We start from the raw sequence: 57,671 nt of genomic DNA, 5'->3' as shown, positions 1-57,671 counted from the left end.
ACACGGTCAAGGACGCGCTGGGCAACACCCCGTTCGTCGGCAAGCCGATGTACGAGGTGCTGCACGCGGTCAAGAAGGGCATCAAGGACGCGGTCGCCCCGCAGGCCATGTTCGAGGACCTCGGCATCAAGTACGTCGGCCCGGTCGACGGCCACGACGTGCCGGCCGTCGAGGCGGCGCTGCGCGCGGCCAAGAACTTCGGCGGCCCGGTGATCGTGCACGCGGTCACCCGCAAGGGCTACGGCTACCGTCCCGCCGAGGACGACGAGGCCGACTGCCTGCACGGCCCCGGCGCGTTCGACGCCGAGACCGGCAAGCTGCTCGCCGTGCCGTCGGTGAAGTGGACCAACGTCTTCGCCGACGAGCTGGTCGCGATCGCCGACGAGCGGCCCGACGTGGTCGGCATCACCGCCGCCATGGCCGAGCCCACCGGCATCGCCACGCTCGCCCGCAAGTACCCGGAGCGGGTCTACGACGTGGGCATCGCCGAGCAGCACGCCGCCACCTCCGCCGCCGGCCTCGCCATGGGCGGGTTGCATCCGGTGGTGGCGGTCTACGCCACGTTCCTCAACCGCGCGTTCGACCAGGTCCTGCTGGACGTGGCGATGCACAAGCTGCCCGTCACGTTCGTGCTGGACCGCGCCGGCATCACCGGCCCGGACGGGCCCAGCCACTACGGCATCTGGGACATGTCGGTCTTCGGCGTGGTGCCCGGCCTGCGGATCGCCGCGCCCCGCGACTCGGCCACGCTGCGTGAGGAGCTGCGCGAGGCGATCGCCGTGGACGACGGCCCGACCATCCTGCGCTTCCCGACCGGCACCGTCGCCGCCGACCTGCCGGCCGTACGCCGGGTCGGCCCGGTCGACGTGCTGGCCGAGTCGGCGCGTACCGACGTGCTGCTGGTGGCGGTCGGCTCGTTCGCCGGCCTCGGTGTCGAGGTCGCCGCCCGGGTCGCCGAGCAGGGGTACGGCGTGACTGTGGTCGACCCGCGCTGGGTGCGCCCGGTGCCGGCCGAACTGGTCGAGCTGGCGTCCGCGCACCGGCTCGTGGTCACCGTGGAGGACGGCGTACGCATCGGCGGCGTCGGCTCCGCGCTGGCGCAGGCGATGCGCGACGCGGACGTCCGCGTACCGGTGAAGGACATGGGCGTGCCGGCCGACTGGCACCCGCACGGCAGCCGCGCGCAGATCCTGGCCGACCTGCGGCTGACCGCGCAGGACGTGGCACGCGACGTCACCGGCTGGATCTCCAGCCTGGACGCCACCCCGGTCGACCCGGCCGCGAACGGAGCCCGAGCCCAGAGCTGACCCCGCTCTCCGCCGCGACCGCCCGCGTCGATCTTGCACTTGCGGCCCTCCTGATGTCGGCTTCGCCCGATAAGGGAGGGCCGCAACCGCAAGATCGCCGGGCGGGGGCGCCCGGGGTGATCATGAGGCTGGCGGGGATTGGTGTCCGGTTTGTCGCCGTCAAGTTCATGATCGACGGGGACCACGGCGGGGTTACGGGGTGGGGAGGGAGCGGTACCAGGTCTTCTCGGTGCCGGCCAGGCTGAACGTCTGCCGCTGGTCGGTGTGCTCGACGACCACCAGGCCGGGACGGTCCACCAGGCGGGTGGTGCCGGGCGGGGCGGAGAACGACACCTCGCCCGTACGCCAGCTCAGCACCGCCAGCGGCCGGCCGGGCATCGGCAGGTGGTACGCCTGGAGCGTGGTGGACCGGTCGGCGGGGGAGACCACCGGCGTGCCGCCGTCCGCGGGCCGGTAGACCACCGCGGTCATCGTCCCGCTGGGACTGTCCCAGCTCAACTGTTCCAACTCGCCCGGCTCCCCGTCGCCGAGCGCCACCGAACCGAGCGAACGGGTGGCGATCTTCGCCATCGGCCAGGACTCCGGCGCGGAACGGGGCGCGTCCCGGTCGCCGATGCGGCGCGGCACACTGCCGAACGGGCCCCGCTCACCGGCCAGCACGCAGGTGTCCAGCCCGGTCAGCGCGCGCTTCCCGGCGCCCGTGTCGTCGCGTACCAGGGGGTAGCGGGGCGCTTCGGTGGCCGTACCCAGGTCGAGGACGCGGTCCGTGGCCTTGCCGCGCGGCAGCGACGCCGTGGGCCGCAGGGCCGCGGTCAGCTCGACGGCCTGGCAGGCCGGTACGCGGATCGGCTCGGTGACGCCGTCGGTGCTCGGGACGGCCTTGCCGTCGGGGCCGAGCAGGCGCTCGACGCGGGCCGAGGTGAGATAGCGGCGGCCGTCCGGGTCGCGCACCGGCAGCACGTCGGAGTAGACCAGGTAGCCGGGATCGGTGTACTCGGTGGCGTGGGCCACCCGCCACCGCTGCCCGTCCCGGTCGAGTTGCAGCAGCCAGGAGGCGGCGTCACCGGGCACATCGGCGGCGACCAGCGCCAGCGCGGAGCCGGCCACCTGACCGGAGAAGAGGATGCCGGAGGTGGGCACGTGTACCCGGTCGTCCACCGGGGAGCGCCACTCGCGTACCGCTGTGGTGATCGCGGCGGTCGCCGCCGCGTCGCCGGCCAGGCTGCCGCGCGGCGGCCACACCGCGAGGTTGCCGTCCAGGCTGTCGTAGCCGACCCGCAGATCCGCCGGCTTCCGGTCCGCGATCGGTCCGCAACCCGCGGTGACCAGCAGCAGAGCTGCCAGCGCGGTGCCCGTCGTAGCGCTTCGGCGGGCTGAAAGCACCCTGATCCCCTCGCCGGTCGTCGGTCGGAAGCCCACATGGTACGAGACGGCCCGCCACCCGGCCGCGCCCGGCTCACCCTTTCGGTCGAGTGACCACTGCGGAACGTGACGGGCGATTCGGGTACCAATATCCGGCTCCGGTAGACTCCGCCGATTGTGACGCCTGCCGAGACCCGCGGCGCCTCGACGCCGGACGCCGCCGCCCCGACGGGCCACCGCTCCGTCACCCTTGATCCACCACCGGTCACCGTCGCCGAGCCGGAGCCGGCGACCACGACACCTCCGCAACCGCCGGCCGAGCCCGCGGCGCCGGCCACGCCGGGCGCGCGGCGCGTGCGCCGGTGGCGGTGGACCCGCCGCCGGATCGACCTCATCGTGTACGGCGGATTCCTGCTCGCCGCGATCTGGGTGACCAGCGGCATCTGGGCCGACCCGGCCGGGCGGGTCGCCGCGCTCTACAGCAGCGACCCGGCGCAGGTGCAGTTCTTCCTGGCCCACTCGGTACGGGTGGTGCTGCACGGCGAGTTCCCGTTCTTCACCGAGCAGTTCAACTACCCCGACGGCGTCAACCTGATGGCGAACACCGCCATCCTGGCGCTCGGCATCCCGATGGTGCCGGTGACCCTCCTGTTCGGACCGGCGGTCTCGTTCGTCACGCTGGTCACGCTCGGCCTGGCCGGCACCGCCGCCGCCTGGTACCGGGTGCTGTCCCGGCACGTGATCCGGCACCGCCCGGCCGCCGCCGTGGCGGCCTGGTTCTGCGGGTTCTCGCCGGCCATGCTGTCGCACGCCAACTGGCATCCGAACATCATCAGCCAGTTCCTGCTGCCGTTCATCGTGTGGCGGGTGCTGGTGCTGACCCGCTCGACCCGGCCGGTGCGCGACGGCGTGCTGCTGGCGCTGCTGGTCACCGCGCAGGCGTTCATCAACGAGGAGATCCTGCTCTTCACCGCGCTCGCGCTGGGCGTGTTCCTGATCGCCGTGGTGGTGCAGCAGCGCGAGCGGTGGACGACCGCGTGGCGTCCGCTCGGCGCCGGGCTGGCGGTCTGCGCGGCGCTGGCCGGCGCGCTGCTGGCGTACCCGCTGTATGTGCAGTTCGCCGGCCCGATGGCGTACCACGGGCTCAGCGACGCGGTACGCGACTACGGCAACGACATCGCCGCGTACTTCGCCCCCGGCTCGCCCACGTTCGGCGGCAACGAGCGCGCCAACGTCAACCTCGCCCCGAACTACTCGGAAGAGAACGCGTTCTTCGGCTGGAGCCTGTCGCTGATTGCCGTGGGCATCGTGATCTGGCTGCGGCGCGACGTGATCGTCCGGGCGCTGGCCGCGACCGGGCTGTTCTTCGCCGTGCTCTCCCTCGGCGAGCGGATCTCCTGGTGGGACCGGGAACTCGTCACCGGGCCGTGGGAGTTCCTGGTGCGGCTGCCGCTGCTGGACGCCGTGGTGCCCACCCGCTTCGGCCTGATCACCAGCGTGACGGTGGCGATCCTGCTCGCGTACGCGGTGCGCCGCGCCTGGGCGCTGCGGGGCGTGGACCGGCGGACGGCCCGCAAACTCACCGCCGCCGGCCTGATCCTCGCGCTGCTGCCGATCGCGCCGATGCCGTTGCGGGTCACCACCCGGGAGCCGGTGCCGAAGTTCATCACCGCCGACCGGTGGCGGCAGTACGTCGGCCCGGACCAGACGCTCGTGTCCGTGCCGGTGCCGGCGATGGGCAACACCGACCCGATGCGCTGGGCGGCCAGCACCAACCTCGACTTCAAGATCCCCGGCGGCTACTTCCTCGCCCCGCGCAACGGCGTCACCGGAGACCCGGGACGCTTCGGCGGGCGGCCCAGCGGCATCGGCGAGATGCTGCGGGAGGTGTCGTCCACCGGCCGGACGCCGAAGCTCGACGACCGGCAGCGCCGCCGCTACCTGGACGAGCTGCGGCACTGGAACGCGGCGGTGGTGGTGCTGCCGCTGGCCGAGCAGAACGCCGAGCCGCTGCGCCGCACGGTGGAGCAACTGGTCGGGCCCGGACGGCAGGAGCTGGACGTGTGGCTGTGGGACGTGCGGAAACTGACCAGCCGACCCGCCTGACCGCACCCGAGCAGCCCGCTCCCGCGCCCGCGCCCCGCCGCCGGCCGGTCGACGCGCTGGTGGTGGCCGGCTACCTCGCGCTCGCGGTGCTGCTCACCAGCGACCAGTGGCGCCGCCCGGAACGGCTGTTCCACCAGGCCGGCGACCAGATCCTGTTCGAGTGGATGCTGGCCCGGGCCGCCCGCGCGGTCACCGGCGGCGAGAACCCGCTGCACAGCGCCGCGCTGAACGCCCCGGACGGGGTGAACCTGATGGCGAACACGTCGGTGCTCGGGCTGGGCGTGCCGCTCACCCCGGTCACCGTCGCGTTCGGCTCCCAGGCGGCGTTCCTCGTCGCCGTGACGATCAGCCTCGCCGGCACCGCCACCGCCTGGTACGCGCTGCTCGCCCGCCGGCTGGTCCGCTCCCGGGCCGCCGCCGCGGTGGGCGGCCTGGTCTGCGGCTTCGCCCCGGGCATGGTGGCGCAGGCCGGCGCGCACCTGCACATGGCCGCCCAGTTCCTGGTGCCGGTGATCCTCGCGCTGGTGTTCCGCCCGGCCACCGACCGGGTACGCCGCGACGGCGTGCTGCTCGGGCTGGCCGTCGCGTACCAGGTGTTCCTCGGCGAGGAGGTGCTCGTCTTCCTGGCGCTGGCCGCCGGGGTGTTCGCCGGGGCGTACGCGCTCGCCGACCGGGCCGCCGCGCGTCGCCTGGTGCCGGTGGTGGCCCGCCGGCTGGGCGTCGGCGCGCTGGTGGCGGGCGTGCTGCTGGCGTACCCGCTGTGGTTCCAGTTCGCCGGGCCGGGCCACTACCGGGGGATGCCGTTCCACACCGGGGGCTACCGGCTGGACCTGGTCTCGTTCGTCGCCTCCGCCCGGCAGACAGTTGCCGGGGACGCCCACCGGGCCGGGCTGCTGTCGCCGAACCCGACCGAGCAGAACTCGTTCTTCGGCCCGTTCCTGCCGCTGCTGGCGCTGCTCGTCGTGGTATGGCTGTGGCGGCGGCCGCTGGTACGCGCGCTCGCCGCGTGCGGCCTGCTGTTCGCGGCGCTGTCGCTCGGCGCCTCGGTGGTGGTGAACCGCGACGACACCGGGCTGCCCGGCCCGTACCGCCTGCTCGCCGGGGCGCCGCTGCTGGACCTGGTGGTGCCGGCGCGCTTCGCGCTGGTGTGCGTACCGGTGCTCGGGGTGCTGCTGGCGCTCGCAGTCGACCGGGTCCGGCACGGCGCCGTGCGCGCCTGGGCGCCGTGGGCCGGCGCGGTCGCCGCCGCGCTGCTGCCGCTGACGCCGACCCCGATCCGCACGGTGCCGGTCGCGCCGGTCCCGGCCGTCGTGTCCGGCGGCGGCTGGCAGGCGTACGTGCCGGCGGGCCGCACGCTGGTGCCGGTGCCGCCGGTGACCGGGGCGGCGGTCAGCCCGGCCATGTTCTGGTCGGCGCGCACCGCGCTGGCGTTCGACGCGCCGGGCGGCTACTTCATCGGCCCGCGCTCGGCGGACGAACCGGCCGCCCGCTGGGGCGCGCCGGACCGGCCCACGTCGCTGCTGCTGCGCCGGGCCGCCGAGACCGGCCAGGTGCCGCCGGTCGGCGACGCGGAACGCCGGCAGGCGGTCGCCGATCTGCGGCACTGGCGGGCGGCGGCGCTGGTGCAGGCCGACTCGACGCCGGCCGACCCGGTACGCGCCACGCTGGACGCACTTCTCGGCCCCGGCCGGGACGTGCCCGGCGGGCACCTGTGGGACGTCCGCGGGCTCGTCGGCTGAGCGGGACGCCGGCTCAGACCCGGTCGCGCACGTCCCAGAGCCACACGTCGTCCACCCGCTGCGGCGGGCCGAGCAGCTCGGCCATCAGGTCGCGCAGCACCGCCTCGCGCGGACCGGACCCGAGCACCACCACCGACGCCCGCCAGAAGCGCAGGTCGTCCACGGCCTGGCGGCGGTTCTCCTCGGTGATCTCCGGCACCGCGTTGGCGTCCATCGTGGAGTAGATGAGCGTGCTGGTGGGGCGGTTCGGGGCGCCGAAGACACCCTCACCGCGCTCGTTCGGGCCGATGAAGTAGCCGCCCGGGATCGGGAACTCGTGTCCGGTCAGCGCGCTCCAGCGCAGCGTGTGCAGCCCGTGCACGTTGCTCGGGATCGGCACCGGCACCAGCGTGCGGCCCTCCGGCACGTACGGCCGCCAGCCACCGGCGGTGATGAAGCGCGGCGGCGGGTCGATGTGCTCCGCCGGCAGCGGACGCGGGATCAGCGGCACCAGGGCGGCCACGATCGCGGCGTACCCGGCCAGCCGCAGCACCCGGCGGCGCGTGTCGCGCGCGGCCGTCCCGTCGCCGTCGCCGTCCGTGCTGTCGTCGACGGCGGCGCGGGGGGCGGGCACCGGCGGACGGCCGGCACCGGCCAGCGCGTCCCACGCCAGGGCGAGCAGCACACCCACGGCGGCCACCACGACCAGGCTCAACCGGGTCGGCATCATCATCTCGACCAGCGGCAGGTCGTCCGGAATGTACGCCCACGGCCCGTCGACGTCGGTCTCCACACCGTTGAACCGCACCACCGGGCCGATCGAGGCGATCGTGAAGACGACCACCAGCACGGCCAGGATCCGGGCCGGCACCGACCGGCGGACCAGCAGCACCAGCGCGCCCAGCGCCACCAGCACCAGCGGCCAGCCGAACCAGGTGTTCTGCTCGGTCAGCCCGATGGTCTTCTCCACCGCCTCGTCACCGGCGATCGTGTCCCGGGCGAACGTGACGAAGGCCACCAGGTCCTCGCCCCAGTTGTGGAAGACGCCGCCCTGCAATCCGCGGTAGGACTGCGGCCCGTTGAACTGGAACCAGATCGGGTACGCGGTCAGCAGCAGCGCCAGCCCGCCGCCGAGCCCGAGCGCGGCCAGGAACGACCCGGCCCGCTCGCGGGCCGCCCGGGGCCGCTGCACCGCGTACGCCACCACGACGACCAGGCAGGCCAGCGCGGTGAGCAGCAGCATCTCCTCGTTGATGAAGACCTGGTACGCCACCAGCAGCCCGAGCGCCAGCCCGTTGCGCCGCCACCGCCCCGGCTCGCCCAGCCGCAGCACCCGCGCCACGATCAGCGGCAGCAGGAAGTTCGACACGAAGTTGGGCTGGCCGTTCGCGTGGTGGACGATGCCCGGCGCGAAGCCGAGGAACGCGCCACCGGCGAACGCGGCGGCCCGGGACCGGACCAGGTGCCGCGACAGCACCCAGTACGACGTGGCGGCGGTCGCCGACAGCGCCGCGCCCAGGTAGAGCGCGTACATCACCTGCGGGCCGAGCAGCAGGGTCAGTGGCGCAAGCGGCAGCGTCACCCCGAGCAGCGAGGTGTTCGCCATCATGTTCACCCCGTCCGGCGCGTTCTGCCGGGTGGTGAACAGCGGGTTCTCCAGGTGCTGCACCGAGTACGCGCCGTGCGCGAACAGCCACTCGAACCAGCTGTGGTCGGTCGGCAGGTGCGAGGAGACCCGGTGCTCCACGTCGCCCCAGTAGTTGAGGCAGACGAGAACACCGAGCAGCACATAGGCTCCGATGGCCAGCAGATCGGCGCGGGCCGGCCGGCGACGGGCACGGCGTGGCGGATCGGCCACGACGGCGTCCGTCTCGACGGACGAGGGGTTCAACGAGGGGTCCACCACGGGCACGGCCACGACGCGCCATCGTACAGGCGAATTGTGGCAATGCCGGTCACGGCCGGACGGCGGCCGGGCGCGCGGGAGAGGATGGTCGTGACCGTCATCGATCTGGGGGAGTTGCGTCACGACGCTCCGCCCCCGGCGGCCCCCCGCCCGCCGCGCAGCGTCGGGCGGCCGGCCCGCACCCTGGCGCTCCTGCTGCTGGCGCTGCTCACGCTCGCCGCCGCCGCGCCGCCGCGAGGACCGGCGGAGTGGACGCTGCCCGGCGGCCTGGGCTCGGCCGTGTTCGTCTCCGGCGACGTGGTGTACGTGGTGCGGCCGAACCGCGGTGACGGGCGGGAACTCGTCGCCTACCGCGAAGGGCGGGAACTGTGGCGCAGTCCGCTGCCCGGCATCGGCACCGCCGTGTCGGTGTGGGAGCAGGACGGCCGGGTGATGGTGGCCGGCCCGGCCGGCGGCGACGAGGACTGGGAGACGGTGACGTACGACGCGGCCACCGGCGTGGACGTCTGGCGCCGGCGCGGCGTCGCGTTCGCGGTCGGCCGGGTGCTGCTGTCGCAGTCCGCCGCGTCCGACCCCCGCCCGTCGATCACCCGGGTCGACCCGGCCGACGGAAGGACGATGTGGACGCTGCCCTCGACGGGCATGCTGGGGTTCGATTACGGCTCCGGGACGGAACGCATGCTGTTGTGGCCGGCCACCGGGCAGGTGGTGGTCGTGGACGCGCGCACCGGCGCGCGGGTCGCGGCCCGGGACCTGCACCCGGTTCGACCGCCCGGCCCGCGCCACGTGATGACCGTGGCCGGGCTGCTGCTGGAGATCGGCGGCGGGCTCATCGAGGCGTACGACCTGGACACGCTGCGACCGCGCTGGACCGTCGAACAGAAGCTCGTCGACTACGTCGACAGGTGCGGCGCCCTGCTCTGCGCCGTCCGGCCGGGCGCCGGGATGACAGCGCTCGACCCGGCGACCGGCGCCGTGCGCTGGAGCGTGGACCGGTGGGCGCGCGTCGTGGCGGCGCGCGACGACCGGCTGCTCGTCGGCGACACCGCGATCGGCGCCGGCGGCCTGGCGGTGCTCGGCCAGGCCGACGGGCGTCTGATCGCCGAGCTGGGCGGCTGGACCCTGGCCCCGCAGCACGGGTCCGGCGGCCCGCTGCTGGCCACCCGGCTGCTGGGCGGCGGCCGGCAGCTCCTGGCCGAGATGGACCTGTCCGGCGGTCCGCCCCCGATCAGGGGAGTGATCACCGGGACCGACTGCACGACCGGCGTGACGCTGCTGGTCTGCCGCAGGCCCGCAGGTGACTACGTGGTGCGGCGGCTGCCGTGAGCCCGGTGATCGAACTGGGCGAGATGCGGCACGGCGAGTCCGCCGACGAGCCGGAACCCGCGCCGCCCCGTCGGCCGCCCGGCCCGGCGGTCCGGGTGGCGCTGCTCGGCGTACTGGTGCTGCTCGTCGTGCACGCTGCCGCCGGTCCGCCGCGCCGGCCCGTGCCGATCCGGATTCCCGCCCCGCAGGGCGCGGCGTTCGTGGTCCGGCCGGACCGGGTGGTGGTGGCCGACGGCCCCGGCGCGACCGGCCGGGGCGGGCGGGTGGTCGCCGCGTACCGGCTGCCCGGCGGGGAACCGGCGTGGCGGTTCGCGCTGACCGACGGCGACCACGTGCTCGGCCTCACCACAGTGGCCGGGGGACTGCTGGTGACGAGCAGCCCGGCCGGGGACGGTGACTCGGTGTCGGCGATGCTCGACCCGGCGACCGGCACGCTGCGCTGGCGGCATCCCGGATACCCGGTCCCGACCGCCTCCGGCGGGCTGCTGCTGGAGAACCCCCGCCCGCCCGGCGCGGGCACCGTACGGGCCGTGGACCCGGCCTCCGGCGCGGTGCGGTGGACGCTGCCCGTACCGGGCCAGGAGGTGGGGTACCGCCGCGACGACCACGGGGTGACACAGCTCGTCCTGGTCACCCCGCAGGGCCGGGTGACCGTGTACGACGCGGACGCGGGCACCGTCGCGCACACCGGCCGGGTGGCGCCCGCGGCCGGCCGCGCCGACTACCGGTACGCCCAGGTGGTGGCCGATCTGCTGCTGGTCGAGGACGCCCGGGGCTCGGTCACCGGGTACGGGCTGGACCGGCTCGAGGAACGGTGGAGCCTGCCGGTGGGCTCCCGCGCCGGACTCTGGTTCGCCGACTGCGCCGGGATGGTGTGCCTGCGCAACCAGGTGGGCGGCGCGCAGACCCTCGATCCGGCCACCGGCCGCCCGGCCTGGACCGACGAGCGGTGGCTCGGGATGGGACCGGTCGGCGACCGGCTGATCGCCGCCGAGCGCGGGGTCGGGGAGGAGCTGGAACTGTCGGCGCTGGACCCGCCGACCGGCCGGGTGCTGGCCCGGCTGGGCCGCTGGCGCGTCTCCGGCAACGACCTCCCGTCCGGGCCGCTGCTCGGGCTGCGCACGCTCACCGAGGACCGGACGCTCGTCGGCGCGCTGGACGTGGCGGCCGGGCAGGTGCGGATCCGGGGGATCCTGCCCGGCGCCTGGTCGGAGTGCGCGGACACGGGTACGCAGCTGGTGTGCCTGCGCCCGACCGGCGGCATGGCGATCTGGCCGGCCGGACGCTGATCACCAGTTGGCCTGCGCCGGTGGCGGCGGCAGGGGCGTCGACTCGGGCCGAAGCACGTACGCGATGCCGCCGCTGCCCACCTGCCAGGCATGCTCGAACGGCGCGCGCGGCACGGTGCGGCGGACCCGCTCGTCGTCCGGCGCGTACGGGTCGTTCAGCACCGGATCGCCGTCGGCGGTGAAGCCGGCCAGCACGATGAGGTGCCCCCGGGTGTCGTAGTCCAGCCCCGGCACCTGCCCGGCGGTGAACGCCGCCGAGACGATCAGCGGGATGCCGGCGGCCACGAACAGTTCCGCCTCGGCCAGCGAACGCAGCCGGGTGACGAACGCGTCCACGCCGTGCGTCGCCGCGTACGCGGTGTTGAACGGCCAGTTCCCCGCTCCGGCGTACGCGTGGTCGAAGCAGTGCCGGGCGGCGTGCACCACCCGCGGGCGGGGGCCGGGCGGCGTCACCCAGGCGTACCGGTCCGGGGTGGGGCCCGCGCCCCAGAAGTCGAGCACCATGGACACGCAGGTGGGGCTGCACCAGGAGTCTCCACCGCCGCCCCAGCGGGTCTCCCCGGTGGCGTGCAGCCGCTGCGCGTAGCGCGGCACGTCCAGCACCCGCCCTCGCGCGCCGCCCGCGCCGGCATCGGTTCTTGCGACGGCTCGTTGTCCGACGCCGGGCGGGTCGGTGGAGGCGACCACGCCGATCGTGCGCAGCGCCGGGCCGTCCGCCGCGTCGAGGCGGCGCAGCAGCGTCACCCGCACCTGCCAGCCGGTCACCGTCGCGCCGGTCACCCGCAGCGTGTCGGCGGCCACCCGCGCCCGGTCGTCCGCCTGCCCGGGTACGGACGCCCGGTGCACCGTGCTGTCGTCGGCGGCCCAGTTGCCCAGCTCGTACCAGCCGGTGGAGGCCGCGTCGCCGGCCCAGCCCCGCAGCTCCACGCGCAGCCAGCAGCCGGCCGGCGTGTGCGCGGTCCAGGAGGGCACCAGCTCGACGGCGGCGAAGCCGAGCGGCGTCACCGGGGAGGTCCAGCTCCCGGCGGCGTACTCGGCGGTGGTCCCGGAGTGCGGATCGGTGTGGGTCAGGCGGCCGGGCGCGCCGTCGAGCACCAGCCCGTCCGGCCCCGCGGTGAGCCCGTCGGCGAGGCCCACGTCCCGGTCCGCCGGGAAACGGAACCGGCGGTACGCGATGTCGCGGCCGGTCATCGGGGTGCCGCCCGGCGTGGATCGGGTGCCTCGACCGCGTGCTTGTCGATCATTGCCGCTGAGCATCGCGTACCCGAAGGTTTTGTGCAACGGCGGTGGGTGCGGGCCCCGCGCTGGACCGGTCGGCCGGTGGGTTCGGGCCAGCCGCGCGGGAGGGTCCGCCTGCTCGCCGGGCCCGGTGTGATCAGGGGCGTAGCGAGTCGATGGGGCGGCCCAACTGACTGCACTTTCGTCACCGAAGGTAACCGTGACGTGAGGTCCCGGGGTTCACCCTGCGCCGACTTTGCTCTGCAGCCATCGACGCAACGGTGACTCACCGCAACAAGTGCGTATCGGGCTGCAGAGCAAAGTCGACGGAAGGGCATCGCAGGCCCCGACGGCCGAATTGGCATATCTGCAGTTCAACGGCTTCTGACTCGGCGGCAGTCTCGCGTGGAGGAGCAACCGTCGGTGACAGTGCGTGACGCAGCGGCGCGCCGTCGCCAATCTCACGGACAGTCACAGAAATCCGCGCGTGCGAGGAAGAGCGACCCGGTGGACGGCGGGAGGATCATGCGCCGCCGGGACAGCTCCTCCGGCGACACGCTTGGCCGGCGGCACTAGGTTGTCAGAGGTCACGAGGCGGGAGGGCCGGGATGCGGGTACTGGTGGTCGAGGACGAGCGCAACCTCGCCGACGCGATCGCGCGCGGGCTGCGCAAGCGCGGGATGGCGGTGGACGTCGCCTACGACGGCGACGCCGGCCACGAGGCGGCGTTCGTCACCCGTTACGACGTGGTGATCCTGGACCGCGACCTGCCGGGTGTGCACGGCGACCAGATCTGCGCCGATCTGGCCGCCTCCGGCGCGCTGACCCGGGTGCTGATGCTCACCGCGAGCGGCACCGTCGCCGACCGGGTGGAGGGGCTGCAGCTCGGCGCCGACGACTACCTGGCCAAGCCGTTCGCGTTCGACGAGCTGGTGGCGCGGGTGCAGGCGCTCGGGCGCCGGGCCACCCCGGCCGCGCCGCCGGTGCTGGAGGTGGCCGACCTGGTGCTGGACCCGGCCCGGCGGGTGGTCACCCGTGGTGGCGTGCCGCTCGACCTCACCAACAAGGAGTTCGGCGTGCTCGCCGAGCTGCTCAAGGCGCGCGGCGCGGTGGTGTCCAGCGAAGAGCTGCTGGAACGGGTCTGGGACGCCAATACCGACCCGTTCACCACGATCGTCCGGGTCACCGTGATGACGCTGCGCAAGAAGCTGGGCGACCCGCCGCTCATCGACACGGTGGTCGGGGCGGGCTACCGGATCGGCCGCACGCAGTGAGCGTGGGCACCCGGCGGGTGCGGCCGACGCTGCGGTTGCGGCTGACCCTGCTCAACGGCGTCCTGCTGGTCGGTGCAGGGGCGATCCTGGTGCTGCTGGCCTGGCTGCTGGTCCGCGACGCGCTGCGCCCCACCGACGAGCTGCTGCCCGGCACCACAGTGGTGCTCACCGACGGCCGTACCCTCGACGCCGGGCAGTGGCAGCGGCAACTGGTCGACGCGGCGTCGCAGGAACTGCTGGTCAAGGGACTGCTCGCGCTCGTGGCGATCAGCGTCGTCGGGGTGGCCGGGGCGTACCTGGTGGCCGGCCGGGCGCTGCGCCCGCTGCACCAGGTGACAGCCACCGCGCGCCGGCTCGGCGAGGCCACGCTCGACGAGCGGATCGGCTGGTCCGGCGCCGACGACGAGGTGGCCGAGCTGGCCGAGACGTTCGACGCGATGCTGGACCGGATCAGCGGCGCGTTCGAGGCACAGAAACGGTTCGTCGCGAACGCCTCGCACGAGCTGCGGACGCCGCTCGCGGTGATGCGTACCGAAATCGACGTGACGCTCAGCGACGACGACGCCGACCTCGCCGAGTACCGCCGCATGGCCGGGGTGGTGCGGGACGCCTCGGAGCGGGCCAACGGCCTGGTCGACGCGCTGCTGGTGCTGGCCCGCAGCGAGGCCCAGACCGGCCGGCGGCTGGCCCGGCGCGCGGAGTCGGACCTCGCCGTCGGCACCGCCAACGCGCTGTCCGCGGTGTCCCGGGAGGTCGAGCGGATCGGCCTGAAGGTGCACACGTCGCTGCGTCCGGCGCCGGTGGTCGGTGACCCGGGGCTGCTGGACCGGCTGGCCGGCAACCTGGTGGAGAACGCGGTCCGCTACAACCACCTGCACGGGCGGATCTGGGTGCGCACCGGCACCGACGGGCAGCGGTCCTGGCTGGTGGTGGGGAACACCGGCTTCGAGGTCGCCCCCGCCGACGTACCCGGGCTGTTCGAGCCGTTCCGGCGCGGCGGCCAGGAACGCACCGGTGCTCGCGGCTCCGGGCTCGGTCTGTCGATCGTGCGGGCCGTCTGCGACGCGCACGGCGGCACGGTGAAGGCGGTCGCCCAGCCCGGTGGCGGCCTGGAGGTGACCGTCACGCTTCCGTCGGCCGACCCGCCCGCGGCCACCTGACCGCCCATCCCGACCCGTCCAGCCGGTGAGGCGGCCTCACCTTTTCGTGCGGACAGCCTCGGCTGTCCTGGCCGGACCCGGCGGTGGTCGGCCCCCGGCGGCACGGTGGTCGGGCAGAATGCTCGGCTCACGCTGGACGCGGAGCGGTGATCAACGGAGAGTAAGCGCAGCGACGCCTCACCCTGCTCACCCACCGGAGCTGCCCGTGACCCACCTCTCGGCCCCGCGCCGCCGCCGTCTTCTCGCGGTCCTCACCGCCGGCGCCCTCACCGTCGTCGGCCTCTCTCCGGCCACGCCCGCGGCCGCCGCCGCGCCCGGCCACGACAAAGTGGTCCACACCGTCCCCTCCACGGCCTCGCCCGACGTCCAGGACGGCTCGGTCGACGCGATCCACGACGCCGGTACGAAGATCATCGCGGGCGGCTCCTTCACCCGTGTGCAGAACCGCAACTCCGACGTCGACATCCCCCGCGACTACCTGCTCGCGTTCGACAAGGCCACCGGCGCGGTGGACACCGCGTTCGCGCCCACGCTCGACAACGAGGTGACAGCGGTCACGGGCGGGCCCACGGCGAACACGGTCTTCGTCGCCGGCAAGTTCAACACCGTCAACGGCGTGACCCGGCGCAAGGTGGCCCTGCTCGACGTCAACACCGGGGCGGTCGTCACCAGCTTCGCGCCGCCCGCGTTCAACGGGCTCATCAAGGACATCGCGCTGGTCGGCAACCGGCTGCTGGTCGGCGGCATCTTCACCACGGCCGGCAACCCCAACCCGCGCGGCGGACTGGCGTCGCTCAACGCCACCACCGGCGCCGTGGACAGCTACCTCACCACCACGCTGACCGAGAACCACAACTGGGACGGGGTCAGCGGCGCCAAGGCCGGCGTCGGCGCGGAGAAGCTCGCCGTCTCCCCGGACGGCACGCAGCTCGTCGTCATCGGCAACTTCAAGAAGGCCGACGGGGTGCTGCACGACCAGATCGTCAAGATCGACCTGGGTGCCACCGCCGCCACCGTCGCGGACTGGAACACGGCCCGCTACACGCCGCGCTGCAAGTGGCAGTCCTTCGACTCGTACGTCCGTGACGTCGCGTTCTCCCCGGACAACAGCTACTTCGTGGTGGTCACCACCGGCGCGCCGTACAGCGGAACGCTCTGCGACACCGCGGCCCGCTGGGAGGCCGGCGCGACCGGCTCCGCTCTCCAGCCGACCTGGGTCGACTACAGCGGCGGCGACACGTTCCTGTCCGTCGGCATCAGCGAAGAGGCGGTCTACGTCGGCGGCCACCTCCGCTGGCTCAACAACACCACCGGCACCGACAACGCCCGGGCCGGCGCGGTCGGCCGGGCCAGCATCGCCGCGCTCGACCCGGCCAACGGCCTGCCGCTGTCCTGGAACCCCGGCCGCCACCCGCGCGGCATCGGCGCCTCCGAGATGCTCGTCACGCCGACCGGGCTCTGGGTCGGCGGCGACACGCTGTGGATCGGCAACTTCCAGTACCGCCGGGAGCGGATCGCGTTCTTCCCGCTGGCCGGCGGGACGGCGGTGCACCCCACCACCACGGCCACCCTGCCCGGCAACATCTACCAGGCGGGCCTGCCGCAGCCGACGAACGTGCTGTACCGGGTGAACGCCGGCGGCTCGTCCGTCGCCGCCACCGACGGCGGGCCGGACTGGGCGGCCGACACCAGCTCCAGCCCCAGCCCGTACCACAACACCGGCAGCAGCGTCTCCAGCTACACCACCGCCGCGAGCCTGGACTCGACGGTACCGGCCGGCACCCCGGTCGAGCTCTACAACCACGAGCGGTACGACCCGTCCGGCGGTGCGGAGATGACCTGGCAGTTCCCGGTGCCCAACGGCACCGAGGTGCACGTGCGGCTCTACATGGCCAACCGGTACGCGGGCACCGCCAACGCCGGCACGCGGATCTTCGACGTGGCGCTGGAGGGTGCTGTCGTCCTCGACGACCTCGACCTGTCCGCCACCGCCGGGCACAACGTGGGCACCATGCGGGAGTTCACGGTGGTCAGCGACGGCTCGATCGACGTGGAGTTCCGCCACGTGCGGGAGAACCCGCTGGTGAACGCCGTCGAGATCGTCAAGACCGGGCCCCCGCCCGCCCCGGCCAGCTCGCCGGTGCAGGTGCGCTCGTACGACGGGCAGAGCACGGTCGGCGCGCCGGACCCGGTGACCGACCCGAACGGCACCGTCTGGGCGGGCGCGCGCAACGCGTTCTGGGTCGGCGGGACGGTGTTCTACGGCGCCGACGGCGCGCTGTGGCGGCGTACGTTCAACGGCACCACGTTCGGTGCGCCGGAACTGGTGGACCCGTACCACGACCCGTACTGGGACAACGTGATCACCAACTCCGGGCCGACCGGGCAGACGTACGTCGGCGCGACCACCGGCTTCTACGCCGAGATCCCGAACGTGACCGGCATGTTCTTCTCCGGCGGGCGGCTCTACTACACGCTCAACGGGCAGAACGGACTGTTCTGGCGCTGGTTCACCCCGGACAGCGGCGTGGTCGGCGCCGACCGGTTCACGGTGTCCGGGGCGAGCGGGTTCGCCGACGCGGGCGCGGTCTTCGTCTCCGGCGGCACGCTCTACAAGGTCAACCGCAACACCGGTGACCTGGCCGCCACCGACTGGGTGAACGGCGTGCCGGCCGCGACGTTCACCGTGCGCAGCGGCCCGGCGGTCGACGGCGTCGACTGGCGCGCGAAGGCGGTGTTCGTCGGCCCGTAAGGAAGGGCACCTTCTTAACGCCTCCGGTAGAGGAAGGGCCCCTTGTTAACACGCAGCTGTTAACAAGGGGCCCTTCCTTGCGGCGGGGCGGGGTTGCCGGCGCCGGAGGGCGGTGGAATGATCAACCGGTCAGCCCGATGAGGTGGAAGGGGGTGTGGTCGATGTCTTTCGTGAACCGTCCCGCGCCCCGCGTTCCCCGCTGACGTTCCCACTCCGCCGGGGCGCGTACCCCACAGGAGGAAGCACCGATGAGTGCACAGTTCCATTGCGTGACGGTCGAGTCCGACGACCCGTACACCCTCGCCGGATGGTGGGCCCGGGTGCTCGACCGCCGGCTCGCCGACGACGACCACCCGGACGACCCGGAGGCGGTCCTCGCCGCGCCCGCCGGCGACGGCCCCGACCTGTTGTTCGTCCGGGTGGGCGAGCGGCACGGCAAGGGCGCGTTCCACATCGATCTGCACGCGGCCGAGGGCACCCGCGACGAGGAGGTGGCGCGGCTGCGTGACCTCGGCGCCACGCTGGTGGCCGACCGGCGCCGGCCGGACGGCAGCGGCTGGGTGGTGCTGGCCGACCCCGAGGGCAACGAGTTCTGCGTCTGCCGGAGCCCTGCCGAACGGGCCGAGTCCGCCTGATCCGGAAACGACACCGGGCCCCCGCCGTCGCGGCGGGGGCCCGGTGCGTAGCGGTGTCAGCCCTGCTTCTCGATCTCGCCGCGCATCGTGACGAACTCCTTCTGGAGCTCGGCCGCGGACTTGAAGTAGACGACCACCATGCCGAGGCTGCCCCGGTCGGCCCAGATGCAGACGGCCACCTGCTCACCCGAGGCCTTGCCGTCGGAGCACTTGGCGTCGCCGCCAAGCGGGCCCGGGTCGACCGTCTTGAAGTCCTTGGTGGCCAGGTCCGGCGTGACCGCCGTGGCGGCGTCGTCCAGTTCCTTCTTCGGGTCGGCCATGACGCCGGACACGGCGACGATCATGACCAGGTCTTTCTTCTCCGGGTTGCCGTAGAAGGCGCCGGCCGTGCTCGTCGCGTCCGGCACGTCCTTGCTGAGCGAGGCCTTCATCTGCGTCGCGGCGTTCTGCAGCTGAGGGTCGGTGACCTTCGGCCGGCCGCCGAGCGTCTGCGGCTCGACCACCCGGGTCTTGGTGGCGGTGACCACCTCGCCGACGGTTTCCTTGGTGACGAGCCAGGTGACGATGCCGCCACCGACGCAGAGCACCAGGACCACCGCGAGGACGATCAGCAGGATCTTGCCGACGCCGGACTTCTTCGGCGGGACCGGCGCGCCGAACTGGTTGCCGTACTGGGGCTGCTGCGGGATCTGCGGGTAGTCAGCGCCGTACTGGGGCTGCTGCGGAGCATGCGGGTAGCCACCGCCGTACTGCGGCTGCTGGGGCGGCTGGAAGCCGCCGGGCTGGTGCTGGGGCGGCGGGTAGTGGCCGGGGTAGGGATTGGACGGCGGCTGGGACATGTAGGCAGCTCCTGTGAGAAAACTGAAGGCGTGATCGTAGCCAGGAGCACCGACATGCCGCTGTCCGTGGAAGGCCGGTGGGACGAAACCGCATCCGACCCGTGACCTGCCCGCGAAACGCCGATCGCGGTGGCCGGGCGTCCGTCTCGGACAGCCCGACCACCGCGATCGATGCGGTATCGGTCAGCGCAGGCTGGCCACGCCGCGCGGCAGGAACCGCTTGCCGGTCACCCGCTCGGAGGTGCCGGTCCGGTCCAGGTACGGCGTCACGCCGCCCAGGTGGAACGGCCAGCCGGCGCCGAGGATCATGCACAGGTCGATGTCCTGCGCCTCGGCGACGACGCCCTCGTCGAGCATGAGCCGGATCTCCTGCGCCAGCGCGTCCAGCGCGTTCTGCCGCACCTGCTCGGCGGTGAGCGGCTCGTCGCCGACCACCAGCAGCTTCGCCACCTCGTCGTTGATCTGGTCGTCGACCACGATCGGCTGGCCCGAGTCGGCGATCCGCTTGAGGTTCTCGCTGACGCCGAACCGGTCCGGGAACGCCTCGTGCAGGGTGCCGCCGACGTGGTACGCCACGGCCGGCCCGACGAGCTGCAGCAGCGCCAGCGGACGCATCGGCAGGCCCAGCGGGTCCAGCGCGCTGTTCGCCACGTCCAGCGGGGTGCCGGCGTCGACGGCCGCGAACACGGTGCCGAGGAAGCGGGTCAGCAGCCGGTTCACCACGAACGCCGGGGCGTCCTTGACCAGCACCGACGACTTCTTGAGCTGCTTGCCGACAGCGAACGCGGTGGCCAGCGTGGCGTCGTCGGTCCGCTCGCCGCGGACGATCTCCAGCAGCGGCAGCACCGCGACCGGGTTGAAGAAGTGGAAGCCGACCACCCGCTCCGGGTGCTCCAGGTCGGCGGCCATCTCGGTGATGGACAGCGAGCTGGTGTTGGTGGCGAGCACCGCCTCCGGCTTGACGATCTTCTCCAGCTCGGCCCAGACCTGCTTCTTGACGCCCAGGTCCTCGAACACGGCCTCGATGACGAAGTCGGCGTCGGCGAAGACGGACTTGTCGACCGAGCCGCTGACCAGGCCGTACAGCTTGGCCGCGGTGCCCTTGTCCATCCGGCCCTTGCTGACGGCCTTCTCGATCTGGGTGTGCACGTAGCCGACACCCTTGTCCACCCGCGACTGGTCCAGGTCGGTCATGACGACCGGCACCTGCAGCCGCCGGGCGAACAGCAGCGCGAGCTGGCTGGCCATCAGGCCGGCGCCGACGATGCCGACCTTGGTGACCGGGCGGGCCAGGCCCTTGTCCGGCGCGCCGGCCGGGCGCTTGGCCCGCCGCTGCACCAGGTCGAAGGCGTACAGGCCGCTGCGCAGCTCCTCGGAGAAGACCAGGTCCGCGAGGGCCTCGTCCTCCGCCGCGGTGCCGGTGGCGAAGTCGGCGTCCTTCGCCGTCTCCAGCAGGTCCAGCGCCTTGTACGCGGACGGGACCGCGCCGTGCAGCCGCTGGTCGAGGGTCTGCCGGGCGAAGTAGAGCACGCCCGCCCACATGTCCTTGTCGACCTCGGGGCGGGTCACGGCGACCTCGCCCCGGACCACGCCGGCGGCCCACTCCAGCGACCGCTCCAGGAAGTCGGCCGGCTCCAGCAGCACGTCCGCGATGCCCATCTCGGCCGCCTGCTTCGGCTTGAGCATCTTGTTCTGCATCAGCGGGTTCTGAATGATCACCTGGGTGGCGGCCGGGATGCCGATCAGGTTCGGCAGCAGCTGCGTACCGCCCCAGCCGGGGATCAGGCCGAGCGAGACCTCGGGCAGCGCCAGCGCCGCCGCGCCCGCCGACAGCGTCCGGTAGTGGCAGTGCAGCGCCAGCTCCAGGCCGCCGCCCATCGCCGCGCCGTTGACGAACGCGAAGGTGGGGACGGCGCTGTCCTTGAGCCGGGCGAACACGCGGTGGCCGAGCCGGCCGATCTCCAGCGCCTGCTCGCGGTTCTCCAGCGCGGGCAGGCTGGTGATGTCCGCGCCCACGCAGAAGATGTACGGCTTGCCGGTGACCGCGATGAACGCCGGCTCCGCCGCCAGCGCGGCGGTGATCGCCTCGTCCAGGCTGGTCAGACCGGCCGGGCCGAAGGTGTTCGGCTTGGTGTGGTCGAAGCCGTTGTCCAGCGTGATGAGGGCGGCGGGCCGGTCCAGCCCGGGTACGGCCACCTGGCGCAGCAGCGCCTTGGTGACGACCTCGTTCGGTGCGGCGAGGCTCACTTGTCTCCACCCTCCCAGTGCGGGTTCTCCCAGATCACGGTGCCGCCCATGCCGATGCCGATGCACATGGCGGTGAGGCCGTAGCGGACCTCGGGGTGCTCGGCGAACTGGCGGGCGAGCTGGGTCATCAGCCGGACGCCGGAGGACGCGAGCGGGTGACCGATGGCGATCGCGCCGCCCCACGGGTTGACCCGCGGGTCGTCGTCGGCGATGCCGAAGTGGTCGAGGAAGGCGAGCACCTGCACCGCGAACGCCTCGTTCAGCTCGAACAGGCCGATGTCGTCGATGCTGAGGCCGGCGATGCGCAGCGCCTTCTCGGTCGACGGGATCGGGCCGACGCCCATCACCTCGGGCTCGACGCCGACGAAGCCGAACGACACCAGGCGCATGCCGACCGGCAGGCCCAGCTCACGAGCGGTCTCCTCGGCCACCAGCAGCGCGGCGGTGGCGCCGTCGTTCAGGCCGGCCGCGTTGCCCGCGGTGACCTTGCCGTGCGGCCGGAACGGCGTCTTCAGCCCGGCCAGCTTCTCCATCGAGGTGTCGCGGGGCGCCTCGTCCACGGTGGCCAGGCCCCAGCCCGCCTCCGGGTCGCGCACCGCCACCGGCACCAGGTCGCCCTGGAGCTTGCCGTTGGCGTACGCCTTGGCGGTCTTCTGCTGCGACGCCAGCGCGAACGCGTCGGTGCGCTCCTTGGTGATGTGCGGGACCCGGTCGTGCAGGTTCTCCGCGGTGGAGCCCATCACCAGGGCGGACGGGTCGACGAGCTTCTCCGCGACGATGCGCGGGTTGGGGTCGACGCCCTCACCCATCGGGTGGCGGCCCATGTGCTCGACGCCGCCGGCGATCGCGACGTCGTACGCGCCCATGGCGATGCCGCTGGCCACGGTGGTGACGGCGGTCATCGCGCCGGCGCACATCCGGTCGATGGCGAAGCCCGGCACGGTCTTGGGCAGGCCGGCCAGCAGGGCGGCGGTACGGCCGATGGTCAGGCCCTGGTCACCGATCTGGGTGGTGGCGGCGATCGCCACCTCCTCCACCTTCTCCGGCGGCAGTTGCGGGTTGCGGCGCATCAGCTCGCGGATGCAGCGGATCACCAGATCGTCGGCGCGGGTGTTGGCGTACATCCCACCCGCCTTGCCGAACGGGGTACGGACGCCGTCGACGAAGACGACATCCCGGACTTCACGGGGCACTTGGAGCCTCCCTCGGCACGGGCATTTCCCCGGATGCTACTCGCCAGTAACCAAACGTGGCACCACCCCCCGCGTGGCCCACCTCACACCTGCCACCGACGTTACTGCTGGGGGGTGCGCAGCGCCTCGGTAAGAGCGGGCAGCAGCAGCCCGATCTGCCACTCCCGGGCGCCGAAGGCGCGCAGCGCCTCCGCGACAGTGTCGTCGGTGATCTCCTCCGGCGGCTGCCACGCCAGCCGGCGGATCGAGTCCGGCGCGATCAGGTTCTCCGCCGGCAGCCGGTGCGCCCCGGCGGTGCCGACCACCACCTCGCGGGCCCGGGCCAGCCGCCCGGCCGCCACCGGGTCACGCTCGGCCCAGCGGTGCGGCGGAGGCGGCCCTTCCACCGTCGGGCTCACCGGCAGCGCGTCGTCCGGCAACTGACGCGCGTCGTCGAGCGCCGCCAGCCAGGTACGTGCCAGCCGGCGCACCGACCGCCCACCGAACCCGGGGAGCGTGAGCAGCGTCTTCTCGTCCTTCGGGTCCAGCTCGGCGGCGGCAACGATGGCCGAGTCGGGCAGCACCCGGCCCGGCGCGGCATCCCGGCGGGCGGCGATCTGGTCCCGCGCGTACCAGAGGGACCGCACCCGGGCCTGGGCGCGCGCGCCGCGTACCCGGTGGATGCCGGACGTGCGCCGCCACGGCTCGGCGCGCACGCGCGGCGGACGGGCGCCGTTGCGCACCAGCGCGTCGAACTCCTCCGCCGCCCAGCCGGACTTGCCCTGCCGCCCCAGCTCCTCGTCCAGCGCGTCGCGCAGGTCCACCAGCAGCTCGACGTCCAGCGCCGCGTACGTCAGCCAGGACTCCGGCAGCGGCCGGCTGGACCAGTCCGCGGCGGAGTGGTGCTTCTCCAGGCTGAACCCGAGCAGCTGTTCGGTCAGCGCGGCCAGGCCGACCCGCTCGAATCCCGCCAGCCGGGCGGCCAGTTCGGTGTCGAACAGCCGGCGCGGGCGCAGGCCCAGCTCGGCCAGGCAGGCGAGGTCCTGGCTGGCCGCGTGCAGCACCCACTCGGTCCCGGCGATCGCCTCGTCGAGGGCGGACAGGTCGGGCAGCGGCAGCGGGTCGATGAGCGCGGTGCCGGCGCCGACGCGGCGCAACTGCACCAGGTAGGCGCGCTGGCTGTAGCGGTAGCCGGAGGCGCGTTCGGCGTCCAGGGCCACCGGGCCGGTGCCGCCCGCGAAACGGGCCACGACCTCGTTCAACTCGGCCGGTGTGGCCACCGGGGCGGGCGTGCCGTCGCGCGGCGCGGTCAGGGGGACGGCCGCGCCCGGCTCGGTCTCGGTCCCCGCGTCCGCCGGCTCCGGCAGGGCCGACGTCGGATCGGCGGAGACCTCTCCCGTACGGCTTTCGGCGGCCCGACGGCGCAGGGGTGGTTCGTCGGTCACCTGACAACCCTAGTAGGCCGGACGATCCGGTGTGCGCAGCCGGTCCGGCGCGTGTCGGCGCGGTGTCCGTCAGGTGTCCGGAACGAACCGGGTTGCGGGACCGTGAGAGGGTCGGACAGCGGGGGAGACAAAGCCCGTTTCCGCCGGTACGGTCCATCGAGCCGCGAGCGGCGCACAGGGCCGGACGACAGCGGTCGGGGGCGTCGGCGAAGCCGACGGGGAGGACGGTCGAGCATGACAGGCGGGTACGGAACCGGCGACGGCGTGCCGGGGCAGGGCGGTGACCCGACGGCCGATCGGCCGGGACCGCTGCCGCCACGCTTCGACCCGCCCGGCGGTCCGGCTCCGCTGTCCGGGCCGGCCCTGCCCGGGTCGGCAGCGGGCGGTGGCGGTCCGGCGTGGAGCGGCACCCCCGGCCATGCGGCGTCGGGCACGAGCTACCCGGGATCGTCCGGGGGGAGCTACCCGGCGTCCTCGGGCACGAGCTACCCCGCCCCGTCCTCGGGCGCGGGCTATCCGGCGCGGGCCGCCGCGCCGCCGTCCGCCGGTTACCCGGGCCGCGCCGACGCGGCCGGGGCGTCGCCGTCGGCCGCCTACTCCGCGTCGTCGGGTGTCGCGACCCCGCCCGCGCCGTCCCAGCCGTCGTTCGGCGCCGCGCCGTCCCAGCCGGGCCCGTCGTCGTTCGGCGGCGCGCCGGCCCAGCCGGGTCAGTCCTCCTACGGCACGCCGTCGGCCCAGCCGGGTCAGTCCTCCTACGGCTCGGCACCGGCCCAGTCCGCCCCGGCCTACCCGGGCCAGGCGCCCGCCGGTTCACAGTCGTTCCCGGGCCAGGCCTCGTCGCCGTACGCGGACCGGCACTCCGGCGCCCCGTCCGGCTCCGGCTCGTCCTACCCGGGCAGGCCGGTCTCCGCGCCCGCCTATCCGGGCCAGCCGGTGTCCGCGCCGTCCTACCCCGCCCAGCCGGCGGCGTACCCGGGTCAGCAGGTCTCCGGCTTCGGCGCGCCGCTCGGCCCGCCGGAGCGCGCCCCCCGGCGCAGCCGGCTCGCGGTGGTGGCGCTGGCCCTGGCCGCCGTGCTGGCGGTGGTCAGCGGCGTGCAGGCGTACCAGATCTACCGGCTCGACGACCGGCTCGCCGCCGCCGACAAGCGGATGGCCGAGGGGCAGGGCGCGGACGCCAGCCGGCTCGACGGCCTGGAGCAGCGCGCCGGCAGCCTGGAGAAGCAGGCCGGAGCCGCCTTCAACCCGGAGGCGGTGGCCAGCGCGGTGCTGCCGAGCGTGTTCCGGGTGCGGGCCGGGCAGTTCACCGGTACGGCGTTCGCCGTCGGCAAGGCCCCGTCCGGCGGCGGCACCACGCTGCTGACGAACTTCCACGTGGTCGAGTCGGTCTTCACCGCCGGTGAGCGCAAGGTGTTCCTGGAGCGCAAGGACCAGCGGTTCGAGGCGACGATCATCGCCACCGACAAGGACAAGGACCTGGCGCAGTTGCGCACCACCGCCAAGTTCGCCGGTCTGGTCGCGGCCAGCGATCCGGTGCGGTCCGGCCAGCAGATCATCGTGGTCGGCGCGCCGCTCGGGTTGCAGGACAGCGTCACCACGGGCGTGGTCAGCGCGTTCCGCGAAGACGAGCGCGGCGGTGGCCCGGTCATCCAGTTCGACGCGCCGATCAACCCCGGTAACTCCGGCGGCCCGGTGATCAACGGCGCCAAGGAGGTCGTCGGCATCGCCACGGCCAAGGCCCGCAACGCCGAGGGCATCGGGTTGGCGGTGCCGATCAAGACCGCCTGCGACCGGTTCCGCCTCTGCTGACCGGTCGCCCACGCCGGTGTGGGGCGACCGCAGCGCATCGACCCCGGCCCATCGGGCCACCCCGCGGGGGACCAGCTCATCTGGAGGAACGACATGTCCTACCCACCGGCCGGGGGCGACAACCCGCCCCCGGCGCCGGGGGGCACGGTCTACGGCAACGTGTACGGCAGCCGGCCCGCGCCCCAGCAGTACGACCCGAACCAGCCCGCCCCGACCCTGCACCAGCCCACCGCGCCCGACGGCACACCCGGGTACGGCGGATACCAGCCCGCCGCGCCGGGTCAGCCGGGCTACGCGCCGGGCGCCGCTCCGGTGCCCCCGCCGATGTCGGCGCCGCCGGTCTCCGTACCGCCGGTCTCCGGCCCCGGCTACCCGCAGCCGCTGTCGGCCCCGCCGCTGTCCGCCCCACCGGTGTCCGGCCCCGGCTACGGCCCGCCGCCGATGTCCGGGCCGCCCGGCCCCTACGGACCGGCCGGCGGCGCGCCCGCCGGCGGCGGCCGGAGGTGGGCCCCGCTGGTCCTCGGCCTCGTCGCCGCGTTGCTGTTCGTCTTCGGTGGCGTGATGACCTTCCTGTACGTCTCCACGGACGGCGAGCTGGACAAGTCCCAGCGGCTGGTCAGCCAGCGCGACGGCACCATCTCGGCGAACCAGCAGGAGATCGAGAAGCTCAAGGGTGAGCTGAAGACGGTGCAGGAGCGGCTGTCGGACACCCAGCAGGACCTGACCGGCACCAAGAACGACCGGGACGAGCAGGCCCGGCAGAAGAAGGTCATCGCGAGCTGCCTGGACAAGCTGACCACCGCCATCGCCGCCGCGTCGCGTGGCGACCGGGCTGCCTTCGAGGCGGCGAACAAGGGTCTGGACAAGGTCTGCGACGAGGCCGAGAACTATCTCTGACCTGTACTCGCCCGAGGCCGCCCCGGTTCGCCGGGGCGGCCTTCGCGTATCCGGCCGGGTGTGGTCAGGCGGCGCCGGCGGAACGCCGGGGCAGCGCGGTGACGCCGGGCGGCGGCAGGCCGGCCGTGGAGGCCAGCAGCGTGCACCAGCCGAGCAGGTGCGGACCCAGGTCGGCGCGCAGCGGCGTCCAGGAGGCGCGGATCTCGATGTCACCGGCGGCGGGCGGCCCGGCCAGCTCGCCGAACCGGGTGGAGAGCGTCTGGGTGACGGTGCCGCCGATCGCCCGGTGCCCGGCGCCCTGCGCGTCCAGCGCGTCGGTCAGCCAGGTCCAGCCGACGCCCGGCAGCAGCGGGTCGCTGGCCAGGTCGACCTCAAGCTCGGCGGTGACGTACGTGACCAGCCGCAACGTGCCCTGCCACGCCTCGTGCCCGGCCGGGTCGTGCAGCAGGATCAGCCGGCCGGTGGCCACCTCGTCGTCGTCGCGCATCACGGCGGCGGAGAGCGCGAACGCGAACGGGGCCAGCCGCTGGGGCGCGCCGACCTCCTCCAGGATGATCTCCGGGCGGGGTGTCACCGACCGCAGCCCCGCGACCGCGCGAGCGAACGTTTCCGGGAGCGCGATCGGGGGGGCCATGCGGGCAGCCTATGCGCGCCCACCGTACGGCGCGCGACGGCGCGCCGGGTGATCGACGGTTAAGAAGGGGCCCTTCCTCTACCGGAGGCGTTAAGCGGGGGCCCTTCCTTCTACGTCACAAATGCGGACGGTGAGCGCGGGCGCCTGCCGGGGGCGTGGCACGATTGCCGCGATGACCACCGACACCACGGGCACTGCCGCCCGAGACGGAGAACCCCGCCGCGGCGGGCCGGCCGACTCGCCCTTCGTGCGCGCCTGCCGGCGCGAGCCGGGCCCGCACACGCCGGTCTGGTTCATGCGCCAGGCCGGCCGGTCGCTGCCGGAGTACCGCGAGATCCGGGCGAACGTGCCGATGCTGGAGTCCTGCCGCCGGCCGGACCTGGTCACCGAGATCACGCTCCAGCCGGTGCGCCGGCACGGCGTGGACGCGGCGATCCTGTTCAGCGACATCGTGGTGCCGGTCGCCGCGGCCGGCATCGACCTGGACATCGTGCCCGGCACCGGCCCGGTGGTGGCCGAGCCGATCCGTACCGCCGCCGACGTCGAGCGGATCTCCCCGATCGGCCGCGACGAGGTGTCGTACGTGGACGAGGCGGTCCGCCAGCTCGTCGTCGAGCTGGGTGACACCCCGCTGATCGGCTTCGCCGGCGCCCCGTTCACGCTCGCCAGCTACCTGGTCGAGGGTGGCCCGTCGCGTACCCACGCCAAGACCAAGGCGCTGATGTACGGCGACCCGGACCTGTGGCACGCGCTGTGCGCCCGGCTGGCCGAGGTGACGCTGGCGTTCCTCCAGGTGCAGATCGACGCCGGGGTCTCCGCGGTGCAGCTGTTCGACTCGTGGGCCGGCGCGCTCTCCGAGGCCGACTACCGCCGCTTCGTGCTGCCGCACTCGACGTACGTGCTGGGCGGGCTCGCTGACTCCGGCGTGCCGCGGATCCACTTCGGGGTGGGCACCGGCGAGCTGCTCGGCGCGATGGGCGAGGCCGGCGCCGACGTGGTGGGCGTGGACTGGCGTACGCCGCTGGACGTCGCCACCGGCCGGATCGGGCCGGACAAGGCGGTGCAGGGCAACCTCGACCCGACCGTGCTGCTCGCGCCCTGGCCGGTGGTGGAGACCGAGGTGCGGCGCATCGTCGAGCAGGGCCGGGCCGCTCCCGGCCACGTGTTCAACCTCGGCCACGGCGTCCTGCCGGAGACCGACCCCGAGGTGCTGACCCGGGTGGTCGCGCTGGTGCACGAGCTGACCGCGCGACCGGAGCGCTAGGAGGCGACAGTGGTGCGACCGTGGCGGGTGGCGATCGTCGGTGGCGGGATCACCGGGCTGGCCGCCGCCGTCCGGTTGCGCGACAGCGCTCCCGAGGGCACCGAGGTCACCGTGTACGAGCAGTCCGGCCGCCTCGGCGGCAAGCTGTTCACCGGTGAGCTCGCCGGCGGGCCGGTCGAGTTCGGCGCGGAGTCGTTCCTGATGCGCGACCCGGCCGGTGGCGAGTCGGCGGCGGTGACGCTGGCCCGGCGCCTCGGCCTGGCCGAGGCGATCGTGCACCCGACCGTCGGGCAGGCCGCCCTGCTGGTCGACGGCACGTTGCGCCCGGTGCCGGGCGGGACGCTCGTCGGCGTACCCGGGGATCTGGAGAAGGTGGCGGCGGTCGCGCCGCCGGCCGCGGACGCCGACCGCGACGCGGGCCACCCGTTGCTGGCCGACGGTGAGGACACCTCGGTCGGTGAGCTGGTCCGCAAGCGTCTCGGTGACGCGGTGGTGGAGCGGCTGGTCGATCCGATGCTCGGCGGCGTGTACGCCGGGCGGGCCGACGACCTGTCGCTGGTCACCACGATGCCGGCGCTGGCCCGCGCGGCACGCGCCGAGCACACGCTCGTCGGTGCGGTACGCGCCGCGCAGGCCGCCGCGCCGCGCGCGCCCGGCGCCCCGGTCTTCGGCACCCTGGCCGGTGGGCTGAGCACGCTGGTCGAGGCGGCGGCGACGGCGAGCGGGGCGACGATCCGGCGCGGCGCCGCGGTACGCGAGCTGCGCCGCACCCCGTCCGGATGGCGGCTCACCGTCGGGCCGACCCGCGACGCCGAGCACGTCGAGGTCGACGCGGTGCTGCTCGCGGTGCCGGCCCGCCCGGCCGCCCGGCTGCTCGCCGCCGCCGCGCCCGAGGCGGCCGACACGGTGGGCGCGCTCGACTACGCCAGCGTCGCCCTGATCACCCTGGCCCTGCCCGGCCCGGCCCTGCCGGAGCTGTCCGGTTTCCTGGTGCCGGCCGGTGAAGGGCTGACGATCAAGGCGTCGACGTTCTTCACCACCAAGTGGGGGCACCTGCGGCGGCCGGACGGGCTGGCGCTGGTGCGCGCCTCGGTCGGCCGGTACGGCGACGAGACGTCGCTGCAGCTCACCGACGACGACCTGGCCGACGCGGTGCACCGGGAGCTGTCGGCGGTGCTCGGCGCGCCGCTGCCGACTCCGGTGGCCCGGCACGTGCAGCGGTGGGGCGGCGCGCTGCCCCAGTACACGCCCGGGCACACCGCCCGGGTGACGGCGGTCCGGGCGGCGCTGCGCGCCGCGTACCCGACGCTTGCGGTGGCCGGGGCCGGCTACGACGGCGTCGGCATCCCGGTGTGCGTCCGCTCCGGCGAGACGGCGGCCGAAGAGATCATCACGGCACTGGAAGGATCGGCAGCATGACCGAGCAGACCAACGCGGCGCGGCTGCGGGAGCTCAACGAGACCATCCGCTACACGATGTGGTCGGTGTACCGGGCCACCAGCCCGCTGCCGTCGCTGCGGGAGAACGTCGTCGACGAGGTCGAGTCGCTCTTCACCGAGCTGGCCGGCAAGGACGTCACGGTCCGGGGCACGTACGACGTGGCCGGGCTGCGCGCCGACGCCGACCTGATGATCTGGTGGCACTCGTCGTCCAGCGACGCGCTGCAGGACGCGTACCTGCGGTTCCGCCGCACCACGCTGGGCCGGGCGCTCACCCCGGTCTGGTCGCAGATGGCGCTGCACCGCCCGGCCGAGTTCAACAAGAGCCACATCCCGGCGTTCCTGGCCGACGAGCAGCCGCGCCCCTACCTGTGCGTCTACCCGTTCGTGCGCTCGTACGAGTGGTACCTGCTGCCCGACGCGGAGCGGCGCGAGCTGCTGGCCGAGCACGGCAAGATGGCCCGCGGCTACCCGGACGTACGGGCCAACACGGTCGCGTCGTTCGCGCTCGGCGACTACGAGTGGATGCTCGCGTTCGAGGCCGACGAGCTGCACCGGATCGTGGACCTGATGCGTGACCTGCGCGCCTCCGGCGCCCGGCGGCACGTGCGGGAGGAGATCCCGTTCTACACCGGCCGCCGCCGATCGGTGGCCGACATCGTCAACTGCCTGGTGTGAAAGGAAGGGCACCTTCTTAACGCCTGCGGTAGAGGAAGGGGCCCCGCTTAACACCCAGCGGGTGTCGAGCAGGGCCCCGACCGGGAAGACCGGCGTCAGGCGGTCGTCGTACAGGACACGATGCTGGGCACCGGGTTCGTCGCGCCGGCCGAGCCGGTGAAGCCGAACGAGGTGCTCGCACCCGGCGCGAGTGAGCCGTTGTAGGCGGCGTTTCGTGCCGTCACCAGTGTTCCGCTCGTGGTGACAGTGGCGTTCCACGCCGAGCTGACCTGCTGGCCGTTCTGGTAGTTCCAGCTCACCGACCAGCCGCGGATCGGCGAGCCGCTGTTGTTCGTCACCTTCACGTCGGCCTGGAAGCCGCCGCCCCACGAACCGGTGATCGCGTACGTCGCGGTGCAGCCGCCGGCCGGGTTCGGCGTGGTCGGCGGCGGGCTGGTCGGCGGCGGGCTGGTCGGCGGCGTGCTGGTGGGCGGGGTGCTCGTCGGCGGGGTGCTGGTGGGCGGCGGGGTGGTCGGGCCGGACCCGCCGAAGTCCACGTCACTGCACAGGTAGTAGGACTGGTCCAGGTGGCTGGCCTGCCAGATGGTGTAGACGATGTGCCGGCCGGTGCGGCCCGGCGCGTTCGCCGGGATCTGGATCGACACGCCGTCCACCTCACGCGTCCACTGGCTGGCCGGGGTGTTGCCGATCTGGCCGACCAGTTCCAGGTCGCTCCAGCGCAGCGGCGAGGTGAGCGCGTTGAAACCCTGCTTGGTCACGTACACCCGGATGTAGTCGGCGCCGTGGCTGGCCTGGTCGAAGAACTTGACCCGGAAGTTGTTGGTGACCGGCACGGTCTTCCAGGCGCCGACGGTGTCGAGCGCGTTGTACCGGCCGCTCTGGGTGCGGCCGCCGCTGCACAGCTGACCGTCCGGGATGGCGCCCTGGTGGTTGCCGGCCACGCCCTCGCGGAACAGGCCGTTCCAGTTCCACATGGCGTTCGGGTCGGCCTGCCACGCCTGCCAGCACATCGGGTCCTGGGTGGCCATGGCCGGGTTCTGGAAGTCACCGCCCCAGCGCTGCCAGCAGCTGTAGGCGCGCGAGGCCGGGTCGACCACCGACCCGTGCGCCGAGGCCGGGCCGGAGAACGCGGTGGTGAGCAGCGCCGCGACGACCGCGCAGACGCCGAGGATCGCCGCCGCGAGCGGTAACGGGCGGCGGTACGGAGTGGACATGGAAAGCCTCCGGGATGGGTGTCGGTGCACGACGCCCGGACTGTCGGGAGTTGCCCTCTCCCGCGTGGCGGCTCCGCCCGCACGTTGCCACAAAAAGTGACAAACGTCAATGAGTTGGGTCGCGGCGCATCGGGGTGTGCGGGATGCCGTCCTCGACGTAGCCGGGGCCGCTGACCGTGAAACCGAATCCCGCGTAGAAGCCCACGAGGTGCGTCTGCGCGTCGAGCACGCACGGCCGGTCACCCACCACCGCGAGGGCCTCGGCCATCAGCGCGCCGGCCAGGCCCGCGCCGCGGGCCGCCGGCGCCACCACCACCCGCCCGATCCGCGCCACGCCGCCGGGGTCGGCCAGTATCCGCAGGTACGCGACCACGGCGCCGTCGCTGCTCAGCCACAGGTGGCGGGTGCCGGGTTCGACGTCCCGGCCGTCCAGTTCCGGGTACGGGCAGGACTGCTCGACCACGAACACGTCGATGCGCAACCGGAGCAGGTCGTGGAAGGTGCGGGCGTCCAGGTCGGCGAAACCGGCCAGGTGGGGCTCGACGGGCATCGGCCCAGGTTAGGCGGCGCCCCGAGGTCCGGCCGGGCCGGGTGCGGGACGGCCGGGGCGCGCGCGTCAGGCGGGGCGGGCGCCGACCGCGTCGCGTACCTCGGCGCCCTGCTCGCCCTCGACGGCGCGGGCGCAGTGGGCGCAGCAGAAGAAGCGGCCGGAGACCTCGACGCCGTGCCCGACGATCTTGATCTGGCAGTGCTCGCAGATCGGCGCCATCTTGTGCACCGCGCACTCGAAGCAGTCGAACGTGTGCCGTGCCCCGTCGACCGTGCGCACCTCGAACGCCATCCAGTAGTCGTTACCGCAAACCTCGCAGGTTGCCATGCGAAACCCCCCGAAAACGGACCTGTCATCCGAGAGTCGCGCAGACGACACCATCGAGCAACCGGAACCGGCGAACCTGATCCGGCCCTACGGCGAGTCGCTCCCGGCGTGTCGAGCGTTGACTCCGGTGACCGCCGAAAATCCCCGGAGGATTCGTGATCAAGCGCAACAAGCTCTTCGGCAACCAGACCCGGGTGACGTTCTCGCTGCCCCGGGACACCCCGCCCGGCACGGTGAGCGTGGTCGGCTGCTTCAACGGCTGGGAGCCCGGCCGGCACGAGCTGGTGCCGCGCCGCGACGGCACCCGTACCGTGACGGTCCGGTTGAAGCCGGGGGAGTACCGCTTCCGCTACCTGGCCACCGGCGGCGTGTGGCTGGACGACGAGGCCGCCGACCGGGTGGACGAGGCCGGCGGCCTGCTGCGGCTGTGACGCCGCCGTCAGCCGGCGCTGGGCTCCAGCCGCACCGAGATCGAGTTGACGCAGTGCCGGGTGTCCTTCGGGGTGAAGCCCTCACCCTCGAAGACGTGCCCGAGGTGGCTGTCGCAGCGCGCGCAGCGGATCTCGATCCGGCGCATCCCGAGCGTGTTGTCCGGGATCTCCTTGACCGCGCCCGGGATGGCGTCGTCGAAGCTCGGCCACCCGCAGTGCGAGTCGAACTTGTCCTCGCTGCGGAACAGTTCCAGCCCGCAGGCCCGGCAGTGGTAGACGCCGGCGGTCTTGGTGTCGACGTACTCACCGGTCCAGGGCGCCTCGGTGCCGGCCTCGCGGAGCACCCGGAACTCCTCGGGGCTCAGCCGCACGCGCCATTCGTCCTCGGTACGGGGCAGTTCGTTGTCGGAAAGACTCACCCCTTCACGGTACGTCGGCTGTCGGTGGCATCGCATATGGTCGCGTGATGGCGGGCAAGGGCACGGTCGAAGAGATCGAGGTAGCCGGGCACACGGTGCGGCTGAGCAGCCCCGACCGGGTGATCTTCCCCCAGCGGGGCTTCACCAAGGCCGACGTCTTCCGCTACTACCTGGCCGTCGGCGACGGGATCATGCGCGCCCTGCGCGACCGGCCGACCACGCTCCAGCGCTTCCCCGACGGCATCGAGGGGGAGATGTTCTTCCAGAAGCGGGTGCCGCAGCGGGGCGTACCCCCGTGGGTCCGCACCGCGCGGATCGCCTTCCCCAGCGGCCGCCCGGCCGACGAGCTGTGCCCCGCCGACCTGGCGCACGTGGCCTGGGCGGCGCAGATGGGCACAGTCGTGTTCCACCCGTGGCCGGTGCGCGCCGCCGACACCGACCGCCCCGACGAGCTGCGCGTCGACCTCGACCCGCAGCCCGGCACCGACTTCGCCGACGCGGTGACCGCCGCCGGTGAGCTACGCGGCCTGCTGGACGAGCTGGGCGTGCCCGGCTGGCCGAAGACCTCCGGCGGCCGGGGCGTGCACGTCTACCTGCGCATCCAGCCGCGCTGGACGTTCGTGGAGGTCCGCCGCGCCACCATCGCGCTGGCCCGGGAGCTGGAACGACGCCGCCCCGAGCTGGTCACCACCGCCTGGTGGAAGGAGGAACGGGGCGAACGGGTCTTCGTCGACTTCAACCAGATGGCGCGGGACCGCACCATCGCCTGCGCGTACTCGCTGCGCGCCAACGCGCGCGCCACCGTCTCCACCCCGGTCGACTGGGACGAACTACCCCAGGTCGACCCGGACGACTTCCACCTGGGCACGGTGCCGGCCCGGTTCGCCGAGCGCGGCGACCCGCACGCCGGCATCGACGACGCCCCGTGGGACATCACGCCGCTGCTTGAGTGGGCCGAGCGGGACGCGGCGGACGGGCTGGGCGACATGCCGTACCCGCCGGAATACCCGAAGATGCCCGGCGAGCCGAAGCGGGTCCAGCCGTCCAAGGACCGCGACCGCCCCCGCCCCTGACGCCCGGGTGACCAGGGCTCAGGCGGGCGCGGTGAGCATGCTCCGGACCGACGCGACGATGTGCCGGGGGCGGCGGTAGAGATCGGTGGCGGTGTAGACCCGCATCCGCCAGCCGTGCTCGGCCAGCCAGTTGAGCCGGGATCGATCGTGGTGCAGCCGGCCGGGATCTAGGTGGGACCGGCCGTCGTACTCCAAGCCGATGCGCCGGTCGCGATAGCCCAGGTCGAGGCGGTAGATCAGGTTTCCGTCCTCGTCGGGAACCCACAGTTGGGGCTCCGGCGGAGGCAGCCCGCCGTCGATCAGCAACAGGCGCAGCTGGCTCTCCTGCCGGCACTCCGGGCGCGGGTCGGCGAGCGCGACGAGTTGCCCGGCCTGTCGTACTCCCCGCAGGCCGGCGTGCCACGCCACTTCGGTGAGCAGGTCCTCGCGGCGGCAGGCGCCGGCACGGAGGCAGAGATCCAGCACAGGCAGCGCGTCCGCCCGCCGGATCACGCGGGCCAGATCCACGGCGCAGCGGGCGGCCGGCGCGCAGGGGATGCCGGCGATCTCCACCGCGTCCGGCACCGGCAGCACCGTCTGATGCGTCGCCACGCCCCGGATTCGCCGCGCGCTCACACCGGGCGGCACGATCACGTGCACCCGGTCGTCGGTCACCGCCCCGAACCGGTGCAGTCGCGCGCCGGTGTGGAACCCCGCGACGGTTCCCGGCGGCAACCGCCGGAACAGGGCGCGCAACCGATTCGTCTCGTCGTCCGCGTACCCGTAGACACCCCGGGACAACCGCCCCAGCCGCCCCGCCTCCACCTGGTGCCGTACCGCCGCACGGCTCACCCCACCCGCCAGCAACTCCCCATACCGCCACACCCCCGCACTCTCCCGCCCGCTGCCCTTGGAAAGCCGCCCCTGTGGACAGCCGCCGTCGATCTTGGAGTTGTGGTCGTGCACAAAAGCCGCATCGGCGTCATTCGAGGCACCACAACTCCAAGATCGACGGGGAGAGTGCGCGGTGAGGCGGAGGGACCGATAACGATCATGTAACGGGCGCGAACCTTTTCGTGGGTGTCACTGCTCTCTCTCGGCATCGGCCCGCCGGGGCCAGGAGAGGACGTCGGATGAAGCTGGTGTGGAGGCGGGCGGTAGAGGCCCGTGGGCTGCTGCTCGCCGCCGCTGTCGCGGCACTCGTCGCGGTCGCTTTGGTCACCGGGCTCTCCGACTACAACCGCCGGGCGGTGGACGCGGGTGCCCGGGCGGTGCTCGACGCCGCCCCGGCGGAGGAGCGCAGCCTGCTGATCAGCGGCTCCGGCGGGGCGGACGCCGCCGCGTACGCCGAGCGGGACCGGGCGGTACGGGCACAGTTCGCGAACGGGCTGGGCGGGGCGCCGGTCACGGTGGCCGGGATCCGCTCCGGCACCGGGCGGGAGCTGACCGGTGACGTGGGCGCCGCCCGCACCGACGACGACCCGATGTTCGCCAACCTGGCCACGCTCGACGACCTGCCGGCGCACGCCGAGCTGGCCGCCGGGGCGTGGCCGGTGCCCGGCAGCAACCCGCTGCAGGTGACGCTGCCGGAGAAGGTGGCCGCGCAACTGGGCCTGGAGGTCGGCGAGCGGGTGCCGCTGTACGACCGGGGCGCGGAGCGGGCCAGCACGGTGGTGGTGGCCGGCACGTGGCGGCCCCGCGACGCGGCCGAGGCGTACTGGCGGCTCGCCCCGGGAGTGGGGGAGAGCCAGGGCGACGCGGAGGTCACCTCGTACGGGCCGTTCGCGCTCGACCCGGCCGACTTCGCCCGTACCTTCCCCGGCTCGACCTCGGCGGCCTGGCTGGTGGACCCCGACCTGGTGGCCGTCGAGCCGGCCCGGCTGCCCGCCGTGACCACAGCGCTGAACGAGATCACCGAGCGGCTGCCCGAGGCCACCGGCCTGGGCTCCTCGACGCAGCAGGTGAGCCACCTGGACCGGCTGGTGGACCGGCTCGGCCGGGCCGACCTGGTGGGCCGGTCCGCGCTGCTCACCCCGCTGCTGCTGATCGTCGTGCTCGGCGGGTACGCGCTGGTGCTGGTGGCCGCGCTGCTCAACGAGGACCGGCGGGCGCAGACCGCGCTGCTGCGGGCCCGGGGCGCCGCGCGTCGGCAGATCGCCGGATTCGCCGTACGCGAGGCCACGCTCGTGGTGGCGCCGGCGCTGCTGCTGGCCCCGGCGCTGACCGGGCAGGCGGTCCGGTATCTCGGCGCGGACCTGCGGCTGGCCGACGGCGACCTGGCCCGGGTCTGGGTGGTCGCGGTGGGCGCGGCGGTCGGCTGCCTGCTCGCCATGGTGCTGCCGGCGTTGCGCCGGGCCGGCACCTACGTCGCCGACATGGCGGCCCGGTCCCGCCCGTCCCGCAGCGCCGCCGTGCAGCGCGCCAGCGTGGACGTGGTGCTGGTGGCGCTCGCCGTGCTCGCCTGGACCCAGTTGCGGCAGTACTCCTCGCCGCTGGCCGGCGCGAACGGCAGCCTCGGCATCGACCCGCTGCTGGCCGCCGCGCCCACGATCGGCGTGCTGGCCGGCGCGGTGATCGCGCTGCGGCTGCTGCCGCCGACCACCCGGCTCGCGGAACGTTTCGTCGACCGCCGGCCGTGGAACGCCACCATGTTCGGCATGTGGCAGGCGGGGCGTCGCCCGCACGCCGGACCGGTGCTGCTGCTCGCGCTCGCCGTCGGCGGCAGCACGCTCGCGTGGTCGCTCGTCGCCTCCTGGGAACGCTCGCAGCGCGACCAGTCGCAGCACACGGTCGGCACGGACCTGCGGCTGACCGAACGGGACGGCACCGCCCCCGCGGACCGGGCCGCCCAGCTGGCCGCGGTGCCCGGGATCGACCGGGTGCTGCCCGCCTGGCGTGACGACGTGCGCCTGGGCCGCGAGGCCCGGCCGGCGACGGTGGTGGCTCTGGACGCCGCCGCCGCGAAGGGGATGATCCGGCTCGACGACGCCGACGGCGGGGCGTCCACCGGTGCCCTGCTGGACCGGCTCGCGCGCGGCCGGGGCGCGCCGGTCGGCGGTGTCCTGCCGGCCGGGGCGAAGACGTTCTCCGGCATTGTCCGCACCCCGGTGGAGAGCATGTACGACCGGCCGCGCGTCGCCGTGACCGCGCTGTTCGCCACCGACGCCGGGGCCACGTGGCGGGTCCGGCTGGCCGAGGCCGGCGGCGAGGGACGGCCGGTGCGCTTCTCCGTGCCGCTGCCCGACACCGGCGGCGCCCCGCTGCGGCTGGCCGGTTTCGAGGCCGACGGCGGTGACGCCACCGGCAACTCGTACCGGCTGCTGCTCAGCGACCTGCGGCTCACCGACGGCGGCGGCGCGGCGCTGCCGTTGCCGGTGGAGGGGGCGTGGCGGGTGATCGACCCGGGCAGCGGGCCACGCCGGGACGCCCGGGCCACCCCCACCGAGGTGGACGCGACGCAGGGCTTCGACGTGCCCGCGGGGCTGTTGCAGTTCGCCCGGGTGCCGTCGTCCCGGTTCGCCGTGGTGCCCATGGCCGAGGACCCGCCGGTGCCGGTGCTGATCACACCGGGGGTCGCCGCCGCGCTGAGCGTGCAGACCGGTGACACCGTAAAGCTGTCGGTCTCCGAGGTGACGATCGAGGCCACGGTGGTCGGCCAGGTCGCCGCGATCCCCGGCACCGCTGGCGACGGCGTGCTGCTGGACCTGCCCACCGCCGGCGCCCAGTTGCTGGAACGCAGCGGAGGCGTACGGCCGGTGGCCGAGTGGTGGCTGCGTACCACGCCGGGTGGGCACGCCGCCGCGACCGAGGCCCTCGCCGCTGTCGGCGGCACGGTGCTGCTGGACCGGCAGCGCGTGGCGGAGGAGGCCGCGGGGGACCCGTACTGGCAGGGCGCCCGCACCGGGCTGCTCGCCGCCGCGCTCGGGTCGGTGCTGCTGGCGCTGGTCGGCCTGGCGGTCGACGTGTGGGCCACCACCCGGCGGCGGCTCACCGAACTGGCCGTGTTCAACACGCTCGGCGCGAACACCCGGCTGCTGGCCCGCGCCTACCTCGCCGAGCAGGGTTTCCTGGCCGCGATCGGAGTCGGCGTCGGGCTGCTGGTCGGCGCCCTCGTCGCGGCCACCATGGTGCCGCTTGTGATCCTCACCCCGGCCGCCGGCCGGCCGGTGCCCGAGGCGGTCTTCACAGTGCCCTGGGTGCCGATCGGGGCGACCGCCGCCGGGCTGCTGCTCGCCGCGCTCGCCTTCGCCGCCGTCATCACCACCGGCATCCGCCAGCGGGTCGCCGCCGCGCAGCTCCGGATCGGAGGAGAACGATGAGCCTTCCTGGTGCCGCGCGCCGGGTCCGCGCATACGGGGGGCAGTTCCTGCTGCTCGCCGTCCTGACCCTGGTGACCGCGCTGTTGATCACGGGCGTGCCCCGGGTCGCCGACCGGCTGACCGGGCAGGGGCTCACCGAGTACGTGGCCGGTCAGCCGGTGGCCCGCCGGGACCTCACGTACAGCACCGCGCCGGACGTCGTGCCCGCCTCGGAGCAGCCCGTCGCCGCCAGCCGGGGAGCCCTGCTCGCGGCGATCGAGGAGAAGATGCCCGCCGAGGTGCGCGACACGATCGGCGAGCGCTGGTTCGCGGCGCAGACCGTCCCGGGGCGACTGCGCGGTCCGACGCTCAGCGACGACAAGGGGCTGATCGACCTGCACCTGCGCGCCGGCACCGGCATCCGGGAGGCGGCCACCCTGGTCGACGGGCGGTGGCCGGAACGCGGCGTCACCCCGGCCGGCGCGATCGAGGTGACGCTCGCCGAGACGATCGCCACCACGCTGGGCGTCGCGGCCGGCGACCGGTTCCGTCTCTCGCTGCTGGACGCCGACAACAACGTGCTCAACTCCCGCCCGGTCGACCTGGTCGGCGTGTGGCGGCCGAACGACCCGGCCGGCGGTGTCTGGGACACGCTGCCGTCGATGCTGAAGCTCAGCCCGCCGGAAGGCGACGGCCAACCGTTCGTGGGCGTCGCGTACACCGCCGACGCGGGTCTGAACTCGATCACCGCCGGGGAATGGCCGGTGGCCTTCGGCTGGCGGTACCGGATCGCACCGGACCGGCTCGAACCGGGCCGCCTCGACGCGCTGATCGCCGGCGTCGACGGGCTGGACCGGGCCCTGCCCACCGAGGTCAAGGTGACCCTCAGCCAGGGCGTGGACATCCCGCTGCGGCGCTTCGCCGACTCGCTCGCCGCCGCGCGTACCCTGCTCGCGGTCATCGCCGCCGGGCTGCTCGCCACGCTGGCCGGGCTGACGCTGCTGGCCGCCCGGCTGGCCGCGAACCGACGCCGCGCCGAGTTCCACCTGATCCGGGCCCGCGGTGGCTCGACCGGTGACGTGCTGCGCCGCGGTCTGGCCGAGTCGCTGCTGGTGCTGCCGGCCGCGGCCGGGATCGGCTGGCTGCTCGGCGGGTTGCTGCCCGGCGCCGGGTCGCCGTGGCTCTGGGTGCTGATCGCCGGGCTGCTGGCCACGCTGCTGCCGCCACTCGCTGCGCTCGCGGTCGGCCGCCGCGCCGGTGGCCGCTCCGACCTCGGCGGCCGGTCGCCCGCCGTCCGGCTCACCGTCGAGGTGGCGGTGCTCGGGCTCGCCGTGCTCGGCGCGTTCCTGTTGCGCCGCCGCGGGCTCACCGCCGGTTCGGTGGATCCGCTGCTGGTGTCCGTGCCGGTGCTGCTGGCGATCGCGGCGGCGCTGGTGGCGCTGCGCGCGTACCCCTGGCCGTTGCGGCTGCTCAGCCGCGTCGCCGCCCGGGCGCGCGGCAGCGTCGCGTTCCTCGGCGCCGCCCGCGCGGGCCGGGCCGCGAGCACCGGGCCGCTGGTCGTGGTGGTGCTGGCCGTCGCCACCGCCGCGTTCTGCGGCGTGGTGGCGACCGGCATCGAGAGCGGCCGGGACACCGCCGCCGCCCAGGCCGTGCCGGGTGACCTGCTGGTACGCGGGGAGCGCTTCGCGCCGGACACCGCCGGCAAACTGGCTGAGCTGCCCGGGGTACGCGCTGTCGCGCCGCTGCTCACCGTGCCGGCCGAGCGGCCGTACGCCGACCGCGCCGGCCGCCCCGCCCCGGTCACCGAGCTGCGCGTGGTGCTCGTGGACGGCGAGCGATTCGCCGAGGTGGCCAGTGCGGCAGGCGTACCGGTGAGCGTGCCCGACCCGGTGCGGGCCCGCGCCGACGGGAGCACGCCGCTGCCGGCGCTGGTGTCCCCGGCGGTCGCCGACGAGCTGGCCGACGCCGGGCTCGCCGACGCCCGGGGGGACCGGCCCGCCTGGCTGGACGTGCAGGGCAACCGGCTGCCGGTGCGCACCGCCGCCACCGTCGACGAGTTCGCGCTCGTCGGCGACGGCGTGGCGCGGTTCGTGGTGCTGCCGTGGCCGGCGTTGCCGGCGGACGCGCCGCACCAGCTCGCGCCCACCGGGTTCGTGCTGGCCGGCGCGGGCGTGGACGCCGCCGAGGTGGACCGGGTCGCGCGTGAGGGGCAGAACCGCTACCTGCGCATCGGCGGGGTCGAGGCCGGGGACAAGGCCCGCGCGCCGGAGGTCACCACCCGCTCGGCCGTCCGCGCCGACCTCGGCGGCACCGGCGTGAACGGCCTGCTGGTGTTCGGTTTCGCGCTCGGCGCCGGGGGCGGCGCCGTGCTGGGGCTGCTCGGGCTCGCGCTCGCGGTCCTCGCCGGGGCCCGCTCGCGCGGGCAGGTGCTGTCCCGGCTGCGCACCATGGGCCTGTCCCGCCGGCAGTGGCGCGGCATGCTGATGGTCGAGCTGACCCCGCTGGTGCTGGTGTCGGTGCTCACCGGGGCGGTGGTCGGCGCGTTGCTGCCGCTGCTGCTCACGCCGGTGCTCGGGCTGCCCGCCTTCACCGGCGGCGTGGACGTACGCCCGCAGTTCGAACCCGGCCTGGTCGCCGGGGTGTCGGTCCTGGCCATGCTGGCCCTCGGCTTCGCGATCACCGTGGAGGCCGTGAACAACCGCCGGATGCGCCTCGGCGAGGTGCTGCGGCTCGGAGAGGAGAGCTGAGATGACCGCGACCGCCGAGACGTCCGTACCGGACCTGGCGTCCCTGCAGCAACGCGCGGCCGAACGGGCCGCGCAACGGGCCGGAGGGCGGGACCGGCTGCGCGGGCACATCGTCTGCGACGGCCTGGTACGCATCTTCAAGACCGAGGGCGTCGAGGTCGTCGCCCTGCAGGGCCTCGACCTGGTCATCGATCGGGGTGAGCTGGTCGCGATCGTCGGGGCCTCCGGCTCCGGCAAGTCGACCCTGCTGAACATCCTGTCCGGCCTGGACACCCCGACCGCCGGCATCGCCCGGGTCGCCGACTACGACCTGCTGTCGCTGTCGAACAAGCGGCGGCTGGCGTACCGGCGGGAGGTGGTCGGCTTCATCTGGCAGCAGACCGGCCGCAACCTGCTGCCGTACCTGACCGCGTTGGAGAACGTGGAGCTGCCGATGAAGCTGGCCGGGCGGGCCGGCGGGCGGCGCAAGCGGCGGGAACGGGCCCGCGAGCTGCTGGACATGGTCGGCGTCGGCTACTGCGCGGACCGCCGTCCGGGTCAGATGAGCGGCGGCGAGCAGCAGCGCTGCGCGGTCGCCGTGGCGGTCGCGAACGACCCGGAGATCCTCTTCGCCGACGAGCCGACGGGTGAGCTGGACGAGGCCACCGGCGCGGAGGTGTTCGCCGCGCTGCGCACCATCAACGCCGAGCTGGGGGTCACCATCGTGGTGGTCACCCACGACCACGCCGTGGCCGGCCAGGTCCGCCGTACCGTCGCGATCCGCGACGGCCGGACCGCCTCCGAGGTACGCCGGACCGCGCGCGTCACCGCCGACGGCGGCACCGAGATGGTCAGCGAGGAGTACGCGGTGCTGGACCGCACCGGCCGGATGCAGCTGCCGGCGCAGTTCGTGGAGGCGCTGTCGCTGCGTGACCGGGTCCGCCTCAATCTGGAACCCGATCACGTCGAGGTGCGCCCCGGTGACCGGACGCACGCCGAGGAGAGTGAGTGATGACCGACCAGACAGTGGTGCTGCCGGCGGTGCCGGGGACGGCAGTCGAGGACGTGGTCCGGGTCGAGGGGGTGAGCCGCACCTTCGGCAAGGGCGAGCACGCCGTGCACGCCGTACGGGACGTCTCGTTCACCGCGCGGCGCGGCGAGCTGGTGGCGGTGCGGGGTCGCTCCGGCGCCGGCAAGACCACGCTGCTGAACCTGGTCGGCGGCCTGGACCGCCCGGACGCCGGCCTGATCCGGGTGGCCGGGCACGAGGTCACCGCCGCGGGCGAGCGGGAGCTGCTGGCGTTGCGGCGGGGCACGATCGGGTTCGTGTTCCAGACGTTCGGCCTGGTGCCGATCCTGTCCGCGGCGGAGAACGTGGGGGTGCCGCTGCGGCTGGCCAAGGTGCCGGCGGCCGAGCGGGAGCAGCGGGTGGCGGTGCTGCTGGAGCTGGTCGGGCTGGGCGGGCACGCGGCGCAGCGCCCGTATGAGCTGTCCGGCGGGCAGCAGCAGCGGGTGGCGGTGGCCCGGGCGCTGGCGAACGAGCCGGACCTGCTGATCGCCGACGAGCCGACCGGCCAGCTCGACTCGGAGACCGGTCGCTCGATCATGGACCTGCTCCGGGCGGTGGTGCACGCGCGGGGGATGACCGCGCTGGTCGCCACGCACGATCCGGCGCTGATCGAGATGGCCGACCGGACGCTGACGCTGCGCGACGGCCGGCTGGCGCCGGAGGACTGACCCGGGTGACCGGGCCGCGCGCCTTCGGGTGGCGGCCCGGTGCCGGGTCGCGGCGGTCGCGGCCCGGTCAGAGCGCCAGCTTCATTCCCTCGTGGCTGGCCACGAAGCCCAGGTCGCGGTAGAACCGGTGCGCGTCGGCGCGCTGCTTGTCGGTGGTGAGCTGCACCAGCGCGCAGCCGCGCTCCCGGGCCCGGTCGATCGCCCAGCGCATCATCGTCCCGCCCAGCCCACGGCCGCGCCGGTCGGAGCGGACCCGCACCGACTCGATCAGGCACCGCTCGGCGCCGTGCCGGCCCAGCCCGGGGATGTACGTGAGCTGGAAGCAGCCGACCAGCTCCCCGCCGTCGTCGGCGACGATCAGCTCGTTGCGCGCATCGGCGTCGAGGTCGGCGAACGCCCGCTCGTACGCCGCGTCCACCTCGGGCAGGTCACGGGTACGCCCCAGCACGTCGTCGGCGAGCAGCGCGAGCACGGCCGGCAGGTCGGCGCGGACCGCCTCCCGGAAGATCACCTCGGTCATCCGGCCAGCCTGGCACAGTGCCTCGTGCCGGTGTCGCCCGGTCTGGCGTCGAGGAGGTGCGGCGGCCTCAGCCGCCGTCCAGCCAGCTGCGCAGCGCCCACCACCAGTGCACGGTCTCCGGCACCGTGCACCGCGCTCCCTCCTCGACCGGCGGCCCGCCGGTCAGCTCCCGCAGCCGCCGCAGCCGGTAGCGCACCGTGTTCGGGTGTACGTGCAGCGCGGCGGCGGTCTGGTCCAGCCGCTGGCCGTGGTGCAGCCAGGCGAGCGCGGTGCCGGCGAGGTCCCGGTGGAAGTCGTCGGCCGGGTCGAGCGCGCCGAGCAGCGTGCCGCGCAGTAGCTCGGCCAGGACCGGCTGGGCGGCCAGCGCGGTCTCTCCGGCCAGGTCGGTGACCTGACGCAGGCCGCGCAGCCGCCGGTGCGCCGCCGTGGCCAGTGCCGCCAGGCAGAGCGCGTACATGGCCGGTGCCCGCGCCAGCGGCTGTGCGGGCGTCACCAGCGTCAGCAGGTCGGCCGGTACGGCGTCGGGCGGTCGCGGGAGCAGCCCGGCGAGCCTTTCGTCGACGGTGCCGAGCAGCCCGCCGTGCCGGATGAGCTGCCGCTGCAGCGCGTGCGCGCGTACCGGGTCGGGTGGCGCGGCGACCAGGCAGTGGTAGCGCCCGTCCGGCCGCAGCCCGAACCGGGTCAGCTCGGCCGGTGGCAGGCCCGCCGGGCCGTCGCGCAGCAGCCGCCGCAGCAGGTGCGCCCGGGCCGCCGCGCCGGTGCGGAGCAGGTCCCGTTCGGCGGCCCGGTGCCCGTCGACCACTGCCCGCTCCACCGCCGCGGCGTACCGGCCGATGGTGAGCAGCCCCTCCAGCAGCACCTCGTCCGGGATGCCGGCGGCCCGGCCGTGCCGGACCACCAGCTCCACCGCGCGGTCCCGCCCGGCCTGCACCCCGCGCAGCAGCCCGGCCACCGTGACGCCCTGCGCGGCCCGGTCCGCGCCCAGCCGGCGTGCCTCGGCGAAGTCCCGTCCGGCCGGGTCCTCGTGGCGTTCCAGCGCGCCGAGGCCACTGGTCAGCAGCAGGACGACCTGGCGGCGTACCTCGTCGGCGGGCAGCCGGGCCACCTCGGGGGAGTTCACGCGGGCCGCCCGCGCCACCTCGTCGACGGCGGCCGGGTCGGCGGACAGGTCGCGCAGCAGCGTGCCGAACGTGGGGACGTTCCCGGTCCGGGTCACGCCGCCTCCCGTTGTCGTCGCGGCACAACCAGGTCGCGCGGGCGTTGGCGTCCGGTCCCTAGCCCCGGCGGCCGGCCGGTTGCTCTCCTGGTTGTTACCGCAAGGTAACACCGTTCGCGCCACTGAGAAACGTCGATGTCGTACCGGCTGCCAGGAGGCGTCCATGACACCCGTGCCACAGCACCCGTCCCGTACCCGCCGCCGCCGTGCCGGCCTGGCCGTGCTGGCCGCGCTCGCCCTCGTCGCCCCGGCCCCGCTGCTGACGGCGCCCGCGCCGGCCGCCGCCGCGGTCCCGCTCCAGGAGGTGATGTTCGTCGGCAACAACTGGGACGGCACCGCCGACGTCATCCGGTCCCGTGGTGACTACGCCAAGCTCGGCCGGATCAACGTCATCCCGGACCGCGCCGCGCGGCTGCGCGAGATCTACCTCAACCCGATCAAACTGGCGTACTTCCTCGGCATCCGGCAGGGCCCGGGGGAGGGCCACGACCAGTTCGTCGACGACATGTACACCACCCCGGACGGCAGCGCGGTGGTGGTGTCCCGGCCCAGCTTCGCCGACGTCGTCTCGATCGACCTGGCCACCGGCGCGCTGCGCTGGCGGTTCCCGGTCTCCGGCTACCGCTCCGACCACATGGCCGTGTCACCCGACGGCACCCGCGTCGCGGTCTCCGCCTCGACCTCCAACACCGTGCACGTGCTGGACATCCGCACCGGAACGCAGCTCGGCTCGTTCGGCGCCGGCGACAAGCCGCACGAGAACATCTACACCGACGGCGGCACCCGGCTGTGGAACATGTCCATCGGCGAGGTCAACACCGACCTGGACGCGCCCTGGCTCGACTGGACCAAGGGCGACCGCCGGATCACCGTCGCCGACACCAGCACGTACCAGGTGGTCAAGGTCATCGACATGCGGGACCGCCTCGACGCCGCCGGCCGCCGCGACCTCTCCGACGCGGTCCGCCCGGCCGTGTTCACCCCCGACGGCAGCCGGCTCTACTTCCAGGTGTCCTTCTTCAATGGCGTGGTCGAGTACGACGTGGCAACCGACCGGATCACCCGCATCGCCACGCTGCCGAAGAACCCGGCCACCAGCGAGGACCGCACCACCTGGGTCAACGACTCCCGGCACCACGGCCTGTCGATGAGCCCCGACGGCGCCCGGATCTGCGTCGCCGGCACCATGGACGACTACGCCACGGTGCTGGACCGGGCCACGCTGCGCGAGGGGCCGCTGGTGCCCGCGAACAAGCCGTACTGGGCCACGGTCAGCGGGGACGGCCGGGACTGCGTGATCTCCGAATCCGGCGCGGACCAGGTCACCGCGATCAACTTCGCGACCGGGCAGAAGGTCGCGAGCGTCCCGGTCGGCGACCACCCCCAGCGCGTCCGCATCGGGCACGTGCCGCAGGACTGGACGCCCCCGGCCGCCGGCTGACCGCCGACGTTCGACCGGCCGGCGTCCGGCTCCCGGCCGCCGGCCGGGCCGTCACCGGGCGGGGCAGCGCAGCCCCTCCCGGGGGACGGTGAGCGAGATCAGGTACGCGTCGACCGCCGACGTCACGCACGGCGTCTGCGGGTACGCGGTGTGTCCCTCACCCTCCCAGGTGAGCACCCGACCCACGCCCAGCATCGCGGCCAGCGCGGGCGTCTGCTCGTACGGCGTGGCCGGGTCACCTGTGGTGCCGACCACCAGGATCGGCGGCGCGCCGTTCGCCCGGCCGGTCGGATACGGGTCCCGCTCGCCGGGCCACTCCACGCAGCCGAGCATCCCCACCGCGAGGGCGGGACCGAACAGCGGGTACTTCTGCCGCCACTGCGACTGCAGCGAGCGGACCTGCTCCCGGGTCGGCTTCTCGGTCTCGTCCGCGCAGTTGACCGCCAGGTTGGCGTCGAACAGGTTGGAGTAGTGCCCGTCCGGCTCCCGGCCCGCGTACGAGTCGGCCAGCTTGAACACGCCGGCCGGGTCGCCGCCCTGCAACTCGTCGATCGCCCGGGCCAGCTCCTGCCAGCCCTGCTCGGTGTAGAGCGAGGAGATCACCGCGTAGAAGACCCAGCCGGAGGTCGCCTCCCGGCCGTCCTGCCCGCGTACCGGGGAGGTCTTCGCCTTGGCGATCGCGTCGGTGACCGCACCGCGGGCGTCCGGCGCGATCGGGCAGCGGCCGGCGTTCGCCGCGCACCAGCGGGAGAAGTTGTCGAACGCCCGCTCGAAGCCCTTCGCCTGGCTCTCCGACCCGGCGATCAGCTTCTGCTGCGGGTCGACCGCGCCGTCGAGCACCAGGGCGCGCACACGCTGCGGATAGAGCTGGGCGTAGGTGGCGCCGAGCAGCGTGCCGTAGGAGTAGCCGAGGTACGTCAGCTTGTCGTCGCCGACCGCCGCCCGGACCGCGTCCATGTCGCGGGCCGCCTGCTCGGTGCCGTAGAGCGGAAGCTGGTCGCCGTACTTCGCGCCGCACCGCTCGCCGATGCGCCGGTTGAGGCCGACGAAGCCGTCGAACGACGACTGGCTCTCCGGGTCGGGGTCGTAGCCGAAGCTGGCGTCCAGGTCGGCGTCGGAGATGCACTTGACCGGGCTGGACCGGGCCACCCCGCGCGGGTCGAAGCCGACGATGTCGAACCGGTCGGTGACCGACGTCGGCAGCCCGCCGAACGCCGGACCGAAGGACAGGTAGACGGCGGTGTCCACGCCCGAGGCCCCCGGCCCGCCGGGGTTAACCACCAGCGACCCGATCCGGTCGCGCTGCTTTGTCGAACGGGCCCGGATCAGCGCGATCTCGAACGTCTCGCCCGCGCCCGGCCCGGCGGTCGCGCCGGTGGTCGCCCCGGTGCCCCAGTTACGCGGCACGGCGATCCGGGCGCAGTCGTAGCGCATGTCCGCCGCACCCCGGCCGACCAGCTCGTTCGGCACCTCCGGGCAGGCCCGCCACTCCGGGGCGGTGCCCGGCGGGGCGGCCTCGCCCTCGCTCTCGGCGCGCGGCGCGAACGCCGGCAGCGTGCAGCCGGCGGTGAGCACCACCGCCGCGACGAACGCGGCGAGGGCGGGCCGGAACCGGCGGGTCCGGTCGGGGAAGCCTGTCACGTGGGCGCCTTCCATGATCGTGTCGACCGCCAGGCTACGCCCGGCCGGCCGCGTCACCGACCGTCGCCGCCGGATCGCCGCGCAGCACCTCGTCGACGTCGTAGCGGATCGGGCGGTCGAGCTGGCCGTAGTCGCAGGAGCGCGGATCACGGTCGGGGCGCCAGCGCACGAACCGGGCGGTGTGCCGCAGCCGGTCGCCCTCCATCGCGTCGTACGCCACCTCGACCACCAGCTCGGGACGCAGCGGCTCCCACTCCAGGTTCTTGCCGCCGGTCCACCGGCTCACCCCGCCCGGGATGCGCTGGCCGCGCTCGTGGTCGCCGTGCACCCACGGGTGCTCGCCGCCGACCTCGCGGTAGGGCTCCAGCTCGTCCAGCAGCTCCTTGCGGCGGGCCATGGTGAACGAGGAGCTGACGCCGATGTGGTGCAGCACGCCCTGGTCGTCGTAGAGCCCCAGCAGCAGCGAGCCCACCACCGGGCCGGACTTGTGCCAGCGGAAGCCCGCCACCACCGCGTCCATGGTGCGCGCGTGCTTGACCTTGAACATGAGCCGCTTGCCCGGCTCGTACGGCAGGTCGGCCGGCTTGACGATCAGCCCGTCCAGGCCGGCGCCCTCGAACACCTCGAACCAGCGGCGGGCCGTCTCCGGGTCGGTGGTCACCTGGGTCACGTGCACCGGCGGCCGCACCCCGGACAACGCCTGCTCCAGCCGCTCGCGGCGCTGCGGATAGGGCTGCCCGGTGAGCAGCTCGTCGTCGATGGCCAGCAGGTCGAACGCGACGAAGTCGGCCGGGGTGGTCTCGGCCAGCAGCTTCACCCGGGAGGCGGCCGGATGGATCCGCTGGGCCAGCAGCTCGAAGTCGAGCCGGGGGTGCCCGCCCGGCCCGTCCCGGCGGATCACGATCAGCTCGCCGTCGACGGCGCACCGGGGCGGGAGCTGCCGGCGCGCCTGCTCGACCACCTCCGGGAAGTAGCGCGTCATCGACTTGCCGCCCCGGCTGGCCAGCTCGACCTCGTCACCGTCGCGGAACACGATGCAGCGGAAGCCGTCCCACTTCGGCTCGTAGGTCAGGCCGGGATCGGTGGGCAGCTCGGACACGCTCTTGGCCAGCATCGGCTCGACCGGAGGGTTGATCGGCAGGTCCACGGCGACCAGTCAACCAGACCCCACCGACAGTGGTGAGGCAGATCACCGGGGGTGGCCGGGCGGCGTGTCCCGTGCCGGTCGCCTTCGTCACCGCTGCCCGGATGGTGAAACCGCAGGTCAGAGCTACCTTCGCGGCGTGCCGGAGTGGAGCTGCGGATGCTGCGGGCGCTGGCGGGTCAGCGTCGAGCTGATCCGTGGCCGCTACCGCTACCGGCTGGCGCACCGCTATCCGGCCGAGCACGGCGGCGGCGCGAACGTCCTCGGCGAGGTCGGCTCGATCACCGAGCTGGAACGCCTGCTGAAGCGCTACGCCCCGGTCACCCTGGCCGACCTGCGCGAAGCGGCCTGACCCTCCGCCCGGCGACCCGCTGCCCGCCGGCCGGCGCCGAGCGACGGAATGCCGGCTGCCCCTCCGCCCCGGCATCTCCGCCCCGGCAAGCCGCCGATCTTGGAGTTGTGGTGCCTCGTAAAGTTCGTCAATCGGGCATCCTGGGCACCCTAAGTCCAAGATCGACGAAGCGGGGGCGGGGCGAGGGCGGAGTGGGCGCGGGACGGCGGGCGGGTGGAGTGCGGGCGTAGCCTGAGCGGACCGTCCACGGGGGAGGAACGCCGATGCGGTTCGTCGAGTCCGTCGAGATCGCCGCCGACGTCGACCGGGTGTGGGCGGTGCAGAGCGACGTCGAGCGCTGGCCGGAGTGGACGCCCTCGGTCACCGCCGCCCGTCGGCTGGAACCCGGTCCGCTGGCGCTCGGCTCGACCGCCCGGCTGGAGCAGCCGCGCCTGCCCCCGGCGGTGTGGCGGGTCACCGAGATCGAGCCGCCGTACTCGTTCGTCTGGGAGTCCGCGAGCCCGGGCGTGCGCAGCCGGGGCGAGCACCGCCTCGTCGCGCTCGGCGACGGGCGCACCCGGGCCGAGCTGGCCCTGGTGCAGACCGGGCCGCTGGCCGGCCTGATCGGCTTGCTCGCCGGGTCGATGATGCGCCGCTACCTGCGCCAGGAGGCGGACGGGCTCAGGCGCCGCTGCGAGCAGGGCTGACCGTCTTCTCCAGCACGGCGAGGCGGTTGCCGTTCTCGTCCGGCCGGTGTGCCACCACCCGGTAGCCGCGCCGCGCGTACAGGGCCAGGTTCGCCGCGCTGTCCGCGCCGGTGAACAGCGCGAACCGGGTCACCCGGCCCGCGCAGGCGTGCTCGACGGCGTCCAGCAGCCGTCCGCCGACGCCCCGGCCCTGCTGGTCCGGCGCGACCGAGAGGCGGCCCACGTGGGCGGTGTCGCCGTCGACGCGGGCGCGTACCGAGCCGACCAGGCGGGGGCCGCTACGCGCGGCGAGCACCACGTCCGGGCCGGCCAGCGCCGCCCGGACCTCGTCCAGCGTCTCGGTCAGCGGGGGCAGGAACACGTCCCGGTAGCGCTGCGCCTCCACCAGGTACGCGGCGCGCTGCACGGTGAGGATCTCACCGGCGTCGGCGACGTCGGCGGGGGCGATGGTCACGTCGGTCACCGGCTCAGCTCACCACAGCGCTCAGAAGCGGCCGTACGCTGGCGGGGGTGTTCCCATCAGCGTGGAGGTGACCGGCGTGCCCGAGCTGACGTACCCGGAGGTGGGCGCGACCCGCGACGGCGGCCTGCCGGCCGGCTACCACCACCTGCGCCACCGGGTCCGGCTGCCGGACGGCGGCTTCCCGGTCGCGGCGGACGCGCTGCTGGGCTGGCGGCTGCACCGCGCCGCGGGCGTGGTGATGCGCGCGGACGCGCCGCGCGCGGCGCCCGGGGTACGTGTCACGCCGGGACTGGGCGTCGGCCCGGCGCGGCTGTGGGGCCCGACCGAGGTGGTCTGGGTGGTGGACGAGCCGGACCGGGCCGGGTTCGGCTACGGCACGCTGCCCGGGCACCCGGAGGTCGGTGAGGAGGCGTTCCTGGTCACGCGGGGCGCCGACGGCGTCTGGTTCGAGGTGACCGCGTTCAGCCGCCCCGCCCACTGGTACGTGCGGGCCGGCGGGCCGGTCGTGCTGGGCTTCCAGCGGGCGTACGCCTGGTGGCTGGGCCGGACGCTGCGGCGGCTGTGCCGGCGGCGCTGAGCGGTCAGTAGCGGGCGAAGGAGCGGATCGGGGCGCGCGGGCCGTACTTCGGCGCCTGGATCCCGGCCGCCTCCAGCAGCACGCAGACCCGGCCCCGGTGCCCCCGGAACGGCGCCAGCAGCGCCAGCATCCGGGCGTCGTCACCGCGCGGCTCACCGGCCAGCGCCCAGGCCACCGTGTTCGGCACGTGGTAGTCGCCGACGCTGACCGCGTCCGGGTCGCCGTACGCGATGCGCACCACCTCGGCGGCGGTCCACGGCCCGATGCCGGGGATCGCGGTGAGCCGCCGGGTGGCCTCGGCCGAGTCGGCGCAGCGTTCCAGCCGGTCCGCGACGGCCGCCGCGCGGCGCAGCGTGTCGGCGCGTCGCTGTTCCACGCCGAACGGGTGGAACACCCAGTACGGCGTGGCCGCCACCGCGGCCGGCTCCGGCGGCAGCAGCAGTGGTTGCAGCGGACCCGGGGCGGGTTCGCGGAAGTGCCGCACGGTGGCGGCGTACGCCCGGTACGCCTCCTTGCCGGTGACCTTCTGCTCGAAGACGGCCCGCAGCAGCCGGGGGAAGATCTGGCCGGTGGCGGGCATCCGCAGCCCGTGGTGCGTGTGCGCGAGGCGGGCCACCAGCGGGTGCGCGGCGGCGAGCGCGGCGAACCCGGTCAGGTCGTCGCACAGTCCGGCGATCCGGTCGGCCCGCTCGACGACCCAGCCGGCGCCGGGGCCGTACCCCTCGGCGGTCAGCTCGCCGGCCTCCGGGCGCAGCGCCAGCGTGGCCGGTCCGTCCGGGGTGCGGGTGGCCCACCAGAACGTGCCGGCGGCGATCCGCGCGCACGGGTCGTACGGGCTGAACGTGAGCGCCCGCACCGACGCGGCCAGCCGGTAGCCGGCCGGGGGGCGCAGCGTGCGGCGGGCGGCGGGCGAGGTCACCCGGCCACTCTGCCACGCGTCCCGGCGGTGACGCCGGACACGCCGAGCCGGGAGGCGGGGCGATGCCGGTGCGCCCCGCCTCCCGGGTTCCCGACGATGACCGGCCGCGCCCTCCCCGGCGGCGACCGGTCACCGTGACCTGGTGCGTCAGTACGAGTAGTCCGACCCGCCGCCGGAGCTGTTCGAGCTGCCCGCCGCGGGCGGCGCGACCGGCTTGGGCGTGCCGGTGGGCAGGCAGGTCAGGTTCTTCTTGCCGTTCGGGTCGACCACGAACCAGGTGCCGCCGACGCCCTGGCCCTTCCACTGGCCCGGCTTCTTGTCGCCGATGTAGCGGTAGACCGGCCAGCCGCCGATGGTGAGCTGCCGGGTGCCGTCCTGGCGGGTGATGGTGCCGACCTTGTCGTCGGAGACGCCACGCAGCTTCGGGTTGCCGTCGGTGAGCGACGGCGGCCAGACCTCGGCGCACTTGTCCACGCAGTTGGACTGCGGCGGGTCGTCGGAGTCCTTGTCGAACCGGTACAGCACCCAGCCGTCCTGGTCGGTGACGACGCGGCCCATCCGGGGCAGCTTCTTGCCGACCAGCTCGTCGGTGATCTTCACGTTGGCCGGGGGCGCCTTGTCCGCGACCGGCTCCTCCTCGGGAGCCGCCGACGCCTCCGGTTCGGCCGCCGCGGTGGGTTCGGCCGCGGCGACGGCGACCGGCTCGGCCGCGCTCGAGTTCGCCCCGTTGTAGCCTGCGGGGGCGCAGGCCGTAAGTGCGACCATCGCGCTCGCGACGATGACGGTCGTCCGCTTGTGGTGTGCCACGTGCCCTCCTCGTTCTTGGCAGTTCGCCGAGTAGTACGGGCGCGGCACTGTCAAGGTTGAAGTCGAAACGGTGGCACATTTCACAGTGGACTGATTGAACCGACAGCCGTTCTGGCGCGTGCGTCAGCACGAGGGGGTCTGCCGGCCCGGACACGACAAGACGGCGCCGGGCGGTCCAGCCGCCCGGCGCCGTCGTCGTACCGGATCAGATGTCGTCCACCGTCACCAGCGGACTCGCCACCCCGTTCGCGTCCACCGACTGCACCTGAAGCTTGTCGATGTCGCGCACCGGGGCGGAGGTGGACGCGGTCAGCTCCAGCGGAAGCTGGTTCTGGTTCGTGCCGTAGCCGCCGGCCGGCACCGACCAGGTGGAGATGACCTCGCTCGTGGCGTTCTTGCGCACCACCACCAGCCGGCAGACACGCGGCCCGGGCAGGCGGCTCAGCTGCACCGAGATCTGCGTGCCGTACTCCTTGCGCGCCAGCCACATCGTGGTCTGCACGCCGGTGCCCGCGTCGGTGGCGTTGTGCTGGTCGCCCTCGATCGGCTTCTCCCCGCCGACGCCCGGGTCGTTCGGGTTGCCCGGCTCGCCGCTCGGCGCCGCGGTCGGCGCGGTCTGCGTCGGCCCGGCCTGCGGCGTCGGCCCCGGCTCGTCGCCGAGCATCCCGGCGGCGACCCCGCTCAGGCCGCCGAACACCACCACTGCCGCCGCCGTCGCCAGCAACTGCCGCACCCGGGTACGACGGCGGTCCCGCCGCACCGCCACCAGCGTCCGGTCCAGCAGCGCCGGATCGGTGTGCGTCTGCTCCAGCGCGGCCATCGCCTCGCCGTCGATGCCGGAGAGCAGCCCCACCACCGGGACCATCGTCTCCAGTTCCGCCGCGCAGGCCCAGCAGGTGGCCAGGTGCTCCTCGAACCGCTCCGCGTCCTCCGCGTCCAGCACGCCGAGCGCGTACGCGGCGACGTCCATGTGGTCGGCCCGGCTCATTCGGTCACCCCCCTCTCCTGCAGAGCCGTGCGCAGCGCGCGCAGCGCGTAATAGACCCGCGACTTGGCGGTGCCGAGCGGAAGCCCCAGCTCCTCGGCCGCCTCCGGCACGGTGCGCCCCCGGAAGTACGTCGCCACCAGGATCTCCCGGTGCGACTGGCTCAGCGTACGCAGCGCGTCCGCCACCGTCATCGTGCGCAGGACCCGGTCGGTGCTGTCCGCCTCGGCGAACGCGGTCAGATCCCGGTCGTACGTCTCCGGCGGGCGGGCCTGCTCGCTGCGGTGCTCGTCGATGGCGATCCGCCGGGCCACCGTGACCAGCCAGGGACGCAACGAGCCCTGGCCCTGCACGCCGAGCCGGTGCGCGTTGCGCCAGGCCCGCAGCAGCGTCTCCTGCACGATGTCCTCGGCGCGCTGCCGGTCCCCGCCGGTCAGCCGCATCACGAACATCAGCAGCGGGCCGGCGTGCTCGGCGTACAGCAGGCGGATCAGCTGGTCGGAGTGGCTGGCCTCGGCGGAGGTCGCCTGGTGGCGTCCGGGAGCGGGTCGCGGCGGCACCGGGTCATTCTGGCGATCGGCGGGCCGGGCGTCGACCCCCCGGCGGGAACGCGAGGCGCGCGAGTGTGGTTGTGCCCGGGCGAACATCCACTCGGGCCGCGCCACTTCGCCGTGCCAGCCGGCCGCCACCGCATGCATGCAGACCTCCGCTGTCCAATGACATCAGCCGGCCCCCCACGGGCATGGCCGCCCGGTGATACGCAGCCACCAGTCGATCGGATCAACGTTTGACGGAAAAAATTCCGGGCGGCGGGGGAGTGGAGTCGACGGCGCCCGCGTCGTGGACCACCGCCGCGCCGCCGGTGAAGCGGTCCAGCTCCGCGCCGGCCAGCACCCGGCCGGGGAACCAGTCGCCGGCCGCCCGCCGGGCCAGCTCCGGCACCGGCGGCTCCACCCGGGACGCCACCAGCACCAGGTTGCCGTACCGGCGGCCGCGCAGCACCGCCGCGTCGCCGACCAGGCAGGCCCGGGGCAGCACGGTACGCACTGTGGCGACCTGCGCCTTCGCGTGCCGCAGCGGCGGGCCGTCGGCCACGTTCGCCAGGTAGCTGCCGCCGGGCGCCAGCACCCGGGCCACCTCGGCGGCGTACTCCACCGAGGTCAGGTGCGCGGGGGTACGGGCACCCGCGAACACGTCAGCCACGATCACGTCGTACGCGCCGTCCCGGCTCGACGTCAGCGTCGCCCGCGCGTCGGCCACCCGTACCCGCAGGCGCGGATCGGCAGGCCACGGCAGCTCACGGCGGACCAGCTCCACCAGCGCGCCGTCCACCTCGGACACCCGCTGCGTCGAACCCGGGCGGGTGGCCTGCACGTACCGGGGCAGGGTGAGCGCGCCGCCGCCCAGGTGCAGCACCCGCAGCGGCGCCCCGGCCGGCGCCACCAGGTCCAGCGCGGCGGCCAGCCGCCGGACGTACTCGAACTCCAGGTGAGCCGGGTCGGCGAGGTTCACATGCGACTGCGGTGCGCCGTCCAGCAGCAACGTCCACGAGCCCGGACGGTCCCGGTCCGGCACCAGTTCGGCCCGCCCGGTGTCGACGTCGGCCACCACCCGGTCGGCGTCGCGTCGCCGGCCCATCAGCGCCGCATTCCGCGCGCCGCCGCGGTGAGCACCCGGTGCAGCAGCCGCGCGTCGCCGAGCATCCCGCGCAACCGGCGTTCCAGCCCGGCGATCGGCACCAGGTTCTGCGGGGCACGCGGATCCTTGTACGGGGTGGAGGCGAACCGGGGCAACGTCACCAGCGACAGGTCGGCCAGCGCGATCGCCTCCGGCACGGTCAGGTCGGCCGAGCACTCCACCCGCACGATCCCGGCCCACGGCGCCCCGGCGCGCACCGGCAGGCGCAGATACCAGGACCAGCCGCCCCACGCCGTGCCCAGCCGGAACACCGGGCAGCGCTCACCCGGCGCCAGCCCGGTCACCACGGCGGTCAGCCGCCCGTCCAGGTATTGGCTGTGCTGCGTCTTGATGTACCCGAGCGTGCGCGGCAGGTTGCGCCGGCTGCGCAGCGGGCCGTCCACCACCAGCAGGTCGCCGTCGGTGCGTACCGCGTCGGAGACGGCCACCTCCAGCGCGGTCAGCGGCGCCTGCACCGCCGCGGGCAGCTTGCTCAGCTCACCGGTGCCGCTGACCCGGTGCACCGGGTAACGCACAGTCCCGGCGACCACGTCCTGCGCCGACGGGCTCGCCGTGAACAGGCCGCGGCCCACCCGGGCGCCGGCCATCTCGGCGGCGCCCCGGTCCAGGTCGCAGCGGACCACACCGGCCGCGTACGAGGCGGCGATGCCGGGGAACGAGCCGCCGTCCTCCTCGGCCGTCCAGACACTGGCGTCGATCCGGCGTACCCCGTCGACGAGCAGCACCACGTCCGGCGACCGCACGCCCGCGCGGAGGCCGATCGCCCGCCAGTCGGTGGCCGGCAGCTCGACGTCGGCGTCCACCTGGGCGCTGCTCGGCGCGGCCGGACCGGACCCGCCCGCAGCCTCGAACGACGCGCCGTAGGCCGGATCCCAGGCGTCGACGAAGAACGCCGGCGACTGTGACGTCACAGGCCGGTCCGTTCCACGCGGGCCGTCCGCGCGTCCTTGCGCACCTCGAACCGGACCGGGATCCGCTCGGCCAGCGCCGGCACGTGGGTGACCACGCCGACCATCCGGTCGCCCCGGGCGGCCAGGTTTTCCAGCGTCGCCGCGACCGTGTCCAGCGTCGCCGCGTCGAGCGTGCCGAAACCCTCGTCCAGGACGATCGACTCCAGGCTGGCCGCGGTGGTGGACATCCCGGCGAGCTGCTCGGACAGCGCCAGCGCCAGCGCCAGCGACGCCTGGAACGTCTCCCCGCCGGACAGCGTGCGCACCCCGCGCCGCAGCCCCGCGTCGTGGTGGTCGACCACGAAGAACTCGCCCTTGTCGTGCACCAGGTCGTACTGCCCGCCGGACAGCTCCCGCAGGATCCGCGACGCGCCGTCGACCAGCAGGTCCAGCGCCTCGGTGAGCAGCCAGCGTTCGAAGTTGTTCGCCCGCAGGTGCGAGGCGAGCGCCCGCGCCACCCGCGCCTCGTGCTCGTGCCCGGCCCGCTGCTCCCGCAGCCCGGCGGCCTGCTCGCGGCGCTCGTCCAGGCGGCGCAACTCCGCCTCGGCCCGCTCCACCGCCACCGCCACGTCGCGCGACGCGTCCTGCGGGGCGTCCAGCCCGGCCGCGGTGAACAACGCGGCGATCCCGTCGGCGACCTCGGCCGCGGCCCGCTGCGCCGCCTCCACCGACTCGGCCATCCCGTCGCGGTCCGCGCGCCGCGCCCGCGCCTGCTCGCCCGCCCAGTCGGCCAGCGCCGTCCACGCCGCCGCCACGTCGTCCCGGTCGGCGGCCGGCGGCCCGAACCGGGCCAGCCCGTCGCGTACCGCGTCGAAGTCACGCCAGGCTCGGCGCAGCCGATCCTGCGCGGCGTCCAGCGCGCCCCGCGCCCGCCGGGCCGCCTCCCGCCCGGCCCGCACCGCGCCCGCCGCCTCCTCCAGCGCGGCGCGCAGCCGCGCGTGCTCGGCCAGCGACTCCCGCAGCCGTTCCGGCGTGGGCGCGTCAGTGAGCTGCTCGTCCAGCTCGGCCAGGCGCGCGCCGAGCTGGTCGTGCTGGGTCCGGGCG

Annotated in this window: 49 protein-coding genes (2 of these 49 only partly in view); 24 read left to right on the top strand and 25 right to left on the bottom strand. The window is 74.4% G+C overall.

Annotated elements, in window-relative coordinates; translation table 11 throughout:
- On the top strand, window positions 1-1,307 hold the 3' portion of the coding sequence (gene dxs / locus O7542_RS17905; protein ID WP_064447144.1) for a 1-deoxy-D-xylulose-5-phosphate synthase. 637 nt of this gene lie to the left of the window's left edge; 1,307 of the gene's 1,944 nt are visible here — the last part of the coding sequence; the start codon falls outside the window, past its left edge; it ends in the stop codon at window positions 1,305-1,307.
- A 192-nt stretch (window positions 1,308-1,499) separates the two neighbouring features.
- Here the strand turns inward: dxs and O7542_RS17900 are convergent, their stop codons facing one another.
- Entirely contained in the window at window positions 1,500-2,690 is a 1,191-nt protein-coding gene (locus O7542_RS17900; RefSeq protein WP_281604925.1) for a hypothetical protein, read from the bottom strand.
- Between the two features lie 333 nt (window positions 2,691-3,023).
- Between O7542_RS17900 and O7542_RS17895 the strand changes: the two genes are divergently transcribed.
- Both O7542_RS17895 and O7542_RS17890 read left to right on the top strand, forming a co-directional pair.
- Window positions 3,024-4,775, top strand: coding sequence for a hypothetical protein (locus tag O7542_RS17895; protein WP_280841730.1), 1,752 nt, complete (start codon window positions 3,024-3,026; stop codon window positions 4,773-4,775).
- A complete protein-coding gene (locus O7542_RS17890) occupies window positions 4,733-6,514 on the top strand; it encodes a hypothetical protein (protein WP_281604924.1) in 1,782 nt (593 codons plus the stop codon). Before O7542_RS17895 ends, O7542_RS17890 begins: the two co-directional genes overlap by 43 nt.
- 13 nt (window positions 6,515-6,527) lie before the next feature.
- Here O7542_RS17890 and O7542_RS17885 read toward each other — a convergent pair whose 3' ends face one another.
- Window positions 6,528-8,384, bottom strand: a complete 1,857-nt coding sequence (locus O7542_RS17885) for a hypothetical protein (RefSeq protein ID WP_222949529.1) — start codon at window positions 8,382-8,384, stop codon at window positions 6,528-6,530.
- A gap of 105 nt (window positions 8,385-8,489) precedes the next feature.
- Here O7542_RS17885 and O7542_RS17880 point away from each other — a divergent pair, with 105 nt between their 5' ends.
- Both O7542_RS17880 and O7542_RS17875 read left to right on the top strand, forming a co-directional pair.
- Window positions 8,490-9,725 (top strand): PQQ-binding-like beta-propeller repeat protein, encoded by a 1,236-nt coding sequence (locus O7542_RS17880; protein ID WP_281604923.1) that lies wholly within the window; start codon window positions 8,490-8,492, stop codon window positions 9,723-9,725.
- On the top strand, window positions 9,722-11,014 hold the full coding sequence (locus O7542_RS17875; RefSeq protein ID WP_166455462.1) for a PQQ-binding-like beta-propeller repeat protein: 1,293 nt from the start codon (window positions 9,722-9,724) through the stop codon (window positions 11,012-11,014). Before O7542_RS17880 ends, O7542_RS17875 begins: the two co-directional genes overlap by 4 nt.
- Here O7542_RS17875 and O7542_RS17870 read toward each other — a convergent pair whose 3' ends face one another.
- Window positions 11,015-12,205, bottom strand: a complete 1,191-nt coding sequence (locus tag O7542_RS17870; protein WP_240925448.1) for a C39 family peptidase — start codon at window positions 12,203-12,205, stop codon at window positions 11,015-11,017.
- A 635-nt stretch (window positions 12,206-12,840) separates the two neighbouring features.
- Here O7542_RS17870 and O7542_RS17865 point away from each other — a divergent pair.
- The 4 genes from O7542_RS17865 to O7542_RS17850 all read left to right on the top strand — a co-directional run bounded on the left by O7542_RS17865 (window position 12,841) and on the right by O7542_RS17850 (window position 18,053).
- On the top strand, window positions 12,841-13,506 hold the full coding sequence (locus tag O7542_RS17865) for a response regulator transcription factor (RefSeq protein ID WP_043325656.1): 666 nt from the start codon (window positions 12,841-12,843) through the stop codon (window positions 13,504-13,506).
- Window positions 13,507-13,508: 2 nt separating this feature from the next.
- Entirely contained in the window at window positions 13,509-14,666 is a 1,158-nt protein-coding gene (locus O7542_RS17860; protein ID WP_176722869.1) for a HAMP domain-containing sensor histidine kinase, read from the top strand.
- A gap of 205 nt (window positions 14,667-14,871) precedes the next feature.
- Complete coding sequence (locus O7542_RS17855; RefSeq protein ID WP_166455461.1) at window positions 14,872-17,418, top strand: malectin domain-containing carbohydrate-binding protein; 2,547 nt, start codon at window positions 14,872-14,874, stop codon at window positions 17,416-17,418.
- Between the two features lie 248 nt (window positions 17,419-17,666).
- Window positions 17,667-18,053, top strand: coding sequence for a VOC family protein (locus tag O7542_RS17850; RefSeq protein ID WP_043325653.1), 387 nt, complete (start codon window positions 17,667-17,669; stop codon window positions 18,051-18,053).
- A 56-nt stretch (window positions 18,054-18,109) separates the two neighbouring features.
- Here the strand turns inward: O7542_RS17850 and O7542_RS17845 are convergent, their stop codons facing one another.
- From O7542_RS17845 to O7542_RS17830, 4 genes are all read right to left on the bottom strand, one after another.
- Entirely contained in the window at window positions 18,110-18,892 is a 783-nt protein-coding gene (locus tag O7542_RS17845; RefSeq protein ID WP_281604922.1) for a hypothetical protein, read from the bottom strand.
- Window positions 18,893-19,075: 183 nt separating this feature from the next.
- Window positions 19,076-21,139, bottom strand: a complete 2,064-nt coding sequence (locus O7542_RS17840) for a 3-hydroxyacyl-CoA dehydrogenase NAD-binding domain-containing protein (RefSeq protein WP_209960491.1) — start codon at window positions 21,137-21,139, stop codon at window positions 19,076-19,078.
- Window positions 21,136-22,332 carry a thiolase family protein gene (locus tag O7542_RS17835; protein ID WP_064447157.1) on the bottom strand — a complete coding sequence of 399 codons (1,197 nt, stop codon included), beginning with the start codon at window positions 22,330-22,332 and terminating at the stop codon, window positions 21,136-21,138. Before O7542_RS17835 ends, O7542_RS17840 begins: the two co-directional genes overlap by 4 nt.
- 101 nt (window positions 22,333-22,433) lie before the next feature.
- Complete coding sequence (locus O7542_RS17830) at window positions 22,434-23,756, bottom strand: ribonuclease D (protein ID WP_281604921.1); 1,323 nt, start codon at window positions 23,754-23,756, stop codon at window positions 22,434-22,436.
- A 234-nt stretch (window positions 23,757-23,990) separates the two neighbouring features.
- On the opposite strand from O7542_RS17830, the gene O7542_RS17825 reads away from it, so the two are divergent.
- Window positions 23,991-25,562 (top strand): trypsin-like peptidase domain-containing protein, encoded by a 1,572-nt coding sequence (locus O7542_RS17825; protein ID WP_281604920.1) that lies wholly within the window; start codon window positions 23,991-23,993, stop codon window positions 25,560-25,562.
- A gap of 93 nt (window positions 25,563-25,655) precedes the next feature.
- Window positions 25,656-26,459 carry a hypothetical protein gene (locus O7542_RS17820; protein ID WP_140946380.1) on the top strand — a complete coding sequence of 268 codons (804 nt, stop codon included), beginning with the start codon at window positions 25,656-25,658 and terminating at the stop codon, window positions 26,457-26,459.
- A 64-nt stretch (window positions 26,460-26,523) separates the two neighbouring features.
- On the opposite strand, the gene O7542_RS17815 is transcribed toward O7542_RS17820, so the two are convergent.
- The gene (locus tag O7542_RS17815; protein ID WP_043325643.1) at window positions 26,524-27,093 is read right to left on the bottom strand and encodes a DUF3000 domain-containing protein; all 570 of its coding nucleotides are present in this window, start codon (window positions 27,091-27,093) and stop codon (window positions 26,524-26,526) included.
- A 172-nt stretch (window positions 27,094-27,265) separates the two neighbouring features.
- Between O7542_RS17815 and hemE the strand changes: the two genes are divergently transcribed.
- Genes hemE through hemQ form a run of 3 tightly spaced genes read left to right on the top strand, consistent with a single transcriptional unit; the run spans window position 27,266 to window position 30,474 of the window.
- A complete protein-coding gene (hemE, locus tag O7542_RS17810) occupies window positions 27,266-28,357 on the top strand; it encodes a uroporphyrinogen decarboxylase (RefSeq protein ID WP_043325641.1) in 1,092 nt (363 codons plus the stop codon).
- A gap of 9 nt (window positions 28,358-28,366) precedes the next feature.
- A complete protein-coding gene (gene hemG, locus O7542_RS17805) occupies window positions 28,367-29,776 on the top strand; it encodes a protoporphyrinogen oxidase (protein WP_281604919.1) in 1,410 nt (469 codons plus the stop codon).
- Entirely contained in the window at window positions 29,773-30,474 is a 702-nt protein-coding gene (gene hemQ / locus O7542_RS17800; RefSeq protein WP_043325639.1) for a hydrogen peroxide-dependent heme synthase, read from the top strand. Before hemG ends, hemQ begins: the two co-directional genes overlap by 4 nt.
- 95 nt (window positions 30,475-30,569) lie before the next feature.
- On the opposite strand, the gene O7542_RS17795 is transcribed toward hemQ, so the two are convergent.
- The 3 genes from O7542_RS17795 to O7542_RS17785 form a co-directional block, all read right to left on the bottom strand.
- On the bottom strand, window positions 30,570-31,688 hold the full coding sequence (locus O7542_RS17795) for a lytic polysaccharide monooxygenase (RefSeq protein ID WP_281604918.1): 1,119 nt from the start codon (window positions 31,686-31,688) through the stop codon (window positions 30,570-30,572).
- 106 nt (window positions 31,689-31,794) lie between these two features.
- A complete protein-coding gene (locus tag O7542_RS17790; RefSeq protein WP_281604917.1) occupies window positions 31,795-32,238 on the bottom strand; it encodes a GNAT family N-acetyltransferase in 444 nt (147 codons plus the stop codon).
- A 66-nt stretch (window positions 32,239-32,304) separates the two neighbouring features.
- Window positions 32,305-32,565 carry a Prokaryotic metallothionein gene (locus O7542_RS17785; protein ID WP_116505006.1) on the bottom strand — a complete coding sequence of 87 codons (261 nt, stop codon included), beginning with the start codon at window positions 32,563-32,565 and terminating at the stop codon, window positions 32,305-32,307.
- Between the two features lie 155 nt (window positions 32,566-32,720).
- Here O7542_RS17785 and O7542_RS17780 point away from each other — a divergent pair, with 155 nt between their 5' ends.
- Complete coding sequence (locus O7542_RS17780; RefSeq protein WP_043325634.1) at window positions 32,721-32,996, top strand: isoamylase early set domain-containing protein; 276 nt, start codon at window positions 32,721-32,723, stop codon at window positions 32,994-32,996.
- Window positions 32,997-33,004: 8 nt separating this feature from the next.
- On the opposite strand, the gene msrB is transcribed toward O7542_RS17780, so the two are convergent.
- Entirely contained in the window at window positions 33,005-33,415 is a 411-nt protein-coding gene (gene msrB, locus O7542_RS17775) for a peptide-methionine (R)-S-oxide reductase MsrB (protein ID WP_281604916.1), read from the bottom strand.
- Window positions 33,416-33,462: 47 nt separating this feature from the next.
- Between msrB and ligD the strand changes: the two genes are divergently transcribed.
- The gene (gene ligD, locus O7542_RS17770) at window positions 33,463-34,488 is read left to right on the top strand and encodes a non-homologous end-joining DNA ligase (RefSeq protein ID WP_069089387.1); all 1,026 of its coding nucleotides are present in this window, start codon (window positions 33,463-33,465) and stop codon (window positions 34,486-34,488) included.
- A gap of 18 nt (window positions 34,489-34,506) precedes the next feature.
- Here the strand turns inward: ligD and O7542_RS17765 are convergent, their stop codons facing one another.
- Window positions 34,507-35,352, bottom strand: coding sequence for a hypothetical protein (locus tag O7542_RS17765; RefSeq protein ID WP_281604915.1), 846 nt, complete (start codon window positions 35,350-35,352; stop codon window positions 34,507-34,509).
- 248 nt (window positions 35,353-35,600) lie between these two features.
- Between O7542_RS17765 and O7542_RS17760 the strand changes: the two genes are divergently transcribed.
- From O7542_RS17760 to O7542_RS17745, 4 genes are read left to right on the top strand one after another with little or no spacing between them, the layout of a single operon-like run.
- A complete protein-coding gene (locus tag O7542_RS17760; protein ID WP_281604914.1) occupies window positions 35,601-38,786 on the top strand; it encodes an FtsX-like permease family protein in 3,186 nt (1,061 codons plus the stop codon).
- The gene (locus tag O7542_RS17755) at window positions 38,783-41,512 is read left to right on the top strand and encodes an FtsX-like permease family protein (RefSeq protein ID WP_281604913.1); all 2,730 of its coding nucleotides are present in this window, start codon (window positions 38,783-38,785) and stop codon (window positions 41,510-41,512) included. Before O7542_RS17760 ends, O7542_RS17755 begins: the two co-directional genes overlap by 4 nt.
- A 1-nt stretch (window position 41,513) precedes the next feature.
- Window positions 41,514-42,503 carry an ABC transporter ATP-binding protein gene (locus O7542_RS17750; protein ID WP_064447169.1) on the top strand — a complete coding sequence of 330 codons (990 nt, stop codon included), beginning with the start codon at window positions 41,514-41,516 and terminating at the stop codon, window positions 42,501-42,503.
- Window positions 42,503-43,228 carry an ABC transporter ATP-binding protein gene (locus O7542_RS17745; RefSeq protein WP_030503025.1) on the top strand — a complete coding sequence of 242 codons (726 nt, stop codon included), beginning with the start codon at window positions 42,503-42,505 and terminating at the stop codon, window positions 43,226-43,228. Before O7542_RS17750 ends, O7542_RS17745 begins: the two co-directional genes overlap by 1 nt.
- Window positions 43,229-43,295: 67 nt before the next feature.
- Here O7542_RS17745 and O7542_RS17740 read toward each other — a convergent pair whose 3' ends face one another.
- On the bottom strand, window positions 43,296-43,748 hold the full coding sequence (locus O7542_RS17740) for a GNAT family N-acetyltransferase (protein ID WP_030503026.1): 453 nt from the start codon (window positions 43,746-43,748) through the stop codon (window positions 43,296-43,298).
- A 67-nt stretch (window positions 43,749-43,815) separates the two neighbouring features.
- Window positions 43,816-44,964 (bottom strand): helix-turn-helix domain-containing protein, encoded by a 1,149-nt coding sequence (locus O7542_RS17735; protein ID WP_281604912.1) that lies wholly within the window; start codon window positions 44,962-44,964, stop codon window positions 43,816-43,818.
- Window positions 44,965-45,127: 163 nt separating this feature from the next.
- Between O7542_RS17735 and O7542_RS17730 the strand changes: the two genes are divergently transcribed.
- Entirely contained in the window at window positions 45,128-46,405 is a 1,278-nt protein-coding gene (locus tag O7542_RS17730; protein ID WP_281604911.1) for a YncE family protein, read from the top strand.
- Between the two features lie 51 nt (window positions 46,406-46,456).
- Here the strand turns inward: O7542_RS17730 and O7542_RS17725 are convergent, their stop codons facing one another.
- Window positions 46,457-48,061, bottom strand: a complete 1,605-nt coding sequence (locus tag O7542_RS17725; protein ID WP_281606484.1) for an alpha/beta hydrolase — start codon at window positions 48,059-48,061, stop codon at window positions 46,457-46,459.
- Between the two features lie 19 nt (window positions 48,062-48,080).
- Window positions 48,081-49,193, bottom strand: coding sequence for an ATP-dependent DNA ligase (locus O7542_RS17720; protein ID WP_064447172.1), 1,113 nt, complete (start codon window positions 49,191-49,193; stop codon window positions 48,081-48,083).
- Between the two features lie 136 nt (window positions 49,194-49,329).
- Between O7542_RS17720 and O7542_RS17715 the strand changes: the two genes are divergently transcribed.
- The gene (locus O7542_RS17715) at window positions 49,330-49,542 is read left to right on the top strand and encodes a hypothetical protein (protein WP_043325629.1); all 213 of its coding nucleotides are present in this window, start codon (window positions 49,330-49,332) and stop codon (window positions 49,540-49,542) included.
- Between the two features lie 263 nt (window positions 49,543-49,805).
- Complete coding sequence (locus tag O7542_RS17710) at window positions 49,806-50,228, top strand: SRPBCC family protein (RefSeq protein ID WP_281604910.1); 423 nt, start codon at window positions 49,806-49,808, stop codon at window positions 50,226-50,228.
- Here the strand turns inward: O7542_RS17710 and O7542_RS17705 are convergent.
- On the bottom strand, window positions 50,203-50,691 hold the full coding sequence (locus tag O7542_RS17705) for a GNAT family N-acetyltransferase (RefSeq protein WP_209960523.1): 489 nt from the start codon (window positions 50,689-50,691) through the stop codon (window positions 50,203-50,205). The genes O7542_RS17710 and O7542_RS17705 overlap by 26 nt on opposite strands.
- Before the next feature lie 55 nt (window positions 50,692-50,746).
- On the opposite strand from O7542_RS17705, the gene O7542_RS17700 reads away from it, so the two are divergent.
- Complete coding sequence (locus O7542_RS17700; RefSeq protein WP_064447269.1) at window positions 50,747-51,268, top strand: DUF1990 domain-containing protein; 522 nt, start codon at window positions 50,747-50,749, stop codon at window positions 51,266-51,268.
- Between the two features lie 4 nt (window positions 51,269-51,272).
- On the opposite strand, the gene O7542_RS17695 is transcribed toward O7542_RS17700, so the two are convergent.
- From O7542_RS17695 to O7542_RS17665, 7 genes are all read right to left on the bottom strand, one after another.
- On the bottom strand, window positions 51,273-52,187 hold the full coding sequence (locus O7542_RS17695) for a DNA-3-methyladenine glycosylase (RefSeq protein ID WP_104114374.1): 915 nt from the start codon (window positions 52,185-52,187) through the stop codon (window positions 51,273-51,275).
- A 147-nt stretch (window positions 52,188-52,334) separates the two neighbouring features.
- Window positions 52,335-52,994: a hypothetical protein gene (locus O7542_RS17690; RefSeq protein ID WP_064447175.1), complete on the bottom strand. Its 660-nt coding sequence runs from the start codon at window positions 52,992-52,994 to the stop codon at window positions 52,335-52,337.
- 205 nt (window positions 52,995-53,199) lie between these two features.
- Window positions 53,200-53,982, bottom strand: a complete 783-nt coding sequence (locus O7542_RS17685) for a zf-HC2 domain-containing protein (protein ID WP_030503037.1) — start codon at window positions 53,980-53,982, stop codon at window positions 53,200-53,202.
- Window positions 53,979-54,677 carry a sigma-70 family RNA polymerase sigma factor gene (locus O7542_RS17680; protein WP_030503038.1) on the bottom strand — a complete coding sequence of 233 codons (699 nt, stop codon included), beginning with the start codon at window positions 54,675-54,677 and terminating at the stop codon, window positions 53,979-53,981. The genes O7542_RS17685 and O7542_RS17680 overlap by 4 nt, the downstream gene beginning before the upstream one ends.
- A gap of 82 nt (window positions 54,678-54,759) precedes the next feature.
- Complete coding sequence (locus O7542_RS17675; protein WP_281604909.1) at window positions 54,760-55,617, bottom strand: fused MFS/spermidine synthase; 858 nt, start codon at window positions 55,615-55,617, stop codon at window positions 54,760-54,762.
- A complete protein-coding gene (locus O7542_RS17670; RefSeq protein WP_210886751.1) occupies window positions 55,617-56,588 on the bottom strand; it encodes a hypothetical protein in 972 nt (323 codons plus the stop codon). The genes O7542_RS17675 and O7542_RS17670 overlap by 1 nt, the downstream gene beginning before the upstream one ends.
- On the bottom strand, window positions 56,585-57,671 hold the final stretch of the coding sequence (locus O7542_RS17665) for an SMC family ATPase (RefSeq protein WP_166455437.1). The gene runs 1,388 nt beyond the window's last position; only the last 1,087 of its 2,475 coding nucleotides appear in the window; the start codon falls outside the window, past its right edge — the gene reads right to left on this strand; its stop codon occupies window positions 56,585-56,587. The genes O7542_RS17670 and O7542_RS17665 overlap by 4 nt, the downstream gene beginning before the upstream one ends.

Origin of the sequence: Micromonospora sp. WMMC264, from assembly GCF_027497275.1 — a bacterium.
In the GTDB taxonomy this organism is placed as follows: domain Bacteria; phylum Actinomycetota; class Actinomycetes; order Mycobacteriales; family Micromonosporaceae; genus Micromonospora; species Micromonospora chalcea.
Note: the sequence above shows the minus strand (reverse complement) of the source record. Positions and strands in the feature narration are given on the sequence as shown.

Excerpts from the sequence above, each read along its gene's own strand:
- O7542_RS17685 (WP_030503037.1), bottom strand. The coding sequence starts at position 53,982 with ATGAGCCGGGCCGACCACATGGACGTCGCCGCGTACGCGCTCGGCGTG.
- O7542_RS17865 (WP_043325656.1), top strand. The coding sequence starts at position 12,841 with ATGCGGGTACTGGTGGTCGAGGACGAGCGCAACCTCGCCGACGCGATC.
- O7542_RS17675 (WP_281604909.1), bottom strand. The coding sequence starts at position 55,617 with ATGGGCCGGCGACGCGACGCCGACCGGGTGGTGGCCGACGTCGACACC.
- O7542_RS17740 (WP_030503026.1), bottom strand. The coding sequence starts at position 43,748 with ATGACCGAGGTGATCTTCCGGGAGGCGGTCCGCGCCGACCTGCCGGCC.
- ligD (WP_069089387.1), top strand. The coding sequence starts at position 33,463 with ATGGCGGGCAAGGGCACGGTCGAAGAGATCGAGGTAGCCGGGCACACG.
- O7542_RS17785 (WP_116505006.1), bottom strand. The coding sequence starts at position 32,565 with ATGGCAACCTGCGAGGTTTGCGGTAACGACTACTGGATGGCGTTCGAG.
- O7542_RS17820 (WP_140946380.1), top strand. The coding sequence starts at position 25,656 with ATGTCCTACCCACCGGCCGGGGGCGACAACCCGCCCCCGGCGCCGGGG.
- O7542_RS17750 (WP_064447169.1), top strand. The coding sequence starts at position 41,514 with ATGACCGCGACCGCCGAGACGTCCGTACCGGACCTGGCGTCCCTGCAG.
- O7542_RS17745 (WP_030503025.1), top strand. The coding sequence starts at position 42,503 with ATGACCGACCAGACAGTGGTGCTGCCGGCGGTGCCGGGGACGGCAGTC.
- hemE (WP_043325641.1), top strand. The coding sequence starts at position 27,266 with ATGACCACCGACACCACGGGCACTGCCGCCCGAGACGGAGAACCCCGC.
- O7542_RS17730 (WP_281604911.1), top strand. The coding sequence starts at position 45,128 with ATGACACCCGTGCCACAGCACCCGTCCCGTACCCGCCGCCGCCGTGCC.
- O7542_RS17710 (WP_281604910.1), top strand. The coding sequence starts at position 49,806 with ATGCGGTTCGTCGAGTCCGTCGAGATCGCCGCCGACGTCGACCGGGTG.
- O7542_RS17870 (WP_240925448.1), bottom strand. The coding sequence starts at position 12,205 with ATGACCGGCCGCGACATCGCGTACCGCCGGTTCCGTTTCCCGGCGGAC.
- O7542_RS17755 (WP_281604913.1), top strand. The coding sequence starts at position 38,783 with ATGAGCCTTCCTGGTGCCGCGCGCCGGGTCCGCGCATACGGGGGGCAG.
- hemQ (WP_043325639.1), top strand. The coding sequence starts at position 29,773 with ATGACCGAGCAGACCAACGCGGCGCGGCTGCGGGAGCTCAACGAGACC.
- O7542_RS17725 (WP_281606484.1), bottom strand. The coding sequence starts at position 48,061 with ATGGAAGGCGCCCACGTGACAGGCTTCCCCGACCGGACCCGCCGGTTC.
- O7542_RS17845 (WP_281604922.1), bottom strand. The coding sequence starts at position 18,892 with ATGTCCCAGCCGCCGTCCAATCCCTACCCCGGCCACTACCCGCCGCCC.
- O7542_RS17680 (WP_030503038.1), bottom strand. The coding sequence starts at position 54,677 with ATGCATGCGGTGGCGGCCGGCTGGCACGGCGAAGTGGCGCGGCCCGAG.
- O7542_RS17760 (WP_281604914.1), top strand. The coding sequence starts at position 35,601 with ATGAAGCTGGTGTGGAGGCGGGCGGTAGAGGCCCGTGGGCTGCTGCTC.
- O7542_RS17815 (WP_043325643.1), bottom strand. The coding sequence starts at position 27,093 with ATGGCCCCCCCGATCGCGCTCCCGGAAACGTTCGCTCGCGCGGTCGCG.
- O7542_RS17825 (WP_281604920.1), top strand. The coding sequence starts at position 23,991 with ATGACAGGCGGGTACGGAACCGGCGACGGCGTGCCGGGGCAGGGCGGT.
- O7542_RS17790 (WP_281604917.1), bottom strand. The coding sequence starts at position 32,238 with ATGCCCGTCGAGCCCCACCTGGCCGGTTTCGCCGACCTGGACGCCCGC.
- O7542_RS17850 (WP_043325653.1), top strand. The coding sequence starts at position 17,667 with ATGAGTGCACAGTTCCATTGCGTGACGGTCGAGTCCGACGACCCGTAC.
- O7542_RS17795 (WP_281604918.1), bottom strand. The coding sequence starts at position 31,688 with ATGTCCACTCCGTACCGCCGCCCGTTACCGCTCGCGGCGGCGATCCTC.